Source organism: Sulfurimonas sp., from assembly GCF_034005705.1.
In the GTDB taxonomy this organism is placed as follows: Bacteria; Campylobacterota; Campylobacteria; order Campylobacterales; family Sulfurimonadaceae; genus Sulfurimonas.
Window position 1 is genome coordinate 115344 of the sequence record NZ_JAVEUF010000001.1, and the last position, 57671, is coordinate 173014.

The window sequence follows — 57671 nt, forward strand, 5'->3', positions numbered from 1 at the left end:
CAGAGGTCAAGGTCGCAAAACCGCCTTTGATGCTTAGAATGGAGAAGTTCTCTTTAAATATCTCTAAAATTATCAGCGGTGTTGCTTTGCTTATCATCATGCTCGGCGTTTATCAGGATATGCCGCTAAAAGATATCTTTTTCCTAACCGTAGCTCTTGCGGTATCTGCCATTCCCGAAGGACTGCCTGTCGCGATAACAGTCGCTCTAAGTGTTGCAAGCAGTGTTATGAGCAAGAGAAATGTTATTGTACGCAAGCTCTCCGCAATTGAAGGGCTTGGTTCATGTACGTTCATAGCAAGTGACAAGACAGGAACGATGACGCAAAACTCTCTAAGTGTCGAGCACTTTATAACTCCCAAAAAAGTATTTAGCAGCAGCGAGGCGGTAGATGAGCCTATAATCCTTAGTGCTCTTCTATGCAACGAATCAACGCACCGCAAGGAGGACGGCGAGTATCTATTTATAGGCGATCAGGTAGATATAGCACTATCGAAATATGCACTTCTGCTTGACGAGACTCTTTTTAAAAAGTTTGAAAACAAAAAAGCCCTTGCAGAGACTCCTTATGAGCCTCTCAATAAATACTCGGCCGCGAGTTATGAGATCGATGGCAAAAAAGTTGATTTTATCAAAGGATCACCCGAGGTCATTCTTGCCAAATGTGAACTTGGCAGTGATGAGAAGGAGCACGCTTTAAAACAGGTGGATGAGTGGGCAGCCAACGGATTTAGAAACATAGCCTTGGCATACAGAACTAGTGAGGGCAGTGGTATTGCAGAGAATGGATATATATATCTTGGATTTGCGGCTATAACCGATCCGCTCAGAGAGGGAGTCAAAGAGGCTCTGCGCAGTGCAGAAGAGGCGGGAATCGAAGTGGTGATGGTTACGGGTGACCACCCAAATACTGCATTTTATATAGCCAGAGAGCTCGGCATAGCAATAAGCAGAGATGAGATAATTGACGGAGTGGCGATCGCTCACTGGAAGGAGAGGGGAGCGCAAAAAGAGGAGATCGCGAACAAGCGCGTCTTTGCAAGAGTCTCTCCCGAGCAGAAGCAGCTGATAGTCAAAACATTTCAAGAACTCGGTCACTTTGTGGCGGTAACCGGAGACGGTGTCAATGACGCGCCTGCACTCAAATTTGCAAATATCGGTATTGCCATGGGCAAAAGCGGTACTGATGTGGCACGTGAATCAAGTGATTTGATACTAACGGATGATCATTTCGGCTCCATAGTAAACGGCGTAGAAGAGGGGCGTGTAGCGTATGACAATATCCGAAAAGTGATCCATCTTCTTATAGCTACGGGATTTGCAGAGATAGTGCTTGTACTTCTCTCGATCATATTTTTTATCCCCATTCCACTGCTGCCGGTTCAGATACTCTGGCTCAACCTTGTTGCAAACGGCATACAGGATGTCGCACTGGCTGTTGAGAAGGCAGAACCCGGAGTATTAAAACGCAAACCGCGCGACCCAAAAGAGCCTATATTTAACAGGACTATGATAAGCAGAGTGGTTGTGGGCGGTTTGCACATGGGGATCTCGGCATTTGCTCTTTTTTATACGCTGCTTGAGTTTGGATACCAAGAGGAGGCGGCAAGAAATATTACACTGCTTATGATGGTGCTCTTTGAGAATGTTCACGCTTTTAATTCACGCAGCGAGAATAGGTCAATCTTCAATATCGACCACGCTAAAAATATGCTTTTTTGGATATCAGTTATCTCGGCACAGGGTATTCATATGATAGCTATGTACACGCCTTTTATGCAGTCGGTGCTCAGTGTTGCGCCTGTCAGCTTGGAGATGTGGGCAACACTGCTGCTCATTGCACTAACGCTTGTTGCGGTGATGGAAGCGGAGAAGTTCTTTAGAAGAAAATTCTATTGATGGACTAAAATATAGTTGGTATATTGTGCCATTTATGGCATAATACATTTAAAGGATAGTTTATGACAAGAGCAGAATTAATAAATAAGATAAAACATAGAAAAAAAGAGCTTGATATTACAATGGAAAATCTAGCTAAATTATCAGATGTTGGGATGAGGACACTTAATAGATTTTTTGCGGGTGATGATGTAAAGCTAAGTACTGTTGAAAAGATAACAAATATACTTGGTCTTGACTTTGCCGGAAATGAGATCATCTCACTTAACAAACTCAAAGCAAAAAGAGCCAAAGAAAAAGCGATCTTTATGGTATCACTTGTTCAAGGCACATCTGCTCTTGAAATGCAAGGGTTAGAAAAAAGCAGTATAGATAAAATGATTTATAAATTTGAACAAGAGTTTTTAAGTGGTCAATATAAAGATAGGCTTTGGGTGGCATAATGATAGATTCTACTAAACCAATCGATGACGCAACGCCACTTAATGATACATCTGGTTTAAAACTTCCAAAAGGAAAAGTTTATACACTTAAAGAAATATATGAAAGGGAAGCTGGGAATATTGCAAAAGCAATACTGAAATATCTCTCAGCCCCGCCTTCAAAAAAAGAGGCATCTTTTAGCTACAGTTGGATGATGGAGCTGCATTATGAGATGTTTTGTGATGTGTGGGAGTGGGCTGGAAAATTTAGAAAAATAGAGCTCTCCATTGGTATTCAGGCGTATCGTGTGTCGATGGAGCTTAAAAATCTATCTGATGATGTAGAGTATTGGAGTAAAAATAAAACTTATGATCTGTTTGAGATAGCGGCAAGGATGCATCATAGAGCTGTTCAAATTCACCCGTTCCAAAATGGCAATGGCAGATGGAGCAGAATGCTGGCAAATATTTATTTAAGACAACATGGCAAAATGCCTGTTCGCTGGCAAGAAGATTTGCTTGCTCGTGAAAATCCCAAACGAAGTGAGTATATCAGTGCTTTAAAAAAGGCTGACAATGGAGATTATAGTGAACTGATTGAGATGCACAGAATAACTTATTAATGAGACAAAGCTTTTGCTATCAACCGTAAAGTTGAATTCTATAAAAATTCTATCCAACCTCCTAGTTTTCTTCCAGATCACTGACAAGCTCGCGCATCTTAAAGAGAGAGTCCGGGTTTAGCGAGATGGAGTCTATCCCCTCTTGCACTAGAAACTCAGTGATTTCAGGATAGTCAGACGGTGCCTGGCCGCAGATGCCGATATATTTGCCTCTTGCTTTGCACGCTTTTATCGCCATCTGTAGCATTCTTTTAACGGCTTCGTTTCTCTCATCAAAAATATGGGCGATCTTTGCGCTCTCTCTGTCAACTCCAAGAGTGAGCTGTGTCAGATCGTTTGAGCCGATCGAGTAGCCATCAAAAATTTCCAGAAATTTGTCGGCTAGTATGACATTTGCGGGGATCTCGCACATGGCATATATCTCAAGTCCATCTTTGCCTTGAGAAAGACCTTGTGAGTTCATGATCTCTATAACTTTTTTCCCCTCATCAGGCGTGCGTACAAAGGGGATCATTATTTTGATGTTGTTAAGTCCCATCTCTTCTCTCACACGCTTTAGCGCTTCGCACTCCCACTCGAACGCTTCGCGGTAGCTCTCGTCGTAATAGCGGCTAGCACCTCTAAAGCCTATCATCGGGTTCTCTTCCTCTGCCTCATAAAGAAGTCCGCCCAGCATATTGCGGTACTCGTTGCTCTTAAAATCACTTGTTCTGATAATGACAGGTTTTGGGTAAAAAGCCGCAGCGATCATGCCTATGCCTTCGCTCAGTTTTTGCAAAAAGAACTCTTTTGTATCACGGCATGGAGTCATAAAGGAGCGTATCTTCTCTTCGTCTTTGACGTTTTTGCCTTTATACATATCGACAAGCGCCATCGGATGAGCAGCGATGGAGTTGTTCATGATGAACTCCATTCTGGCAAGTCCTACGCCGTCGTTTGGCAGCTTTGCAAAATGAAAAGCCTCCGCGGGATTTCCGACATTTACAAAGATCTTTGTTTTTGTGGGTTTTAGCTCCTTCATATCTACGGTCTTGACGCTAAAAGGAACTTCCCCCTCATAAACATAACCCTCATCTCCCTGTGCGCAGCTGACGGTTACTATCTGTCCATCCTGAAGCACCTCTGTTGCATTGGTGCATCCGACGACTGCGGGAACTCCTATCTCACGTGCAACTATCGCCGCATGGCAGGTTCGGCTTCCGCGGTTCGTTATAACGGCAGAGGCCTTCTTCATGATCGGTTCCCAGTCTGGGTTTGTAGAGTCGGCAACCAAAATATCACCTTTGCTAAAGCGTTCAAACTCCGTCGTGTCGTTTATGATTGTCACCTTTCCGCTTCCTATTTTATCTCCTACCGCACGTCCAGATGTCAAAACCTTAGCCCCTTTTGCTCCATCAAGTGAGTAACGCTGATTTGTAAGGCTCTTGTTCTCCTGATTTTTTACGGTCTCTGGTCTTGCCTGAACGATGTAGAGCCTGCCGTCATCCCCGTCTTTTGCCCACTCTATGTCCATTGGGCGGCCGTAATGCTCCTCGATAATAAGCGCTTCACGCGCGAGCTCCATAACCTCATCATCTGTTATTGAGAAACTATCTTGCTCCTCTTTTGTGGTTGCAACATTGATGGTGCGGGATCTTTCATCGTAGAGCATCTTCTCTTTTTTGCTTCCCAAAGAGCGCTTGAGTATGGTTCTTTTGCCCTCTTTGAGCGTAGGTTTAAAGACAAAGAACTCATCTGCATTGACTCGTCCGCTCACCACGTTCTCGCCAAGTCCCCAGATGGAGTTTATAAGGATAAGATTCTCAGAACCGCTCTCCGTGTCTATGGTAAACATAATTCCGCTTGATGCCTCATCGCTTCGCACCATCTTCTGAACGCCGACGGAGAGAGCAACTTTAAAGTGACTAAATGAGCGGCTTGTGCGGTAGCTGATGGCACGGTCTGTAAAGAGCGAAGCAAAACATCTTAGGACGCTATCTAAAAGCTCATCTTCGCTTCCGACATTTAAAAATGTCTCCTGCTGCCCCGCAAAAGAGGCGTCGGGAAGGTCTTCTGCCGTTCCTGATGAGCGGACCGCTACGTCAGCCGCATCTTTGCCGTACTCGTTTGATAAGGTTTTGTATGCCTCTTTGAGTTCATCAACAAGAGCTTTTGGAAGGTGTGAATTTAAGATGAGGTTGCGGACTTTAAGCCCGCGCTCTTGAAGATTGTTCGTATCGCTAATATCGAGATCATTTAATATGGAGGCTATCTCCTTTTTTATACCATTCTCCTCCAAAAGAAGCCAGTAGGCGTCGCTCGTAGTGGCAAATCCGTTTGGAATATTCACACCTTTTGGGGTCAGTTTCTGGTGCATCTCTCCAAGGGAGGCGTTTTTGCCGCCGACTATCGCAATGTCATCAATGTTTAGCTCGCTAAAAAATCGTATATATTTCATAAAAAAGCCTTTTACGCAAAATTGCCTATATATTAACATAAATTGATGATTATTTAAATATTCTCTCCCCTTGGATCGAGCGTAGCAGACTCCGCACCTGAGATACTTGGTATATTGACAAAGGTGCTCATATTCTCATCAGGCACTCTCTCCCTTGAGAGCGCGTAGAAGCCCAGAAAAAGACTTAGAGTTAAAAAAGAGATAAATATAAAATCATCAAACAGATAAGTTCCCGCTCCTATGATAAGCGGCGCGGCAAAAGAGCCCAGTCCGTAAGCAAAAAGAAGAGTCCTGCTAATCTCTATGATATTTTTGTTCTCATCTACAACATCGTTAGCACGTGCCACCGCCAAAGGGTAGAGGCAGAATATGCCGACCCCAAGAAGCGCTCCTAAAACATAAAAGCTCTTTTCATCGTATGCCAAGAGCAGAAACCCGACGGATACGACGGAGATAAAAAAGCCGCTGAATGCTATCATCCTTCTTCTTCCAAGCCTATCTGAGAGTATTCCTATGGGCCACTGGGAGAGAAGAGCGCCTACTATCGTGATGGTCATAAAGATGGATACGGTCTGGATGGAGTCAAAGCTCTCTACAATGAAGACGGGTATCATGGTGAAAAATCCGCCGACAAAAAATCCGCCTATGAAACTGCTTGCAAGCGCCAGAGGGGCGATGTTGAATATCCTAGGGAGACTGTATCTCTCAAAAGGCACTAAAATAGGCTCTTTTATCTTTGTCATAGAGATAAATATAACCGAGAAGAGAACCAAAATGGAGCCGATGACAAAAAAGATAGTGCCGCTTTGATCGCCGATATTTAAGAGAAGCTGACCGATCGCCGTGGATAGATAGAAGATGATCGTGTAGATCGCCAGTATCTTTCCTCTGTGTTCAGGCTGACTCTTCTCATTAAGCCAGCTCTCCAAGATGATAAGCAGCCCGTAGTAGGCAAATCCGGAGAGAAGCCTTAAGATCGCCCAGAAGAGCTCGTTAAAGTAGAGGCTGTGTCCCAGAAAACCTATGATCATAATGGAGGCAAATGTAGCGAAGCTCCTTATATGCCCGACGTTTGATATTATCTTCTGGCTAAAGACAGAAGCGCCTATGGCGCCGAGAAAAAAGGATGCGTTGATGAGACCGATGGCAATATTGCTTGAACCCGTCTCTTTTAGATGAACACCGATAAAGGTCAAGATCATCCCATACCCGATGGCGAGGAACCCTATTGCAAAAAACAGGGATGATACCGGCAGCAGGGAGAATCTCTCTTTTGTGATCATCTTTTTTCTCCTTTTTTATTAAAGCTTTTTTTTCAAAATTAAAAACACGCTCACAAAGGCTTCGCTATGTTGCAGAATCGTTCGCTTAGTTTTAAATTTTGTACCGTTGTGCTAAAGTTGGCTAAATGCCTCTTTTAGCAAGATAGAGATCTTTTTTGTTGCATTTGTAAGAACGGTTTGTTTGTCGCTCTCCTGCTCTTGCGTTATGGTAAAACCTAGAATTTTTGATCTGTTGATGCTAAGTTCGCTCTTTGTCGTAGCGCTGAGATCTTTTGTTTTGTTGTACGCATGAAGTGTGAGTATAAGCTGGAGCAGTTCTCTCTCTTCGTCTTTGAAGATATTCTTCTCTGAGACCTCTTTTTCTCTAAATAGATTCGCTTTTGTATCAAGCAGATACTCACTCTCTACATCTAGTGACTCTTTATCTCTTTTATCCAGAGAGATTCTGAAACATCCGGTATCTTTAAGTGACTTGGCAAGTGCTTCTCTGATCTCGTCTTTGCTTAGATGAAATGACTCATCACCGTTTTTTATCTCTATATCGCTAAGATAAAGCGTTGCGACCTCAGCGCTGCACAGCCCTTCGTTTTGGATATTTAAAACCCTTTTTTTATCCACGCACCCCGATGTGAAAATAAGCACAAGCAGTGCTAGTAAAACCTGTTTCATGTTTCGTATACTCCATTTTTTATATGCGGCAGTATAACATAACAGAGTTATCTCAAAATTTTTACTGCCTCTCTTGCGATTTCTAGCTCCTCATCCGTTTTTATCACAAACACTTTTATCTTGCTTGAGTCGCTTGATATAAGCAGGCTGTTTTGGAGGTTTGCTTCCCTGTCTAAAACGACTCCGAAAATTTCAAGATCTTGCAAGATTTCTGCTCTAAGAGATGATGAGTTCTCACCTATTCCGGCTGTAAAGACCAGTGCATCTACTCTTCCTAAAAGGGCCATATACGAACCTATATACTTTACAACTCTTCTTTTTAACATCAAAAGAGCCAGATGTGATAGCTCGTCATCTCTTTTTTGGATCTCTCTTACATCTTTTTGCCCGCAAACTCCCAGAAGCCCGGAGCGTTTGTTAAGAAGTTCATCTACATCATCCACGCTAAGAGTGAGCTCTCTTTGAAGATACAGAACTACTGCAGGGTCGATATCTCCGCATCTGCTTCCCATCATAAGCCCCTCAAGAGGAGTAAACCCCATAGATGTGTCTATGCTTTTGCCGTTTTTTATGGCACAGATGCTTGAGCCGTTTCCAAGATGAAGCGTTATCATGTTGCACTCCGTGGCATCTTTTTTCATCGCTTTTGCCGCCTCTTGCATAACAAACGCATGAGATGTTCCGTGAAAACCATATTTTCTGATCTTGTGCTTTTCATATAGCTCATAAGGCAGAGCATAGAGGTACGCCTCTTTTGGCATTGTTTCGTGAAAGGCAGTGTCAAAAACAGCGACTTGCGCTACATTGGGAGCCTTCTTTTGGCTTATTCGTATTCCCTCGAGATTGACTCCGTTATGAAGCGGTGCCAAGGGTATGAGCTCTTCTATTATTTGCAAAACCGCATCGTTGATAATAACGGCTTTTTTAAAATGTTCTGCTCCATGTACGACCCTGTGCGCCATTGCATCGAGTGAAGCAAAGTTCGCAACGATATTATGTTCGTTTAGCATGCCGTTTATTCTCTTAAGTGCATCATAATGTGTTGCAATAATCTCTTCTTGCGTAAGTCTCCTCTCTTTTTGAGTAAAGGTTACAAGAGAGCTCTCTTCGCCGATTTTCTCAACTACTATGTGTGCCAACATCTCTTCGCTGGGCATTAGAAAAATTTTACACTTTATAGATGAGCTTCCGGAGTTTATGACGGCTATCTTCAACTTCCCTCTCCCGCTTGAATTGCCGTAATGAGAATGGTGTTTACAATATCTTTGACGCTGCACCCGCGGCTTAGATCATTTACGGGTTTTTTAAGTCCCTGCAGGATCGGTCCTATGGCTAGCGCATTTGTAGAGCGCTGAACCGCTTTGTAGGTGTTGTTGCCCGTGTTTAGATCAGGGAAGATAAAAACATTTGCGCCCCCGGCTACCTTTGAGTTTGGAAGCTTAAGAGACGCAACGCTTTTGTCAATAGCCGCATCATACTGAATAGGTCCCTCTATCTCGAGCTTGGGCTCCATTTGGCGTGCGATCAGTGTCGCTTGGCGCACTTTGTCAACATCTTCGCCGCTTCCGCTCTCGCCCGTTGCATAAGAGAGCATTGCCACTTTTGGCTCTATTGCGAAGATTTGGGCGGTTTTGGCGCAAGAGATTGCTATTTGCGCAAGTTCTTCCGCATTTGGGTCTTGGTTGAGCGCACAGTCTCCGTATACTAAGACCTTCGTCTTTAAACACATGAAAAAGAGGCTTGAGACTATGCTTACATCCGGTGTGGTCTTTATGATCTGAAGAGCAGGTCTTATGGTGTCCGCCGTTGAGTGCACGGCACCGCTTACCATACCGTCGGCATATCCCAGATGTACCATCATGGTTGCAAAATAGTTTTTGTGCGTCATTGCATCCTTTGCATTTTGGCGGCTTAAGCCCTTCTCTTTTCTCAGCTCATAAAAATGGTCGCTAAACTCTTGCATAAGCGGCGAATTGTTTGGATCTATCACAGCGGCTCTGCTAAGGTCAAGACCCAATCTTTGATAACTCTCTTTTATCTCCTCTTCATCTCCCAGCAGCACTATATCTGCCACATCTCTGCGAAGTATTATCTCCGCCGCTCTTAGTATCCTCTCATCCAGACTCTCCGGCAGGACTATCTTTTTTCTCTTTTTTTGAGCCATCTCAAAGAGTTTGTACTCAAACATCATCGGAGTCATCACTTCGCTCTGCTGTGTTTGAATCCTCTGCTCAATCGCTTTTATATCAACGGAGGAGTTGAACAGCCCAAGACAGAGAGCTATCTTCCTCTCGCTCTCTACTCTTAGTCTTGAGTGAATGTTCGATAATTTTTTCGCACTCTCGTAGCTGTCAAAGGGGACAGATAAAACAGGTATGTTGTAATCTTTAAGCCCAAAGAGAATCTTTTGAACATTTGGGTTAAGTTTAGTGCCCGAAACAAGCAGGATCGCGCTTATTTTTGCATACTCTTTAGAGTAAAAGGCACCCACAATCCCAAGAATTATCTCTGATCTATCAGCCTCAACGATAACAAGGTCATCATCCGTGATGGAGCTCAAAAAGCCATCGACACTGCCAGCTGCTATTTTAAACCCTCTTACGGCTCTGGTGTTGCAGGCATTGAAGCAGTGTGTGACCTTGGCGTCCAAAGTCTCTATGACATCTTCTACGGTCGGGACGTCAAGCTCTTTGACCTCCTTTAAGATATAGATATTTGTATCGATGCCGTGAAGTTTTTCTTTGAGCTTTGGATAATCTCTCTCATCCACTCTGTTTATGAATGTAGCAAAATGGGAAGATTCATGAGATAAGATATTGTCTCTCTCTATCAATACGTTTTCGTAAATATCCTGCAGAGATCTGTCTTTTGCGTTAATGATGTTTATGATCGGCGCGCCGAAGTTTTGTGCAAGCAGCATATTTAGATCATACTCTATCGTAGGCGTCAAAAATTCTCTTCTAATGCCCTCGCAAAGAACAAAATCATAACTCTCTTCGAGCTTTTTAAATTTTTTTATAAGCTCATCCATAAGCTCATCGCTCTGCTTTGAGGCGAGCATGCTCTCTACATGCTCCAGATCAAAACCGTAGGCATCTTCATACTCCATATCAAGCTCGTACTTTTTTAAAATAAAGTCGATATCTTTGTCGCGAATATCTTTGCTAAGAATAATCGGGCGAAAAAAAGCTACCTTGTGCAAGTTTCTCTTTAGCACCTCCATCATCCCTATGGAGATAAAAAGCGAGCCCGTATTTTTTTGACCTGCAGATATATAGAGCGATTTTATCTTCATGTATCTACCTAAAAATTGATATCTTAAATCTTATGATGTTTTTTGTTAAAAGCGGCTGTAGTTGCAAATATAAAAAAGCAAAACAGGGCTTATGGCAAATAGAGCGGCTTTATATTTGAGAGGAAGTTCATTTACTGTTTTTTACTAGAATTCTAGAATGAATTTCAAAAAAATATGGCTATTTTTACTTCTTGGCACAATAAGCTTCTCTGTGGTGCATGACTATGCCTTTGCTAAGCTTGAAGACGATCACTACTTTCTAAGCAGTTATGTTCATAATGCTCCAAATAGTGGACTGGATGATACAAACAGTGTGTTGTGCGAGATTCATACAGAGTACCACTCCGCATTTCTTTTTGTAGAAAAACTATCCTATACTCCGGTTATTCAAAAAAAAGATCCTCTTTTTAAATATGCCGAAACGTTTCTCTCTTTAGCCTACTTCAACTTCTTTAAACCCCCTATAGCATAACCCCTTTAAACACTCAAAATCTATAAAATTCAAATATAAAAGCATATTTTTATGCACAAAAAGGGTAATTTATGAAAATAGTATTCTCTCTTTTGATCGCTGCCTTCTCTCTAAATGCAGCGACGATCACACTAGATGCGATCCTGCAAAGAGTAAAAGATGAGCATCCGCTCTCAAAATCGATCAAATCGCTCAAAGAGGCGCACTCCTCACAAAACAGAGCCTCAGAACTAAACGAGCCGCTTGAGTTTTTAGCGGCAGGTGCGTACGCAAAGCCCGATACAGAGAAAGCCGGTTACGAGTATAGCGTTGGTTTGGAGCAAAATATAATGCATCCTGGCGCTAAAAAAGGTGCCGCGCGCTCTGTTAAATATCAAAATGAATCAGAGATACTGGAGCTGGAGAATGACCTCTTTGTTTTGCGCCAAGAGGTAAAGTTTCTCTACCACGTCAACTGTTTAAACCAAAAAAACACTCTGCAGTACATGGACTCTTTTTTGGCTTTTGAGAAGTTTTATGAGAAAAAAAAGAGAGCCTACGAACATGGCGAGATCTCCAAAAAAGATCTTTTAGCGCTTCAAATAGAGCTTGAGAGGATCAGAGCCGAGTATAAACTTTATGAGAATGAGGTGAATATCTCCCGTGACAATCTGGAGTCCAAAGCTCTTTTGCCATCTTTGAGAGAAGATGAGCTCTCCTGCAAAGACACTGTGCCGATCACAAAAGAGCTGCAGTTTGACTATGAAGGTGAGACGCTTTTAGAGCAGTCGATCGAGAAAAAGATCTTGACATATCAGAGTGATTATGAGAGGTATAACGTCTCTTTTGACTCTTTTACTCTTGGAGCTACTTATGAGAATGAGCTTGATACGGATAGATTTGTCTTCTCGCTATCTATGCCGCTCAATTTTACAAACTCATTTAACGAGGATAACCGTGCGGCGGCAATGCATAAAAAAAGTGCGCTTATGCATGAAAAAGAGGGAGTAAGGCTTCAAAAGAGCTCACATGCAGAGGCGCTTAAAAAAGAGCTGGTGCAAAATTATGAAAATATAACCGCATACCAGGCGATGGCACAGAAGTATGAAAATGAGCTGATGCCTCTTGTAAAGGGCGCTTATGAGCTCGGAGAGGGCTCGGTTATGGAGTATCTTTTAAGCCAAAGAGAGCTTACAGACCTCAAAAAAGAGCTTATTGAACATTATAAAAAATATTATGAAACACTATTTAAACTCTATAGCGTTTTACAAACAAAGGAAGAACTATGAAAAAAATGATTATGGTGCAGATGATATTTGCATTTTGGCTTAGTGCAGATGTTACGCTTACACCGCAAGAGGAAAAAAGCTGGCAGATTCAGAGTGCCAAAGCCAAAGAGGTTACCCATGTGCCACTTGATGTCTATATGATGCAGGTCACCACCCCGCCAAAACTTCTTCACACAACTTCCGTGCCGTATGAAGCGCAAGTGGTGCAGATGCACAAAACAGAGTTTGAGCGTGTAAAGAAGGGTGAACTTCTTGCAACTCTGAGCTCACAGTACTGGATAGAGGCGCAAAAAGAGGCAATTGATACCTGGATAGAGCTCTCATACAGCAAAAATGAGGCAGATCGCAAAGCACAACTCTGCAAAGAGGAGATAATCGCCCAAAAAGAGTGTCTTATCGCGGATGAGAATATGAAAAGAGACACAATAAAGCTTCAGGCTGCAAAAGCGCTTCTTAGGTCTTACGGAGCAACGGATGGGATGATGGAAAAACTTTTTCATGAGTTTGTTATCTTTCCAAATATAGAACTTCGCTCACCGGCTAACGGAGTGGTTTTACAAACAGATATTCAAGTAGGCAGGAATATCTCCCCATCAAGTGCTCTTTTCGTTATAAAAGCCGATGGAGAGAATTGGGTAGAATCAGACATTCCACAAGATGTTGCAAAAACTCTGCAGCCTTTGCAAGAGGTTACTTTAAAGGTTGATAAAGAGGAAATAATATCCAAGATTGCCCTTATATCTCCAACTCTTCACCCTCTTAATCAGACTAGGTATGTTCGTTTTGTTCTTCCAAAAGATGCAAATCTTCTAGCCGGGCTCAGAACAAAGGTCGAACTAAGTGTCGCAAAACGCGCTTTTATGATTGATAAAAAAGCCCTTATTAGAGAGAATGAAGAGAATATGGTGTTTGTAAAAAAAGCTCAGACATACAGTTTGCTTAAAGTAAATGTGCTCTTTGAGAATCGTGAAGTCTGTTATCTGGAGTATCAAGAGGCTCTTAAAGAGCCCATTGCTGTGAGTGCAACAAGCATACTACAAAATAGACTCCAAGAGGACGAATAATGCGCCAGCTTATCTCTTTTGCGCTCTCACAGAGACTTTTTACATCTCTGTTGGCTCTTATAATCCTGGGTTTTGGTATCAAGTCATATAACAATCTTGCGGTAGACGCTTTTCCAGACATTTCGCCTACGCAGGTCAAGATAATTATGAAATCAAGCGGTATGACGCCCGATGAGGTTGAATCACGTATTGTTATTCCGGTTGAGATGGGGATGCTTGGAATTCCCAAACAGACAATAATTCGCTCAACTTCAAAATATGGCATTTGTGATATTGCTATCGACTTCGAAGAGGGAACTGACATATACTGGGCGCGTCAGCAGGTAAGCGAGCGTCTTGGCGCCATCATGGATGAGCTGCCTGCAAATCTTGAAGGAGGACTAGCCCCGATCAGCACGCCGCTGAGCGATATCTTAATGTTTACAATCGAGTCTCCAACGCTTGATCTTATACAAAAACGTTCATTGCTTGATTGGGTAATCGCACCGCAAATACGCTCTGTTAACGGTGTCGCTGAGGTCAACTCTCTTGGAGGCAAGGTAAAGACATATGAAGTAACTCCGAAGCTTGATATGATGCGAACCTATCAGATCACGCTTGAGCAGCTTCTTGAAACTTTAGAGAAAAACAACTTAAATGATGGTGCAGGACGTGTGACCCAAGGGGTAAATAGTATTCTTGTGCGTAGCGTCGGGAGGATCAATGATATTTATGACATCGAAAATTTAAGCGTTACGACAATCGCAAACAAGCCCATCTATATAAAAGATATAGCAGATGTGCATATCGGTCACCTCACGCGTGCAGGTTTTTCAACAAAAAATGGAAATGGCGAGGCGGTACAGGGAATAGTTCTAGGGCTTAAGGGGGCAAATACACAAAAAGTTGTCAAAGAGGTAAAAGAGAGACTCTCAAAGATGGAGTCAATGCTTCCTGCTGATACGAAAATAGATATTTTTTATGACCGCTCAAGCCTTGTCGATCTCGCAACCGATACCGTAAAAAATTCACTCTTGGAAGCAACCGTTCTTATTATCGTTATTCTTCTGCTTCTGCTTGGAAACTTCGCTTCAGCTTTTAGTGTCGCACTTATTTTGCCATTCGCGCTGCTTATGAGCTTTATTGCGATGGATTATTTTGGGCTTAGTGCCAATCTTATGAGTCTGGGCGGTCTTGCCATCGCCATAGGTATACTTGTCGATTCAGCAGTTGTTATGGTCGAGCATATTACGGCAGAGCTTGGGAATGAGAAGCGCAAAAATGAGAAAAAAACGCATATTATCTACCATGCCGCTGTTGAGATGGCGCCATCTATCGTAACGGGCGTGCTTATCATCATCATTGTGTTTATGCCGCTTTTAACGCTTGAAGGATTGGAAGGAAAACTCTTTAAGCCCGTTGCGCTCAGTATCGTTTTTGCGCTCTTTAGCTCTTTGGTCCTTGCTCTTACTCTTATACCGGTGCTAAGTTCGTTTATACTAAAGATTCGTCCAGATAAAGAGTCTTGGCTGATTCAAATTTTGCTAAAGTTTTTTAAACCGACTCTTGATTTTGCTATCAAACATGCTACCGCCGTCTTTGTCACAGTCTTTTTGCTTTTTGGCTTCTCCCTTTACCTCGCTTCAAAAACAGGCAAGGCCTTTATGCCGACGATGGATGAGGGAACGCTTGTAGTAATGATAGAGTCCTTGCCGTCCATCAGCCTTGAGGAGAGCGTAGAGCTTAACAAAAAGATTCAAAAGAAATTAATGGCGGATGTTCCCGAAATTGCCTCTATTATCGCTAGAACCGGTACGGATGAGATCGGACTTGACCCTATGAGCCTAAACGACACGGATACTTTTTTTATTCTCAAGCCCCAAGAGGAGTGGCGTGTGCCATCAAGAGAGTGGGTGAAAAATGAGATAAGAAAATCTCTTGATGAGATGCGGGGGGTCGAGTATGTTTTTACGCAGCCAATAGAGATGCGTATCTCTGAGATGCTAACGGGAGTTCGAGGTGATTTGGCAATTGACATTTTCGGAGAGAGTCATAACGAGCTTGAGAGGATTGCGCAAGAGATCAAAACTATTTTGCAGAGTACTAATGGAAGCAGAGATGTTTATAAAAAGAGCAATGAAGGGGTAGAGTATCTTGAACTTAGTTTCAACAAAGAAGCGCTTGGATACTACGGACTAAGCGAGCAGGAACTTGCCCTATTTATGAAAACGATGGTCAATGGAACTCAGGTCGGCATTATCCAAGAGGAGATGAGGCGGATCGATCTTATGGTAAAGGGTGATTCATCTATGCAAAACTCTCTGAGCGCATTAGAGTCGCTCTACTACACTCTGGACGATGGCAGAAGCGTGCCGTTAAAGAGCCTTGTAACATTTACAAAAACAACGGGTTCTGTGCAGATAGAGCATGAGAACGGCTACCGTAAAACCGTTGTTCAGAGTAATGTGGAGAATCGTGACCTTGTAGGTTTTGTTGAGGATGTCAAGAGACAAATAGAGCAGAGCGTAAAACTGCCTGAGGGGTACTATGTAACCTATGGCGGCGAGTTTGAAAACCAGCAAAGAGCGGCTGCAAAACTGATGATAATCGTGCCGATAGCGCTTTTTCTGATCTTTATTTTGCTGTTCGTCTCGTTTAACTCAATAACGCAGGCGCTGCTTGTCCTTATCAATGTGCCGCTCGCACTCATCGGCGGATTTGCGGGGCTCTACCTAAGCGGCGAATATCTTTCTGTTCCTGCATCTGTAGGGTTTATTGCACTTCTTGGCATAGCGGTTCTAAACGGGGTGGTTCTTGTAAATACATTCAACCATCTTGTGGAGAATGGACATAGAGTTATAGATGCCGTACGCCAAGGAACTATAAAGCGTTTCCGTCCTGTTCTTATGACCGCAACCATCGCGGCATTTGGTCTGGTACCGCTGCTTTTTGCGACCGGTCCCGGTTCAGAGATACAAAAACCGCTGGCAATAGTCGTGATAAACGGCTTGATAAGCTCGACACTGTTGACGCTTATCGTGCTGCCGCTGCTCTATTTGAAATTTACCAAAGAGTCTGATTTGAAAGAGGCGTAGAAGAAAAATTATTATGCACTATTGTTAAAGCCTTTTGGCTACAATTTTGTATGGCAAAGAAAAATAAGAAAAATTCAAAAATAAACCAAAAAATAAGAAAATATTTTGACGACGACCCGTTTGATGTAGGGGTCGCAAGAGTAAGCGCGCATACGCTAAGCGAGATGTTCACCACTCTTGGCATCTATGATATAGATCAGAGCAAGGATATGCTCGTAAAGATGGCGAGGATGTTGTGGAGCGAGGGAGACGGGCATTTTCGCTCCGACATCTTAAACTTTTTTGCAAGTGAGGGCAGAGTATATAAATCCACTACTCCAAAAGAGCCAAACTTAGACAGAGACGAGAAGATAGATGCGCTAATAGGCGAACTTGATGTGACACACGAAGAGTCGGCACTGCTGCATGAAGCGTTCTCTGATGTCAGAAGCAAGAAGATAACCATTGAGAAGATGGAGTCAAAACTCCGCCACATCAGGTACAACCTCAAAAAAGAGAGAATAGAGAAAAAGGTTGACGCTTTTTTTGATATTGACGACTCTTTGGAGTTTAACGCTTCGCTTCACTATGTTTTGTATGGGCAGAGCTTTCACAAGATACTCACACTTAACACAAAGGTCTACGAGTATGAGTATCTTCAGGAGTGTGATGAAGCGCAGCTTATAGAGGAGATACTCGAAGAAAAAGAGAGAGTGACTCTCAAAAAACAGAAGGAGATAGAGACTTTTATAAAAAAGCTCAAAGATCCGCATCCATACCTAAGCCAAAAAGAGATAGTCGGAGCACTCCGCGCGACCCCGCCAAAGACAAAGGTCTCATATCCGCTTTTAAAAGAGAGCGTTTTGCTTGGCATTATCTCAAAAGAGCTTGGAGATGTGGAGATAGAGCTTCATGACGAAGAGATTTTGGTAAGAGTAAAAGAGAGTCTGCAGCTGCCATACAGCAAAAAGAGCCAAGAGTACACTTTGGAGCTGCATATAGAGCTTAACTCTCTTTTGGAGGATATCTGGGGGGCGAACGAGCTTGATTTCAGTGACGTTGTAAATGAGTCAAAAAGAGAGCATGAGGAGCAGTTTCTAGGTGATCTGGCGGCTCTTGCAGAGGAGTGTGATTCATACGCCGCTCTGCTTCATCTGACTCCTGAAGCGCTTTATGCAAAAATCTACGATGTGCTTTTGGAGATGCTGCCTGCCTCCCTTAATATCTCGTCCAAAGTTGCCAGAAAGAGCGTAAGAAGATTTGTCCACAACATACACGACGCGATACTTAAAAAACAGAGATACGAACTCTTGGCGCGCACAATAAGAGAGTTTAAAAACCTTTTTCCGCTAGCACGCGACATGAGAAGAAAACTAACTCTTCACATAGGACCTACAAACAGTGGAAAGACCTATCAGGCGATGAAAAAGCTCAAAAATGCCGACACTGGCTACTACCTCGCCCCGCTTAGACTTCTCGCACTCGAGGGGTATGAGGAGTTAAGGGAGAGCGGAGTTGAAGCCTCTTTGATAACCGGCGAGGAGCAGATTCTCAGCGAAGATGCGACTCATATCAGCTCGACCATAGAGATGGTGAATTTTGATGTGGATGTAGATGTCTGTGTGATCGATGAGGTGCAGATGATAGATGACCGTGACCGCGGATGGGCTTGGGCAAATGCAATCATAGGCGCACCCGCAAAAGAGATCATTATGACCGGCTCTCCAAACGTAAAAAATGCGGTCATCGCGCTTGCAGAGTATCTGGGCGAAGAGCTTGAAATTGTGGAGTTTGAGAGAAAAAATCCGCTCACGTTATTGAATGAGCCTACTCATGAAAAGGATGTAGAGCCGAGCACAGCGATCATCGCTTTTAGCAGAAAAGATGTGCTAAAACTAAAACAGATATTTTCAAAATATTTCAGTGTCAGCGTCGTTTACGGGAACCTCTCTCCCGAGGTGAGGCGCGAAGAGGCAAGAAGATTCCGTGCAGGCGAGACGCAGATACTGGTTGCTACCGATGCCATTGCCATGGGTTTGAATATGCCTATAAAAACCATTCTTTTCTCAAAAGCGGAGAAGTTTGACGGGGTGAACGACAGGAGCCTGCTACCAAGCGAGATCCATCAGATATCGGGTCGTGCGGGAAGGTTCGGTCTGCATGAGAACGGCTATGTCGGAGCGCTTAGCGGCGATGTTTTAAATGTGATAAAGAAGAATTTTCATAAAGAGGCAAAATCGATAACCATCCCTTTTAAAGTGATGGCAAATCTTGACCATATAAAGCTTGTGGGGAGTATTTTAGAAGAGAAGTCGCTTCATGAGATACTGAAGTTTTTTGCAAAAAATATGGAGTTTGACGGTCCTTTTATCGCTACAAATCTGGATGATATGCTTGAGGTCTCTCTTTTGGTGGACAGTTATGATCTTGACATTGCTACAAAGTACCATCTGGCATGCGCACCGCTAACTCTCAAATCGCCCTATATCGTCTCAGCGTATGAGAGTTACCTGGGAGCGCTTGAGAAGAAGATGCCAATTCCATACATCGCTCCGCCACTCAGCGGAAGTTATGCTCAGACGACTGATGAGCTTCTGCGTGCCGAGGATATGGTAAAGGAGATATCTCTTTATCTCTGGCTGAGCTATAGGTTTAGCGACTACTTTATCGACGCAAACAGGGCAAGAGCCGCTAGAGGAGTCCTAAACAAGTTTATAGAAAACTCGCTTCAGCAGAGCCAGCTTGCCACAAAGTGCAGAATGTGCAACGCGCCGCTTCCGCCAAACTCCCCTTACGGGATCTGTCAGTCATGCTTTAAGAAAAACTATGCGGGACGCGGGATAAGCAATAGAGGATATAGAAAGAGATAGCGCGCTTATGCCTTTAGCAGCTCTTTGAGCGGCGAAGGCTTTTTCTCCTGCATATTGTTGAGCATGGTCATCATAAAGGTGTCAAGTTTTACAGAATTTACATCTTTGGCATTTTTCAGCTCATCTTGCATCTTCTCTCTCATCTCTTCGATAAGGTTCTTTTTGAACTCATCTACAAGTTTTGCGATTTTTTCCATAGCTTCTGGAGAGTCGCCCATCTCTTCTATAAGCTTCTGTTTATACTCCTCTACCATCTTGTCTATCTTTTCTTGATTCAGATCAGCCAAGAATTTAGCGGCTCCTTTTGTACGCAGGGCATTTAAAAATTTCTCTACCGCACTGTTCTCTTCGCTTTGAGTATCTTGAGTTTTGTCTCCCCTATAAGCGATATTAAAAGCGTCCCAAAATGCCGTTATGCTCTCTTTTGTCTCAGGTGATGTGTACCCTCCGTTTTGAGGATTTAGCATATTATCTACTCTGCTCTTCAAGTAGCTGTAGTCCATATTAGTCGGAGTATAGGGCTTGTTGTTTATAAGCGCATCCAAGCGAGCAGGGTCAAATGTAAGTGTCATCGCCATAAGTTTATCTTTGTCACTAAGAGAGTTCATAGCGGAAATATACGCCTCTTGAACATCGGCGGGCATGTTTATGGGAACTGGCAATATATGCTTACCGATTCCAACCTCCGCAGTTCCGTTGCCGTCAAAATCATACTGCTCGTTGTCATGCATGAGCAGATTGTAGGCACCCTCGGCAGAGAGCGAGTTTACATTGATAGAGTCTGCAAGACCTGAGTATTTTTGAAGTGTTCTCAGCTCGCTTTGAGAGAGTGACTCCAAAAAGTTTTTGGCATTTGAGAGTTTGACATCCTGTTCCTGCGCCTTTGCGTAGATAAGCTCAAAACTCTCGGCAAAAGGAGCTTGATAATCCCTGCGCCCTTGCGTTGTTTGGTAATTTTGCATTATATTTAAGTAGCTTTGATAAGCAGTAGAAGTCTCCATAACCACTCCTTTATGGTTTTAATGATATAAAACAAGCAAAAACGGTTCCGATAAAATATGATAATATAAACTGATTTGTGTTACTATTTTTTAGCATAAATGGAGAAGATAGATGAAATCAACATGTAGCTATTTTAACCCGCTGACAAGTGACAATCTCGATATTTGGAACGAACTGGAAGGCTCAGATGGAAATATTTTCTATCTTACCCTTGCCGAGGATGAAGTCACCGGAGATTATACAAGACTCACACTCTTTAAAGACGGCTATGACTCCCAAAAGTTCGGTGCAAAGAGTCACGACTACCCCGAAGAGATATTTGTTGTAAAAGGGCGGCTTTACGATAAGGCATTCGGTATATGGCTGGAAGAGGGGCATTGCGCCAGCCGAGCGCCGTTTGAGCTGCACGGTCCGTTTGTTGCCGATGGGGATGTCGTGATATTTGAGGTCTCCAATGTTAGTCAAAGGGTTTAGGGAGGAAAGGAACGAACTTTAGGCAGTAAAGATAGTTAAAAGGCATAAGTATTACAAGTTTTAGATATTGCCTTTTAATAACACCCTAGGAGAAAAAATGAATCTAAAAATCTACCAAATCGACGCATTTGCTAAAACCGTTTTCGAGGGGAATCCTGCTGCGGTCGTCCCTCTTGATGCGTGGCTTGATGATATGCTGATGCAAAAGATCGCGATGGAAAACAACTTGAGCGAGACGGCGTATTTTGTTAAAGAGGGGGCTCATTATCGTATCCGCTGGTTTACTCCTTTGGCGGAGGTCGATATGTGCGGACATGCAACGCTCTCAAGTGCATTTGTGCTTTTTGAAGAGCTTGGATTTAGCAGTGATGAGGTGGTGTTTGAATCAAAAAGCGGTTTGCTTCGGGTGCGAAAAGAGGGCGCGCGTTATGTGATGGATTTTCCTGCTCAAGAGCTTATGGCATGTGACGTGCCGCAAAGTTTGCAAGAAGCCTTCACGCAAAAAATCGTGGCATGTTATAAGGCGATGGATTATCTGGTCGTGTTTGAAAATGAGAAAGATATCTTACATGCCGTGCCAAATATGCAAAAACTTCGAGAGCTTGACGCGCGTGGTGTTATTATCACGGCAAAAAGCGCTAAGTACGATTTTGTCTGCCGTTTTTTCGCTCCTAAACTTGGCATAGACGAAGACCCCGTGACAGGTGCTGCATTTACACAGCTTGTGCCCTACTGGAGTGAAGTTTTAGGCAAAAAAAGCTTTCATGCTAAACAAGTTTCCGCGCGGGGCGGTGAAGTGTGGTGTGCCTCTTTTGGTGAGCGTGTACAAATAGCAGGCTATGGGGTGAAATATCTTGAGGGAGTGATACAACTATGAAGACCGTCCAGTTTGAAAACCGCACCGTTGTACCGAGTAAAATCGTCTGTATAGGGCGTAATTACGTCGAACACATACACGAACTCGGCAATGAGATACCTCAAAGTATGGTGGTGTTTAACAAGCCAAACAGTGCATTGAGCGATACGCTTTTGTATTTTACTCAAGAGACCCGTTTTGAGGGGGAGATATGTTTTCTCATTGAAAAAGGGACGATTGCGGGTGTAGGATTTGGGCTGGATCTCACTAAAGCCGATATCCAAAACAGCCTCAAAGCCAAAGGCTTGCCGTGGGAGCGTGCCAAAGCGTTCGACGCCTCGGCAGTGCTGGGTCATTTTGTCGCTTTTGAGGGCGATATTACGAAGTTGCGTTTTGAGCTTTTTATCAACGGCACACTAAGGCAGTTTGCCGATTATGATCTGATGATCTACAAACCCGACGTGATGCTTCGCGAGATCGCTTCGTTTATGAGTTTTGAGGACGGCGATATAATTATGAGCGGCACGCCAAAAGGGGTGGCAGGCTATAAAATAGGCGATCTTTTTGAGGGAAAAATCTATTGTAACGAAGAACTTTTGGTCGTGTCAAAGTGGGAGGTTAAAGAAAATAAAGGAGTATGTAATGGGTAAACGATACGACAAGCTCAGCCAAGAGGATAGAGCGTTTATAGATGCTCAGCATCTATTTTTCATAGCAAGTGCATGCAATGGTGGAGAAGTGAATCTGAGTCCTAGGGGCTACAACTGCTTTAGGGTTACGGGCGATAACGAAGCTGTTTTTATGGACTATGCGGGTAGCGGTAACCGTACCGCGCGCGATATTGAGGCGGGCGGCGAGGTGACACTGCTATTTGTGTCGTTTGAAAAGCAGCCTCTTAACCTGCGTCTTTTTTGTAAAGGCGAGCTTATAGACAAACATGACGATTACGCACGCTCGCTTTTTGAAGGTAGCGATTTTTCAGGTATGCGCCGTTTTGTGAAGCTTCATATCTACTGTGTAGAGCATAGCTGTGGTATGAGCGTGCCTTACTATGAGTTTAAGGGCGAGCGAAACGACTTGCGTGAATGGTGCCAAGACTCAGATGAAGAGGGGCGCTTAGAGGGTTATATGCAAAAAAATCATATACCGCCTGATCTGAGGAAATACAAAAAATAGTGGTATGATTGATCCTAGTTTTTAGTTAAGAGGTATGCAAAATGAACTTTACAGAACTAAATGCCTATTTGCTCTCTAAAAAAGGAGCGACTTTTGACTATCCGTTTGATAAAACGGTACGTGTATATCGCATCGCCGATAAAATGTTTGCACTTACGGCAGATGAAGAGCCGCTATCCATAAACCTAAAATGCGATCCTATCTACGCCCTAGAGCTTCGTTCTTTGTATGATTCGATAAAAGGCGGCTACCATATGAACAAAAAACACTGGAACACAGTCACACTCGGCGGTGACGTTGATAATGCGCTTTTAAAAGAGCTAATCGACCACTCCTATGAGCTTGTTTACGATAAACTTACCAAAAAACAAAAAGAGTTACTCGGTAGATAAAAATGAAAGGAAGAATATGTTTTTAGATAAGATTATTCATTATTTATTTGGAGAAAATATGAAACAAAAAGACTATATTTCAAAAGAGATACCAATTTTAGAAAAACAATTGAAATTGATATTAAAAGATGATAATTTAAAAGAAGGTGTTGTTATCAGTCTTCAAGGTAATTGGGGGATTGGGAAAACTTATTTTTGGGATGAATTTGCAAAACATAGCTGGAATGAAAATCAACAAGTATATATTTCATTATTTGGAAAACATAAGTTAGATGATATAAAAAAACAAATAGTTTTAAAAGTTTTTGATAGAAATAAAATAGCAAACTTTATTGATAACAATCCTATTATAGGAAAAATCATAGAGAAGAAATGGGGATTAGACGCCTCACTTATTGCAAATGCTTTCACTACTGAAACTTTTAAAGGCATAGTATTGTGTTTTGATGATTTTGAGAGAATTTCTCCAAATTTAAGTATAACAGAAATTTTAGGTTTTATATCAGAACTCAAAGAACAGCATAAATGTAAGATAGTTATTATTAATAACAATGATTCTTTAAAAGAACAGGATAGTTTAAATCACAAAAAGATTTTGAAAAAACAAATGGTGAAATCAGACTATCTCAAGTCCATAGGAGCATCCACAGATGAAGATATCTTAGATGAATATGAGATAGTTGAAAAGTTTTTTATGACTCAAACAAATAATCAAGAAATATTTGATAAGTTTAGTGAAAAAATTATTGATTATAGATTGTATTATGAACCGCATTACAGCGATAATCTAAATCTTGTTAAAGATAAGAATTTGAAATTTGTAAACTGGGAACTGGTTGAAGAATTATTATCAAAAGTTACTGATGCAAATAAACGATGTAATATTAGATTAATGAAACAACTGGTCTCAAAGTTGAAACTTTTTGAAGATTTAGTAGATAATTCAATTAATGAAAAAATATCAAATAGTTTAGTACATGAACTTTTTAAAAATATTTTTTATCAATCTTATCTAGGCGTAGAGAAATTTGATTTTGCAAATATTGATACCTTGCATAAGTTCTTAGAAGATATTTTGCAAAAGCATTATTTAGACAAAGAAAAATTTAATATAGCTTTGAAGGAATTAAATGATGAAATGAATATAAATGACGATAAAAACGAAATATATGATCAATCCAAAAAAATTTATAATCAATTTTTGTATGATTTAAAATATGATGACAATCAATTTATAAATGATTTTTATCAATTATTTGAATCTAATAAAAATGACATTGTTAAAATTGTAAGCATTGAAAGTTTTCAGTGGTATATTGAGCTTATGATAAAAGTAGATGGTAATCAAAAAAAATATCAAGACTTATATCTTGATGCAATGAAAAAATATATAGATTATGTAGTAAAAGAAAATCAAGATATAGCTAATTTTATGGCTAAGAAAGAGATGTCTATTTTTGAGCAAAACAAAGAAATTAAGAACTATTTTGATGAGCAAAGAAATAATTTAGTTCTTCAAAAAACAAGTGATATAGCATCAGTAATTAAAGCTATGAAAGAACCAAAAAGAAAACGAGGATATAGTCCGAGTGATGAAGAGCTGTTAAATAGTCTTTCAAAAAAACAGCATATTGGGTGGATGGAAGATAGTGCTGAATACTTAAAAGCTTCATTTGATTTTGTTAATTGGGTAAAAGGTTTTTCTGGAACTAAGCCATTTGAAAAAACTTATCGTAATATCATTGAAGCTATTCAGGAGCTTAGTCAAAAACCAGAATATAAAAATAAATTGGAATTAATGACTCAGTATTTTGAAAAAAAGTAAAACACTATAAGAAACTCTATGATTTTAAATTTCTCAACCCTAAGTGAATCAAAAACACACAGCGTATCGACTGTAAAAGAAGTTTCATGACAAATTGCAATATTTTTTATTACTATCTGTTTTTCTTGCTAATATGTCTGTAATTATTTGATTTTTGGAGTGCGTCGATGATAGAAAAAAAGTTCCCAGACATAGTAATACTATCGCTCAAAGCAAAAGATTTTGCAACGGAAATTACCAAGTACAAAGTAAAAGCTCAAAATATGAGCTGTAAAAGTCAAATCTCAAATGAACATGTAACTAACAATAAAGCGGTAAGAGACTTGCTCGTCTCTCGTGGAATAGTAAAGATAGGTTGAAATAAGGAAAAAGACAATGAATAATCAAATCAAGTCAGACATAATCATCTACAAAGATATAAACGGAGAGATAAAGCTTGATGTATCGCTTGAGGACGATACTGTATGGCTCAGTCAGAAGCAGATGTCTTTGCTTTTTGATAAAAGTACAAAAACTATTTCAGAACATATAGGCAATATTTTTAAAGAAGAGGAACTTGAAAAAGATTCAGTTGTCCGGAATTTCCGGACAACTGCGAGTGATGGTAAAAAGTATGATGTTTTATACTATAGCCTTGATGTTATCATCTCAGTTGGTTATCGCGTAAAATCAAAACGAGGCACAGCATTTCGTATTTGGGCAACAAAAGTTCTAAAAGAGTATCTCGTAAACGGCTATGCTATCAACCAAAAAAGACTGGAGCAAAAAGGGCTCAAAGAGCTAAACGAGACTATATCACTCTTGCAAAATACTATCTCACAAAGCGAGCTTGAGCTTCATGAAGCCAAAGGGTTGTTGGATGTGATACTAAACTACTCTCGTACTTGGTCACTGTTGCAAGGCTACGATGAGGACTCTTTACATGTAAATATTGAGCCAAAAGAGGCAAAGTTCGTTTTGGATTTTGATGAGGCGAAAGAGGCTATCGCACAACTAAAGAGTGAGCTTATGAGAAAGGGTGAGGCTACCGAGCTTTTTGGGCGAGAAAAAGCTGGAGAGTTTGGCGGAATGGTGCGAAACATCTACCAAACATTTGGCGGTGTTGATTTGCTCCCTAGCGTAGAAGAGAAAGCGGCAAATTTGCTCTACTACATAATCAAAGGGCATCCTTTTAATGACGGCAACAAACGCATCGGTGCTTTTATGTTTATTCTCTTTTTGTCTAAAAACAATATGCTTTATAAAAATAGCGGCGAGTTAAAAATCAACGATAACGCACTTGTGGCACTTTCACTCATGACTGCCAAAAGTGACCCGCAACAAAAAGATACCGTGATAAATCTGATAATAAATATCTTGGGGGAATAGATGGATAAACAACTTTTAGAATTGCAACGCAAAAAATAGCGAAGGAAAAAAATGGTTTCAGCAAAATATCTTCATCAGGTTCAAGCACTTTTGCTCTCGGGCTTTATGAGCTTTATTATGTCGGGAGCGATCACATTTATTAACTTGGGGTTGGTGGATGATTTCGTCTCAATTTGGATACATGCATGGCTGGTAGCTTATGTTATTGCATTTCCGACCATACTGCTTGTATTTCCTTTTGCACGCAAGCTTGCCATGAAAATAGCATCCAAATAAAAATGTCTATTTCGTCCCTGTTTGTTAAAAAGCAAATTTAAAACAAAAGATAGTAGTATGCTAAATAAGAGTTATTTTACCCAAGGTCGTTGATGTTTAAAAAGTACTATTTTCAGTTTTTCTTACTTGCACTTGCATTTGTGGTCTTTTACAGCGACGACTACAAGATAATCATAGCGGGTGTCGCTATATTTTTGGTCGGAATGCTTTTTATGGAGGACGGCTTTAAGTTATTTAGCGGCGGTGTGCTTGAGAGGGTGCTGCAGGTAAGTACGGATACTTTGCCAAAGGCGATAGGCACGGGGTTTGTAGCGACTGCCATTATGCAGAGCTCATCTTTGGTCTCGGTCATTATCATCTCGTTTTTAAGTGCGGAGCTTATCACGCTCAGCGGCGCTATTGGAGTAATATTCGGCTCAAACATCGGCTCAACAACAACGGCTTGGATAGTCTCTGCTTTTGGTGTTAAGATAGATATTGCAACTTTTGCAATGCCGATGATAATCTTTGGAGCAGTGCTTAAGTTCGCCCAGTCCAAGAGTTATCAGGGGGTGGGAAAGATACTTCTTGGACTGGGATTTGTTTTTCTTGGTATTGATTATATGAAAGACGGTTTTGAGGTCTTGGAAAAAAGCCTTGACATCTCAAAGTTCGCGGTCGAGGGTTATCTGGGTGCTTTGGTCTATATCTCGCTTGGAGTTGTCGCAACAGTAATTATGCAATCCAGCGGTGCTACTATGGCGCTTATCATCACAGCTCTTGCGGCAAACCAGATCATCTACATCAATGCGATAGAGCTGGCAATCGGTGCAAATATAGGTACTACCATTACGGCAGTTCTTGGCTCTATCTCATCAAACTCTAACGGCAAGAGAGTCGCCCTTGCACACTTTATCTTTAACATCATAACGGCATCGTTTGCAATTCTTTTTCTCTACCCGCTTAGTGACCTGACGACATTTTTGGCCTTAAAAGTCGGTATTGCTGATGATGACTACGCTATGAAACTTGCACTTTTTCACACGATATTCAATATTATCGGGGTGATGATGGTATCGCCTTTTACGCACAGGCTCGTGAAGTATTTGGAGACGCTTTTTATAGAGGTAAATATCTATGCGTTAAAACCGCTCTATCTTGACAATGTCGTCATCAATGTTCCCGACGCGGCGATCGAGTCTATAAAAAAAGAGATAATCCATCTCTATAACAGCGCCATTGAAGCTATTTCGCACTCTATGTTCCTGCATCGCCACGAGTTTATAGGGAGCAAAGATATTGAGGGAGTGGTGAAGAGCTCCGAGATAAGTATAAATACGGACGTAAACGAGTTCTATGCAAGCAAGATAAAATCGCTATACGGCGAGATCATCCACTATGCAACGCTTTCTCAGGAGAATATGAACGAAGATGACCAGAACAGGGTGTATGATCTAAAGCTTGCTTCACGCGAGATAGTAGAGGCTCTAAAAAGCATGAGAGATCTACAAAAAAACATCTTTTACTACTCCAAGTCTAAAAATCAGTATATAAAAGAGGAGTATGACAACCTAAGAGTATACATCGCAAAGACGATCGATACCATAGAGAAGTTAAAAGAGCATGATGATGAACTTGATGTCATCTCCACTATCGAGCTTTTAAAAGAGAGCACAAAGGTTCTTGACAGTATAAAAAACAGCAGGATCGATGGGCTAATAAGGGAGAAGAAGATCGACTCTAAGATGGCAACATCGCTTATTAACGACAGCTCGTTCGCGTACGATGTAACACAAAGGTTGATACAAGTCGCTACAATATTGTGGATAAAGGATGTGGACATAAGAACATTGGGGGTAAAAGAATGAAGATAGATAAAGTATTTGAAGGGATAGAGAAGCTCTTCTTCAGTGAGATAAACGATGAGAAAAAACAGGAGAAGCTAAGAGAGAAGCTTCATAAAAAGATAGAGCAGACGAAAAAAGAGATAAAGAGCGCAAAGGATGAAGAGGAAGCTTCAGATCTAAGAGCCAAGCTCTATATCTTAAAAAAGCTTCTTGAGAGAGTTTAGTTTTTTAAATACCCTCTTTTGGTTCCGAGAAGTAGTATCCCTGAGAGTAGTCGATGCCCAGCTCTTTTACTATTTTAAATATCTCTTCACTCTCCACAAACTCTGCTACGGTTTTCATGCCGAGTTTCTTGGAGAACTCTACGATGGTCGATACGACCAAAAATGCGTTCTCGTCCTTGTCTATATTTTTGATGATCGAGCCGTCTATCTTTAGGTAGTCCGCTTTTAGCTTTATAAGATACTCAAAGTTGCTATAACCCGTTCCAAAGTCGTCGATGGCAATTTTACAGTTATACTTTTTGACCTCGCCGATAAAGTTCATAACGCCTTCGAAATTCTCCATATATTCAGACTCCACTATCTCAAAGACGACTCTTGGGCCGATGTCGTACTTCTCTAGCATGGAGAGGATATATTTGGATATCTTTGGTTCTACTATATCTAGGATCGAGAGGTTTATGGAGAATTCGACATCCTTTTCTTTAAACATCTCAAATGTCTGAGAGATAACTGTTTTAGTGATCTCAAAGTACTGTCTTGTCTGTTTTGCCACGTCAAGGAAGAAGAATGGAGATACCACCTTTTGGCCGTCTTTCATCCTCACCAGACACTCATACTTTTCGTAAGAGAGGTTCGAGTTATTGACTATCGGCTGATAATAGGTAATGATATTTTTCTCTCTAAGCGCATTTGAGAGCTTTCTTGTCCATGTAATGTTGTTTTCATACTGGCGGTTCAAGGATATCTCTTCGCTATAGACCAAGAAATCGACGTTGCTCTTCTTAGCTACATTAAGCGCCATATTCGCGGTTGAGAGGAGATGCTCTTTGTCCTCAAAAGAGATACCGCAGGTACAAGAGATGAGCATCTCTTCATCTTTTATGGTAAATTTCTCTTTAATGGCGGCGAGTATCTTTTTGACCTTCTCTACCAACTCTTTTCTTGAGTAGTCTATGGCAATGGCTATAAACTCATCCCCCTGAAGTCTGTAAAATCTGAAGTTTTCATTTTGTAAAAATAGGTCATATATTTTGTTTGCGGTAGACTTGATTATCATATCCCCAAACTGGTGTCCGTAGAAGTCGTTTATCTGTCTGAAGTTGTCTATGTTAAATACCGCAACGGAGATGTTTTCAAGCTCCTGCATCTCGTAGTTAAGTCTAAATCTGTTTCCGCATCCTGTAAGCGGATCTGTTTTTGCGATGCGTTCAAACTCTTTTCTCTGCTCTACGATCTCGGTTATGTCAAATTTTATGACAAGATATTCCACTATCTCGTCATTTAGATCTTTAATAGGAACTATCGTGGTCTTTGCCCAGAAATCTTTTCCAGATTTTGTTAAGTTCTTTATTACGCCGTGCCAGATGTTGCCCTTTGATACGCTCTCCCATATCTCTTTATAACTCTCTGTCGTTGAATCCGAACACCCTATGACACTCTGGTTTTTGCCGACAAGCTCTTCAAGCTTGTATTCGGTTATCTCTAAAAATTTGTCATTTGCGTATGTAATGTTTCCGTATTTGTCCACTCTTGAGAGTATAGTGCTTGAGTCTATCGCTTTTTCATACTCTTTGGAGAGGTGAATAGAGTAGTCGAAGTTTTTTGTTGAGATTTTTAGCTGCTTCTCAAAGTAGCTTGCTATCTCTTTTTGCTGTGTTATGTCGGTTCTCATTCCGATATACTCTACAACATTGCCGTCGCTGTCTAGAATGGGGTTGATGATAGCTCTTAACCAGTGTGAAGTGCCGTCTTTTGATAGATTTTTCATATCTCCGACCCAGGTCTTTTTTAGATCCTTGATGGTATGCCACAGGTCGGCAAATACCTCTTTTTTCATATCAGGATGTCTCATGATGTTATGGGATTTTCCGATAAGCTCCTCTTTGGAGTAGCCGCTAAGCTTGCAGAACTCTTCGTTTACATAAGTTATTATGCCCTCCGCATCCGTCTTTGAGACTATAAAAGTTCCGTCCACGGTAGATTTGTACTGCTCTAAAAGGGCTTGCGAATTACCGTACTCTCTCTCCAGAGTGTCGGCTGAGAAGAGTATCTTTCTGACTATAAGTACCATTAAAAATGTAACGACAATGGCAGATATGACTAAAAATGTAATAAGTGCTATAAGTTTGTAAGATGTGAAATCAAGCTTGTCGTTTATGAGTGTTTTGACATCGCTAAAGAGTCTGTCTTCTACCTCTTTCAGAAGATTGATGGTCTTTGTAGATTTTTCAAACCAGTACGAGGGCACTATACCCAGTTCTGCCTCATAACGCTTTTTAACTGCAGTATGTATCATCCTAAAAGTTTCATTTACCGCTTCGCCTCTGTAGACATCATAGTAGAAGTTCAGAATGTCCATAGGTGCCGTGGTCTTAAAGTTGTTCGTTTCAAGAGCATATATACGCAGATCCTCTTTAAATGCCGTGAACGGTTCATCCAGATACTCTTTGCTTGTAAACAGCTCTACCAGTATGGCTCTGGTCTGTCCCAAAGCCTCTTTAGCGGAAGATAGATAGCTGTATGACTGTATGTAGTTTCTATTCTCCATATCGTCCATCTGCGCAGGAGTAGCTTTTATGAGATCAAGAAAAAATGAGATATTTTTCGTATAGTAGGCTCTTGCATTGATGGTAGAGAGTCCGAGAAGGTTGTCATTATTTCTTGATCTGATCTTATCGAGGTGCGAGAGGGTGTCTACATTGTTTCTGCAGACGGTGCATTTTGATATTATGCTTCTTGCCTCTGCTATAGCGCGGTTGAGGTTCTTTTTTGCCTCCAATAGAGCTTCATCGTTCTCGTCGAGCTTTCCCGCTGCAATGAGCCCGGATGTTACTCCGCGCTCTATCTGCATGTAGTGTACTACTTTTGATATTGTCTCTGCTTCAAGTATATGATGCTTTGTAAACTCAAGGTTTTTTTTGTCATCATATATTTCAAGCAAGATCATGGATGATAGAAGAATAACGAAAAATAGCGGAACAATCAGTAAGAAAAGCAGTCTCGCTTTTAAATCCAGTTTCATTCTTTAAGATCCCTTAGCTTTCAAAAGTAAACTCTCCATAGAAGTATTGTAGCATATTTAAATTTTTTGATATTGTTAAAAATCAATTTTAACACTACATGGAGTAGATGATATACTCTATCTCCTCTAAAAGTTTGTTGCAGTCTACTCCTTTTGCGGATGCGTATGCCAAGGCTGCCCCCGCACCGACCCCCTCTTTTGCTTCGCCTTCGTCATACTTTTTTAGCAGGGGAATGGTCGCTTTTTTAAATGAGAAGGTCGTATACACCGCGTGCGGCTTGTAACTTAAGAGCGATAGTATATGTGCAATATCCGAGTTTTTGTCATTTGCCACCCAAGAGGTGGTGGCAAGAGTGATATTCTCATCTTTTACTCTCATAAGAACATCTTCTCTAAGCTTGTCGGCAACGAGCAGACATGCCGCTATCTGTGTTCCGCCTGCAAGCACTACGTGAAATCTCCTCGAAGCGCTCATGATAAAACCTGCGCAAAAGATAAGCATATTGTCACTTACAACTGATAGTTTCTCAAAACTGCTCATCTCGCTGTTTATCAAAGAGAGAGCTTTGTCTATCGTCTCATCTTTTATGCCTTTTGGTATGTTTAAAAAGCTCGAAGAGAACTTGTCCCTGCAATCATATCCAAGAGCCAGGGCGGTTGCCGCTGCCGTCGTCGTTCCGCTTGGAGTTGACTCTCCCAAAATAAGATAGTTTCCTTTTAGTTCGTAACGCTCTCCCGCTTTCAAACCTTTTTCAAAAACGGCTCTTGCATCTATCTTCGCCCCTTCGGCAATTGAATCTGAGGGCAAAATGCCGAAGTCGTGACATATGGAGTGTTGAGGAGCTTTGCTAAGACCCAGGTTTAATATCTCAACTGCGCTAAATGGCGCGAGATTATGCACCGCTCTTGTAATAATCGCCGGAGTCGGTACGCCTGTCGGAGTCTCTGCGATCTCGCCCAAAGAGTAAACTCTCTGGTTGATGATAAATTCCGCATCAAGAGTCGGGGTAAGCGGTATCATCCCCGGGATACCCGCTTGTGTTATGCCATCTATCTCACAGGTCTTTGTAACAGAGGCTGCTAATAAAAAGTCAGCTTTGCCGCTTGGAATGGTATCTGGCTTGTTGGTAAATATGTTGTATGTGTTCATCACTCTAGATCATCCTTGCTGATAATGCCCTGCGAGAGAAGCTCTTTTATAACTATCTCCGTCATATCGCTCTTAAACTTAAACTCGTAGCGTATATCCATAACGTATGCCTTTAGCTCCATATCCAAAAAAGATTTGCGCTGATATATCTTGTTTGTAAATAGCACCTCGATAGGTTTGTTGAGGTAGATATATCTTGATATCTGTGCCGCTTCAACGGCTATCTTGCGGATCTTGTCGGTAGGCGCATCGACGGGAAGCATGATCTTTGCTACCACCTGACAGTATAGTTCGCCGGAGTTTGAGTTTGAGAGATCGGTGTTCATAAGCGACATATTCGGGATAACAACCATTGAATCATCCGGTGTGACTATCCGAGTTGCGCGAAGCCCGATGTTTATCACCTCTCCGTAATTATCACCCACTTTTATCTTATCGCCTACCTTAAAAGGGCGGTCAAATAGAAGCATGATGCCGCCGAAAATATTTTTAAGCAGATCCTGCGTTGCAAAACCGATCGCTATTGCGACCGAAGCCAAGGCAGTTAGGAGCATCTCCTGCGGAGGATTGTAGATGACTTTTATGATAATTATCACAAATAGCGTCCAAAGAGCAATTCTGATAATTGGAATAAGCCCTTTTATGGATATTCTCAGTCTGGAACTTTTTTCCGCAAAAAACTCCAAAGTTTTTGTAAAAAGAGTAATGGAGACATAGGCAAGAGCAAAAAAGAGGAGCGTCCAAAGAACTTTAGAGAGAGAGATTATTGTGATGATGCTCATAGGGTCAACTTTTGACGCATTGTTCTCAGATAGAACGTCCGCGGCAAAAAGTATCTGCGTAAAAAAGCTTAGAAAAAGTAGTGTTATTAGTCTCATCTCAGTACCCCGTTAATGAATATAGTTTTTAGAAGAGAGATAGTCGTGCAGATGCTTATAGATAGCCGGATTAATGTTATATTTATTGTGCGGCTGTATCAGCAGACCTTTCTCAAGCATAGGCATAAGCATCTTGCGGCACTCCTCGTGCGATTCATTCATAACGATGGCAAAGTCATGCAAAGTAAGCCCGTCATGCAGTATGAGTGCCTGAAGCGCAAAAAGGGCTTCGGAGGAGAGGTTCTTTATAAAGGAGTGGTCAAGATCGTCTATCTCTCTTACGCGAATCACATTTTCATCCATCTTCTCTATTGCGCGTACCCAGTAGAGCAGTGCAAGAGAGATGTTCCCGTTTGATAGTCTATGCAGCTGCTTAAAAAACTTATCACTCAAATAGGGCTGCTTCTCATCATCTTCAAGTTTTTCAAACGTGCTGTTCTTAAGGCTCTCCTCTTTTGGCAGAAACTCTGTTTTTAGATTTTCATACTCATTACGCTTGGAGATTATCTCTTTGATATTCTCCTGGCTTAGCGGCTCCATAACTATTTCGCTTGTAAAGTAGTTCGATATGGAGATGGTTTTGTCGAGAAAACTCCACGTCTCAGGGGTAAAAATACCTATCCAGAACACTTTTTTCGTAGTGTAAGAGATAACCTCGAACAGCATTTTAATGCTCTCGAATCCGCCAACTTTTTTCAAAAACATATGGTGAAGGTTCTCTAATATAATGATCTTTGCGCTCTGTGTATCATTCAGATGGTCGATAAGCTCTTTGTTCGTAGCGATGTTCTGCGTGCCCAAGAGAGAGTTGAAGTAGTTAAAGTACTCATCTTGGGTAAATATCTTCTCGTGAAGCTCGCCTCGAATAGTGTCTGTGGGCGGGATCGTCTCTAAAAAAGCATTTAGCAAAGATGTTACTCCGCACCCCTTCTCTGCGATGATGGCACATGTTACAAAACGGTTCTTCGTCCAGTTGGTAAAAGAGTCCTCAAGCTTTTGGAGCTCCTTTTGCCTGTTTACAAAAAATTGCGATCCGGCAGGAGCAGATTCATAGAGTTTTTTGTATCTATTTGGAAGTTCTTGGAGTGAGGATTCCGTCTCTTGCATAAATTCGGATAGCTCAAAGGAGATAGGCGCTTTTTTGTCGACTATGCCGAGACTTTTTTTTAACTGTTCAAATCTTTTTTGAAAAAATTCTAAAATAGCGCCCATTTTTCGACCTTGTTCCTCAAATCTTGGTTTATTTTAGCATATTTCAACTCTCGTTAGCGAGCCGTTCTCAACTTTTATGGCAAAAGCCTCCTCTAGTTCTATCTTATTTATGATTGAGAGCAAAACACGTATAACTCCCGCATGGGTAACGACCAAGATGTTCTCTTTTTCAAGCGATGGTAAAAACTTGAAAAAAAACTCCTCTACTCTTTTTGCGTACTCTTCGTGCGGCTCGCCGTCAAGAGAGTTTATCCACTGCAAAAAGTCAATATACTCCACTTCGCCCTCTGCAAGGATCTCATCAAAGCCAAGCCCTTCGTGCTTTCCCCACGATTTCTCTCTGAGCTTATCTGTAAAGATCGCATTTTTTAGATGCAGAGATGGCTGAAGCGTCTCTTTTGCACGTCTGAGATCCGAGCAGAAAACCGCATCAAACTCTATTGTGTCAAGCTTTTTTGCAAGCTCTTCTGCCTTAATTTTCCCGTTTTTTGATAAGCCTATGTCTATGTGTCCGTTATAGCAGTTCTTGTATCTCTCATCGACCTCTGCGTGGCGGATCAGTGTTACTTTCATATCAGACCAAAGAGCAGGAAGTTAAAGAGAATCAGCTCGTTCACCTCTATACTAAAGCCGTAAATATCGCCGGTAAATCCGCCGTATCTTTTTATAAAGACGCTTTTTATAACAAACAAAACTAACAGTGCGCTAACAAGCAGAAGCAGTTTGTTATAGAGTAGAACGATCAAGAGCGAGTAGGAAAATGCGATCAGCATCTGCTTTTTTGTAAACTCCTCTTTTGCCAAAGTCCCCATCCCGCTTGGGCTGATGTAAGGGTAGAAGTAGATGGCCAAAACGGCGTTTAGTCTTGAGAGCATCAGAATAAGCGGCAGAAGATAGAAAAGTTCAAAATGCGCCAAAGAGGAGGCTTTTAAGATAAGAAAAGTGACACCCATTATCATCCCCATTCCACCGACATGGGAATCTTTCATAACTTCCAAGGCTCTCTCTTTGGGAGCGTACAGACCGTCTACCGTGTCACTAAAACCGTCAAGATGAAGCGCACCGGTAAGCAGAACAAGCAGTCCGAAAATGATAATGCCAAGATGAACGGAATCGACATAAGGGCTTAAAAGCGTGTGCACTCCCCATAAAACTACGCCCAGCAAGAAGCCCACAAGCGGGTAGAACATAACGGCATAGCCGTTGATGCCTTTGTAAAAATCGTGAACTTTAAAAAAAGGAACAGTTGTTAACATAGAGATTGCTAGGGCAAAACCTTTAAAGATATCTCTCATTTTATCCTCGTCGAGATGCCGGCTACTGTGTGATAAACTTCGTCGCATGATGAAGCGATTAGCTGAGATAATTTTCCGCTGATATCTATAAACTCACGTGCCAAAGCATTGTCGGGAATGATACCGCAGCCGACATCGTTTAGGACAAAGACCACTGTTTTATCAAGCGCCAAAACGGCGTCCAGTTCTCTTTTCATATCGTCAAAGCCAAAACCGTGGTAGAGCATATTGTTTATCCATATACTAACACACTCTATTAAAACAGAACTCTCACATTTGGCAATTGTGTTATAAAGGTTCAGTGGCTCTTCTATAGTTTCAAACTGAACACTTCTTTGGAGTTTATGTGAGTCTATGCGCTTTTGCATCTCATCGTCTATAAACTCGGTAGTTGCCAGATAGATTGGTTTTTGCAAAGAGTTTTTAAGTGTATACGTCTCTGCATTTAGGGACTTTCCGCTTTTAATGCCGCCGATAAAGAGTGCTTTTTTTATTTTCATCCTGAAATTTTATCTAATGAAACGAAAAAGTGAGGTTTTGTGGAGAGATTTGTGTTGTAAAATTAAAAAAGCCCCATCCAGAAGCGGATGAGGCGTAACCCTAGTCTTAGTAAAGATCTTGAGTCGGGTGGTTGGTCTTAATGCCTTCAGTATTGCTACCGTTTTTTGTATCGTAAGTTACGATGTTGTCAGCTTGAAGAGCACCTAGTGTTAACGTGATTAGTAAAATCAATGTTTTCATTGTATATCCTTTGTTAAGAGAGCCTTACCCTCTAGTTATTTTTAAATCAGAGTAATTTTATCCGATTTAACTTTTAAGCTTCTAACGGTTTTTTAAGTACTCTTCTTAATTAAGACAATTTTTATCTTTTATTCAAGATTTTAATCTAGATAACCATTTTGTTATGGTATATTATTTGTGTATGTTTAAAAATTTTGGATAAACTTCCATAATTTTAAAAGGAGGCATCAGATGGTAATCAACATAAAAAAAGAAACCGGTGGTTTTGAGTTTGTTGGCTCAAGAGGTGCTGGAGAGATTGTAAGAAAGCTTATGAAAAAGGAGCTTGATAAAGGCAATAGCGTGACGCTTGATTTTGTAGGAATTGAGCAGGTTACACAGTCGTTTATAGATGAGTTTTTCGGAATTTTTATTAGAGCTTTCGGTATTGAATATATTAGAGGTAAAGTAAGACTTGTTAACGAGACGCAGGGCATAAAAGATACAATAAACTTTGTTATAAAATACTCTAAAGAGAGGTCTGCTTAAAAGTAGTCCTCATCTTCATCGTTTACAATCTCACTCCATAGATAATTTTTATTAAAATAGTCCATATCGTAGTTTATGTTTGCTTCATCAAATTCAAATGCGACAACTACGCCCTTCCATGGACTCTCTAGCTTTTTAGATTTAAAAGAGCCGTTTTCATATCTCAGCAAAGTATCGTTTGAGATTATTATAAATTTTCCTCCCGTAATATTTAATATCTCAAACATTGCATACAAACCAAAACCGGCATTTTTTTCATATCCGTACATTTTTTGCTTTGTTGCAGTAACTCCTTTTTCCAAAGCTTTGATAATCGCTTCTTCTTCAGTATCTATATTAAATTTTAGCTTTAGGTTAGTAAGAAAGCCGATGCCTCTGTCTGCTACGGCAAATTGTATTTTTTTATTTGTTGGATAGTATTGAGCCATTACATATCCACCAACGCTAGAGTCAGCGTGGTCTGCTACATTGTTCATAAGTTCTATAAAGAGGTATTGTAGATAGTTTTTTAAATCCTTTGTATCAGCGGGGGATAGTTCAGAAAAGTTTTTAAGCATTATTTCAGTCAAGTGGGTTGATATTTTATCAAGACCGTTTCTGTTTTTAATTTTTTCAATGGGGCTGTATGTTTTATTTGGTTTGTATTCTTGAATAATCATACTTCTTAAATAACTAGAATTTGTGAAAATATCAACTTTTTCATCATTTTGATAAGCTCTAACCATTGTAATAAAAATAGGCTCTATCCAATTAATATCATTAAATATGTTGTTTTTTGAATTAAACAAGCAGATATACTCTTCAATATTTGACATGTAGATATTTTTCATTTATTGTTTTCCTTAGGCAACAAGTAAGGTTTTATTTTAGCTAAAATAAACGAATTTCAACTAATAAATAAGCTCCTTTTTTATAAAATCCACATTCACGTTCTTTTCAATATGCTCGACAAACTCTTTTATTGCTTTGGCTTTGTACTCTTTAAAGTCGTACCCTTCATAGGTTTCATCTATTTTACAAAAGAGTTTGCAGCGAAACTCATCGCTCTCGAAGATGCCGTGCACAAAGGTCGCATAGAGATTTTTCTTCTTCACCACTCTTTTTTTAGCAACTCCGTTATGTATCTCATAACCATCTATCATGTGTCCGAAAAGATAGTAGCACCCTTTTTTTACGATCTTCTCTTTGCCAAAGAGTACATCGCCTTTTATGCGCCCGAAACCTTTGACCTCTTGCAGTTCGGATTCCACTCCGTCCGGGTCTAAGATGCGCTCAAACATCATCTCGTAGCCGCCGCAGATAGCGACAATCTTTTGTTTTTTTGAAGTTAAAATTTCTTCAAACCCACGTTTTCGCAGCCACGCCAGATCATCAACCACTCTTTTGCTCCCCGGAAGAACAATAAGGTCACAAGCATAAGCTTCACTCGGATTTGAGATAAAAGAGAGCGTAACTTCCTTGTCCGCAACAAGCGGTTCAAAGTCGGTAAAGTTGCTGATGTGCGGGAGTTTTATAACGCCTACTTTTATTTTTGCTTTTGAGTTATCCTGAACATAGTTCATTATGGATTGGCTGTCTTCAAAACCGAGGTTGAATGCTCTGTATGGCACAACGCCCAAAACTTTGATGCCGAACTTCTTCTCTATGATAACTCTGCCCTCATCAAAAAGAGTTATGTCACCTCGAAATTTATTGACTATAACGCCTATGACATTGTCGCGCAGTTTTTTCGGCAACAGTTTGTAAACACCGTAGATAGAGGCAAAAACGCCGCCGCGCTCAATGTCTGCGACCAAGATTATTTTTGTGTCAAACTCACTTGCTATGTAGATATTTGAGAGGTCTTTGTCCATTAGGTTAAGTTCGACAGGACTTCCAGCCCCCTCGGCTACAATGACGTCATACTCATCTTTGAGTTTTAAAAACGCCTCTTTTACGATGGGCTGGAGTTTTTTTATGTCACGGTAATACGCGTGCACATCCTTTTCGCCCACGCTTTTGCCGTTGATGATAAGATGTGCGCTGTTTTTTGAGCCTGACTTTAGCAAAACAGGATTCATATAAGGTGTGGTTTTTAGCCCTATCGCTTCCGCCGCAAAGTGCTGGGGAATTGCTATCTCGCCGCCCTCATCCGTAACATGTGAATTGTTCGAGACGTTCTGGGCTTTAAAGGGTGCTACGCTGATGTCGCGATGGTGCAGAAGATATGTAAGTGCAAAACTGAGTGTAGATTTTCCGGCGTCGCTGCTTGTGCCGAAGATACTTAGTGAGTTCATTTTATTGCTTTTAGTGAAGTTTTATAAGAGTTCTATTTTATCCAAAAAAAACATATTTTAGACACATTTAATAAGCTGTTTATGAAAAGAAGTGTACTATCTGCAAACAAATAAAAAACGTATAGAGGTTGTGAATGTTCTTTGGTAAAAGCGATAAAAGCAGAGTAGAGTTAGATGCTAAGGATAAAGTTATAGAGGCTCTTAAAAATGAGCTTGATGATGCAAATGCCAAAATAAGAGAGCTGGAGCAAAATGCCAACAGAGTAGATGAGAATCAGATAATGAACGAGCTGATCAAATCTTTAACCGCAAGCTTGACGCAGGCTTGTACTACCGATATGGCACATCTTCAAACAGATCTGACAGACAACTTAAAGGCGCTCGAAGATATAGACAAAAGAAGCAATCTCAACTCTGAGAGCGCAGAGGAGTCGCTTTTAAGCACAAATAGTTTAATGACGACCATGAGCTCTCTGCTTGAGCACATAACAAGTACGTACGATCAGGTAAACACTTTAAATACAAATGTCGAAAACATCTCGGATGTGATAAATCTCATAAGAGACATAAGCGACCAGACAAACCTTCTTGCCCTAAATGCTGCGATCGAAGCGGCACGTGCAGGTGAACACGGAAGAGGGTTCGCGGTTGTTGCCGATGAGGTAAGAAAACTAGCAGAGAGAACGCAGAAGGCAACGGCTGAAGTTGAGATAACGGTTCAAAGTCTCAAGCAAAATACGCAGGAGGTTCACGAACACTCCAAGTCGATGGAGGAGCTATCCGTAAACTCAAATGAGCAGATAGAGTCGCTTCAGCATAAGATGAGCGCTCTGCGAGATAGCTCCAAGATTATTGCCGTAGAGAATCAAGATGTCACAAATGCGATATTTATGACATTGATAAAACTAGACCATCTTCTCTTTAAAGCCAACGGCTACAAGGTGGTATTTAAAGGGGAGACTCATACGGAGTTTGTCTCTCATAAAGAGTGCCGCCTGGGAAGATGGTATGAGAGCGGCATAGGAAAAGAGAAGTTTAGTAAAACTCAAAGTTACTCAAAACTGGACTTGCCGCACTCGCTTGTTCACGATAACATCAAAAAAGCTGTTGAGTGTGTAGAGAACGGCACCTGCACGAGAGAGTCAAAAAATGTCATGAGCTATTTTAGCGAGGCAGAAAAAGCAAGTCATGCGGTAATAGATATTTTAGACGCAATGTTAAAAGAGGAGAGAAGCAGCAGGCATCATTAAGCATCGTCTTGCGCTCTCCACTCCGTGTTTTTTTCAAAAACAAATATCAGAATCTCTCTAAGGCTCTCTATCATCTGCTTTGTAAGCTCTTTTTTGTTGCAGTAGAGAAAAAAAGGAACGGTGTTTAGCATTGATTTCTTGAGTCTTTTTCTCAACGTGGAGACCTCATCAACCGGGATGAGGTTCTTGCCGTTATAGAGCGAAAAATCTTTCGAGATGCCTAGGTTAAAAGAGACTATCTGGTAAGCAAAGGCAGTATTGTTTTTATTTTCATAGTGCGTTACAAAATTTTGAAGCGAATTTTTTAAGATAAAGAGCCTTGCTTCGCTGATGTATCCGAAACTTTCGCGAAACTGATACTTTTGCGTCATGTTAAAGCCCAAGACATCATAAAAATCGTTTAGGTTTTTCCAAAGAGAGTAGAAATATTTTTTGCCAAAGAGTACCTCTTCGTAAATCATAAGCATCTTTTGTTTCTCTTTTACTTTGGAGTATTTGAGACTGAAATACTCCTTCTTAAAGAGCGAGATAAGCCAGTTCTCATCAAGAAGACTGATGGTGTCTAGCCTTTTTTGATTAGAGGGCGCATCTAAAAAACTCCATAGCATCGATATGTCGTTTCGCTTCGACTTTGTCCGTTTTACAAAGTGCTCCGCGGTGAGATAGAGAATGAGATTCTCAAGCATGGCATCCTTTTTTGCTATCTCATGGTTAAAGATCACCTTTTTATAGAGGTTAAAGCGCATCTCAAGCATATGCTCTATATCTAAAATGGCACTGTCGAAGAAAGTGACCTTATATTTACGCTCTTTTAGACTTAAAACACTCTGTTTTGCTATGCGAAGCAGGTCAACTGCTCCGCCGATGTAGCCGCTTGCAAGCATATCTCTGTTGATGTAGTCAAGTCTGTCGGCATCAACGGTCGCATCTATAAAAGAGTGCAGTACGCTAAAATCAAACCCGCCGAACTCTGCATCTTGAAGAATATAGTCAACCACTCTGTAGATAAGCGCGATATACTCTCGGTCATGGTCGGCGGTAAAATCTTGAAGTATCTCATAGGTAAGAAGCATTTTTGCAAACTCCACGCCCATAGCCTCATGAAGAACATGAGAGTTTTTGTCTGTCAGTTTCTCATAAAAGGCGAGAAATTTTTGTTCTTCCTTATTTGGCTCTTTTAAAAGCGAGAGTCTCTCATAAAGACTTTGCATAGCGTATTCGCTTTGATGTGAAAAAGGCAGATGCCCTACGTCATGTAAAAGAGCTACAAGGCGCAGTGCTTGAAGAGAGATAAGATAGGCATACTTCTCTTTTGAGTTTTTTAGCGGGATAAGAAACTGGTAGAGCGTATCGTCCTCAAAGAGGGAGCACTTCTTTATCTTGTTTTGCAGAGAGAGCTCGGATTCGATCTTTATGACAGCTTTATAAAGCTCTTTAAAAAAGAGTGAGCGAACGTCGCTTTTTGCATTTAAGAGCGCTCCTTTGTACATGTGAGAAGCGAGGTGCATTGTTCCCAAGCTATGGATATATCTTTTAGTGTTGATAGAGGGAAAAGCAAAGTATGCAAGCGCATTTTGAGTGATGAACTGCAGTCGGCTGAGTATCTTGGTCTGAAGGATCTTGCCTTCAAGCTTTGTGTACTCAATGTGACTGTAGATAGTGTCGTTGATAAACCTACTGGTCACTTAGACCTCTCAAACACTCTCTCACTAAACTCCGCAAATTTTCCGCGCACCGCTTTTTCAAGCTCTATGGCAAACATATTAAGCTCAGGATGTGCCGTTCTCGTCTGTTTTAAAAGTGTTGTCAGACCGTTGTTGTACTTGTTGAGATAGAGGTTGTCTATCTGTCTGTTTGAGCCGATAACAATTGCCATACAGCTCTCATCAAGCCGTGAGAGTATAAGCTGTGTCGTCTTTTCACTGCTGTTTTGCCACTCGTCCATGATGACGATAGCCTCGCTCAGAGTCCTTCCACGAGCTTCTCCGGGCCAGAGTGTCTGGATGTCGTATCTTGCCGTAAGCTCCTCTGTTTTAGAGCGAACAGACTCTGGATTTTCAGTGTTCACTCCCTTTTTAAGCCGTTTTTTTGCAATAAACTCTAGGGTGTCGCTCAGAGCCATATTGTAGATGCGAAACTTCTCGTCGTTGCCGGACAAAAAGCCAACTTCCGCTCCTCTGTCGATGGACTCTATGGAGTTTCGCACATAGACTATTTTGTCGTAAAGCCCTTTATCTATAAGTCTCATTGCAGCGACAAAAGACATAAGCGTCTTTCCGCTTCCCGCTTTTGCGTCGATAACGAGGAGATTGTAAACATTTTCTATAATGGCTTTGACAAAAAACTTCTGTTTAAGGTTCGCAGGCTTTACGGCAAGAGGATTAAAATCGCTCTCTTCCATGACCATTACTTTGTCGTTCGCAACAATGCCATATGCGCTGTTTCCGTCACTTGATTCAAACGTGTAGCAAAAATTTTCGGACTTATGTTCGCTGTCTATCTCTTTGATATTTTGAAGATTGAGATTGTTGAAGTATATGGACTCAAGCGGCGCGTTTTTTACAAAGGCAAAATCGGGAACTTCGCTCTTGTCATTACTCAGCGTTTGGGTCTTTATGTTTTTAAATAGCGCGAATGTTCTTGCATAGATGTCGATAGAGATAAAGATGACCTTTTGCCCTTTGTAGTAATCTCTTGCAACCTCGGCAGCTTCTATAATGCGTTTGTCATTGCTCTCTGAGATATGGTGCTGTTCAATCTGGGTGTCGTAGCTGTCCTTGGAGATGATATGGATGACTATATCGCCTTTGTATAGTTTTACAACCTTATAGTTTTTCTTATAGTCTATCTCTTTGATCTTGGTGGAGGCTAAAAATCTGGCAAACTCTCTTGAGTAGTAGCCGAGTTCGTTTGTGAGTTTCTTTTTATCTTCAAGTTCAAGCAGTACCGTCTCGGGTATCACGACTATGTTAGAACCGTTATCGCTAAGAGTCTCTATATTTTGCAGGTTTTGCAAAATAATATTTGTGTCTACGACATAAACTTTTTCTTTTTTCATCTCAAAATAGTATGAGATATTTGTTACATAGCGGTTACTTTGTTCATGATCTTTTTCCAGTCAAGGTCAAACTTCTTTTTCACGTAAGCTCTGTGATGAGGTACGGTGCATTTTGAGCAGTCCTGATGGATCGCTCCGCCGGCCGCAAGCTTGGAGCCGTTGTTTATGTCGCAACGACTTAGTATTTTTGCTCCGTTGTACTCCCCAAGTCCCTCGTCGTTAAACCTGAAGTGCGGGCATCCGCAGAGGTAGCAGTTGAGCTTCTCAATGTCGTGGCACTTTACGGGCTCTTTGTAGAGCGGGCAGAAGTCGTTCTCCTCTTTTACCATATTCTCAAAATCAAAATAGTCTATGATCTCATCTTCGCTTAAACCACGCGCTACAAGTTTCTCGACTATCTTTTTATGTTTTTGGGCATGTTTCTCAAACCACTCTGTATAGCTCATGATAATATACTCCTTTTTTTAACTTCAACTCTGTCATACATCTCCAGCATATTTGAGTAGTCTTTATGAAGCGTTACATCTATAAAAAACTCCTCTTTGTCCAAGATACGTACCGCTTTTTCAACTCTCTCCCCAGTGAAAACTGCATAAAGAGCCTCTTTGTACTCCTCAAAAGAGAGCCCTGCTTCACGCATATGAATAAGCTCTGAAACAACGTGCCCGAGTTTGTTCTCGCCAAACTCCAAAAGCTCAAGCGCCTCATCCCTCTCGCCCAAAAGGAGATGGCTTTGTGCCTTAAACTCCGCCATTGTAAAGTTGTTTTGAAATATAACGCCGATGTATTTCTCCATACTTAAAGAGTTATCAAGCGATGCGACTTCGTCCAAAATATCCGCCGGGTCATATTCGCTGAAGTTCAAGACCATATCGCGGATGAGTTTGCCGCTGTTCTTGTTGTTATAGACTAAATCCTCTATGGGATAGACCTCGGAGACGCCAGGGATAAGTATCTGGCATGAGTAGAATCCTAGGTAGTCATACTCTCTTATGTATATCTCTTTGCACATCTCTTTGGCGATGTTGGTTAAATATTCAAACTCATTATCTATGCCCTCTTTGTCGTATCTCCAAGGAGCAAACTCAAAGCTCTTTTTGCTGCTTAAAAAGCCAAACCCAAGCTTTCCGTTGGAGTCCACGAAGTGGGACTCCAGATTGAAGCTATCAGCTACTATGCTCATGTCAAAAGTAGGGGTCTCAAAACTCTCAAGGCTATTTAAGTCACGTCCCTGCATAAGCTCCGTCATTGTTCTCTCCAGCGAGACCTCCAAGATGGGGTGCGCGCCGAAAGAGACAAAGAGAGTTGAGTTCTTGGGGTTTATAAGCGAGATAGCGGTCACGGGAAACACTCCGCCAAGCGAAGCGTCAAGAACCTCGACTATGTAGCCTCTGTCTCTAAGCGCGCTCACATCACTGCTGACTTTCTTAAATGTGGCAAGAAGTTCGGATGGAAATTGCGGCAGAGCATAACCGTTTTTGATAATCTGAAGTTTTGCGTATCGTTCATATATCTCGCTCAGAGCCTGAACTTGCGCCTCTTTTGGCGTATTGCCCGCTGCAAGACCGTTGCTTACATAGAGATTGCTTAAGATGTTAAGAGGAAAATAGATATTTTTGCCATCGGAAAATCTTTTAAAAGGCAGAGCGAGTATTTTATCTGTATAGTCGCTGTTGTAGTCCACCAGATCCTCATCGCTGAGTTCGCCATGAGGGTCGTAAATATTGAGAAGCTCATCATCCAAAAAATCACCGCCGAACTCAAATAGCGCTTCATCCGGGTATATTTTACGATCCGGGAGATAAAAATCGCTAAAGAAGTTGTTTGTCTGAAGCCGCTCGATATACTCTCCCAATGCGCTTGCCGTGGAAGCCTCGCTTGAGACTCCTTTGCCGTTTGAGTAGATATGCGCGGGTGCTTCTGTTGAACTTAGATTGAGCGAGTAGCAGTTTTGCAGGGGATGCTTCTCTTGTGACATCGTAGTTTTGCAGCCGACATCATCCAAGACCTTTTGCATCTTTGCGATGGACTCCTCCAACGGAGCTGCTTTTGATAAAAGATTCACTGTTTTTTCCTTATGATTAAGTATATGAAAAACGGTCCGCCGATAAGAGCGGTTATTATTCCGATGGGAAGCTCGCTGTTTGTAGAGAGAGCTCTTGTGAGAGTGTCACAAAAAACCAAAAAGAGTCCTCCAAAGAGAGCCGTTTTTACGATGCGCCTGTTTACGGTAGAGGGGTGGAGTTTTGCAATTATGTGCGGAGTTATAAGTCCTACAAAGCCGATAGGTCCGCTAATGCTTACAAGTATGCCGATAGCAAAAGAGGAGACGATAAGTAGCACTCTCGTCGTTTTTTTGGTATCCAACCCTTTTAGTCTGGCACTCTCATCCGATATGCCTAAAAGCTGAAGCTCAAAACGGTAGATGTATATAACGGTGAGTAAAAAAGCAGCTATAAAACCTACAATAACAGGGTTTTGCCACCCTATCACCGAGAGCGAGCCCATAGTGAAACGGATAAGCATATCGTTTTGGATGGCACTTCCCAGATAAAAGACGATCATAAGGGCGGAGGTGTAAAACAGCGATAGAGCGATCCCAAGCAGCAGAAGCGACTCATGATGTGCATTTTTTAGAAATCGTGAGAGATAAAGAAGCAAAAAGACGCTCAATAGCGCGCCGAAAAAGCCAAAGAGATGAATAGCGCCAAGACCCAAAAAGAGGCTTCCCAGACCGAATTTTATGGCTACTCCCGCACCTAAGACCGCACCGCTTGAGATGCCCAGAGTGTAGGGTGTCATTAGTGCATTGCGAAAGAGCGTCTGAAAGAGCAGACCGCTAAGAGCAAGTATGACTCCCGCAGAAAAAGCAAACAGGACCCGCGGTACTCTAAGTTCAAAAAAGATATTTGAAGCAAGAGTGGAGAGGTCAAATATCTCGCCTATCTTAAGCTCTACCGCACCGACAAACGGAGAGAATAGAAAAATTGCAATAAGCAGAAACCAGAGTAGATATTTACCCATATTTTACCGCCAGTGAGTAGAACTCGACTCCCCAGAGCTCTTTTAAAACCTCGTCGTCAAAAAACTCTCTTGCGTATAGATGCGCTTTTTTATCTTTGATAAAAGCGATAGGGCTATCTATATAACATGCCAGATGCAGGTCATGCGTGATAAGTATGACCTGATGCGTCTCTTTTAGCTTTTTTATATATTGCGCGATCACTTTTGAGTTATGCGGGTCAAGGTTTGCGGTAGGTTCGTCAAAGATGATTATTTTGCTCTCCTGCGTGAGTGCCGCTGCTATAAGTGCCAGTTGCTGCTCTCCCGAGCTCAAAGAGGCAAGAGTGTGCTCTCTTAGGTGTTCAAGCCCAAGAAGCCTTATCTTTTGATCGGCTATTGCTCTATCTTTGTGCGAATACTCAAAAAAGCTCTTTTTATAGGCAAATCTTCCAAGAAGAACAAAATCCTCTAAGGTTATGAACGAGTCATAAATTTCAAGCTTTGCCGGAATGTAAGAGACACTCTTTGCCATCTCTAAGAGTGAGAGCTCTTTTGCATCTACTCCGTCAATCCGCACCTCTCCACCGTACGGGATAAGTGCACATATTGCACGTACAAGCGTGCTTTTGCCTGAGCCGTTCGCACCGAGTATGCTAAGGTGTGATTCTATATTTATGTTTATATCTTGCAGGATCATGTCGCTGCCGTAACTGCAAGAGAGCGATCTTAGCTCTATCATCTGTCCATCTCCCTGCAGAGCCGCTCTATTGTGAGGGCAACTCTGTTTGATGGTATGTTGATATAACTCTCATCCACCACCGTTATACGGCCGTTTTTGCTTGCGTTAGTTGGAAGTGAGTGCCATGCACTCAAGGCTTTTTCTTTGTCAACCGAACTGTTTGAGGCGTCTGAGTGGAGTATGATGATCTGCTCAGGGTTGAGTGCTATAACATTTTCATAACCTAAAACGGGTTGGTTTGTTTGGTTAGCACTGTATGCGTTAGTGTTGCCGCAGAGGTTTATGATGTCATTAAAAAAGATATTGTTGCCTGCTATATAGATGCCGCCTCTTAGATCTTCATAAAGACCGAAAACTATCATGACTCTATGGGCTTGCCTGTTTTTAGGAGCATCTTTTATGGCATCGTCGATCTCTTTTATAATCTCATCGGCAGTTGCGTTTAGCTCATCTGCGACTTTTTTGATCGAGTTTTTAATATCGTTGATAGTGTTTAGTTTTATAGAGAGGGTCCTGATATTAAACTTTTCAAGCTTCTCCAGGGTTTGGCGGCTGAAATCCTGACCGATCACCAGAGTGGGAGAGAGGGCTATTATCTTCTCAAGGTTGGGGTTTGAGTAACCGCCGATGACAGGCAGAGCTTGCGCCTCTTTTGGATAGAGCGAGTAGTCACTTGTTGCAACCAAAGCGTCCCCTTTTTTTAGCGCAAAAACTATCTCTGTAATGGAGGGGCTAAGAGAGATTATTCTCTCATTAGCGCTTAGAGTGAGCGTAAAAAACAGCAGTATAAAAATGGCTCTTACGCTCAAGAGAGTCTCCTTAAAATTTTAGTTTGAACCCTGCAATAGCAGTGGTAGTGAAGTTCATAGGATAGATGGCGTCATCTTGAACCCACAAACCGTTCTTCTGGTTGAACAGATTGTTTATTTTAGCGAAAAGTTCCAAACTATCTTTTGTATATGTCAGTGATATATCCGTACTTTTGTAAGCCTCCTGCTTCTGAGCAGAGCTGTTTTCAAAGTCGTTTATAGCGTACGCTTCTGAACGGTAGACCTGCGTAATAGCCAAAGTTGTGTTTTTATTGGCAAGGAAGCTGAGTGTCGCTTTTACATTATGGTCCGAGACACCCGGCAGATCGTTGCCGGAATAATCTTCGTCATTCTCGATCTCTTTGTCTATTTTTGCTCTGATATAGTTGTAGTTGAGAGCAATATTAAACTTTTCGTTTATAAGCCACTTGTCGTAAATATCAAGACCGTATTTATGCGACTTGTCTATGTTCGTGTTTCTTGAGTTAACCCAAGTCGGGTCTGAATAGTAGTAGATCTCATCTTTTAGATCTATGTAAAAAAGAGATATTTTGAGCTTGTTGTTTGGTCTTATATAGTTAAACCCAAGCGTATAGTTATGAGCCTGCGAAGGTTTGACGTAGCCCATAAATGCTCCCGTGCTCCACTTAAAAAGCCTGTCTAGACTTGAAGATTGAAACGAGTGAGCATAGTTCGCAAAAAAGGACTTTTCTTTATCAAGCATATAGTTGTATCCAAGCTCAACACCGTGAAGTTTGTCCTCTTGATCCTCTCCCGTTTTGCTCTCAAAAGAGATATCTTCGTATCTGTAACCCGCTTTTAGAGTGCTTTTGCCGAAATAGAACTCACTCATAAAAAAGAGTGCGTTATTTACTTTTGTGAGGTCATTGTTCGTGTTTACCAGATTACCGTCAAATCTGTCATAACCAAAAGTAAAACTAAAGAGATCATCAACATAATCAAGAGTCGAGGCAAGTGAGTTGTAGTCGTAGTCTGTAGTTGATCTATAGCTGAATATGCTTTGGTAGTCGTATATGGACTCTTTTTTCTCGCGACTACCGTCTATATTAAAAGAGAGTTTATCGCTTATATGCCAGCTCATACCCAGACTAAGAGCATCTGTATCATACCACTGCTCACTTACCGTGCCCGTTGATTTTTTTATATCGTTGTTGTACTCATCAAGTGTTAAGTAGCTCGCATATATGACATCGGTTCTGGCAAAAGAGACGCCAGCTTTGAGTTCAAGTTCATCAACAGGGGTGTAAGAGATGTTTAGAGTTCCCGTGGTCAAAGAGCTCTCATCTTTATCTCCGCCGCTGTTTATATTTCGCACGCCATCACTCTTCTGCGCCTCGCCGCTTGCAGAGACTGAGAGCTTCTCGTCCGTATGACCCAGATAAAAAGAGCCGCTTGCAGTGCCATGCGTTCCCATATATACGGTTATCTCTTTGGCATTTTTTTTCTTCGTGATGATGTTGATAACTCCGGCATTTGCCCCGTCACCGCCAACGACAATGCCGCTTGATTTTATGATCTCCAGTCTCTCTATGGAAGCAGGGGAGATGGCTGATAGCAGAGGTGCGACCATATCTATGTTGTTGATCTTTCTGCCGTCAATTGTCACGACTATGTTCTGGTAGCCGTTCTCTATGCCGTAACCCCTCACATCGAGCCTTTGGGAAAACGGGTTTCCGTAAGAGGGCATCGTGATAACAGAGGTCTGTTGATTTAAAAACTCGTAAACATTTTGAACGTGAGCTTTTTCTATATCTTCGGCGCTGTATATCTCAATGGCATCGGTTGACTTTAACTCATCTGTTTTGATGGCGGTTGAGGTTATCTCCAGTGGTGACAGCTCAATATTTTGAGCAACTAATACGGTTGAAGCCAGTAGTGATAAAAGTATCTTTTTTTTCATTATTATTTTCCATAATTTAAATTTTAAAGTTATTGATTTTTCATTATTCATACTCACTCTCTTAGGCTTCACGGTGGGTACCCCAAATCTTGTTATGCAAGATTTGACCCTTCCGTTGCAGAATCGTTCGCGTAGTATGATAATGAAAAAAGGCTGTCTGAAAGGCTTTGTGAAGGCGGAGATATGGCGCTGTTTAAAGTTTTAAAGTAGTCGAAAAAGTAGTTTTGATTTGGGTGCAGCAGAAGTGTTTTGCGTGTTTTTTTTAAAAAGTAGCAGTTACAATGGCAAGGTTTGGAAGAGAACTCTGGTGTGCAGAGCGTGGCGGCGAGCTCCTCTTCCTCTAGCTCCGCTTCAAGTTCATCGCTTGAGAACTGCAGCATATGGAAATTTTGCACACGTGAAGTGAGGGCATTAAGCGTTACTTGGTTTACGGTCGCAGTGATCGCTCTTAGCGTAAAGTAGTTTTTGCCGAAGCCCTTTGGAAGTCTCACAGATATCTCACGTGTTTATTTTTCGCAATTATAGCAGGATAAATCTAAAAGAAATTTTCGATGCCATTGCAATTGTTTTGTAATTCTGTATAATATTGTCTCTAAATAGTTCTAAATTAAGGATGCATAAAGTGCAAAATAACCATTTGAGATGTCGTAAAAATGCATTTCAGATCTCTTTGATATACTTTATCTCTGCTCTGCTTTGGATAGGTATATCAGACTATGCAGTGGGATTCGTAGTTGAAAATGCTGATGAAGCAGTAGTGATAGGAATCTACAAAGGTCTCTTTTTTGTTTCGGCTACGACTATTATTTTGTACTTTTTGACCTATAGATTTTTTCGCAAGATGCAGTCCCAGCATGAAGCAAATTTAGAACATATTGCAAAGCACAAAGAGACCAAAGAGATTTTAGAGGTCTCTAAAAGCAAGCTCTCCAAATATGATACGCTCTTAAATACCATAGTAAATAGCTCCCCTGACGCCATCTATGCCAAAGATCTGGACGGAAAATATATTCTTTTTAACGAAGCCGCGGCAAAGATGGTGCATGCGGATGTGCAGGATGTATTGGGGAAAAGTGATGAAGAGATATTTGAGATAGAGGCTGCAAAAAAAGTCCAAATAGCAGACAGAGCTACAATGAAGAGCCCTGAGATCTCGACTACAGAGCGCACACTTACTATGAAAGACGGCACTTTGAAAACGGTTCTGGCTACCAAAGGAGCTTTGATAGATGACGATAATAAAGTTTTTGGAGTTTTTGGAATCTCCAGAGATATAACAAACCAAAAAGAGCATGAGAATTTTTTAGAGGAGTCAAAAGAGAAGTTCTATAATCTCTCGCACATAGACAAGGTTACAAAACTGCCAAACAGGCTCCATATCAGTGAAGTTTTGGTAGAGAAGTGCTCTCAAAAAGTTCCATTTTGTCTTATTCTGCTAGACCTTGACGAGTTTAAAATAGTAAATGACTCATACGGTCACCGTTTCGGGGACAAACTGCTTTATGAGATATCCAAAGTTCTTGTAGAGGTCTTTGATTCGAGCGCATTTATAGCACGCATGGGCGGGGATGAGTTTGCAATAGCTCTAAACCAGAGCGATAAAGGTGAGATAGAGAAGCTGATGCATAGGCTGCACCACAAATTTGACAGCCCTTTTACGATAGATATGATAGATATTTATATCACTGCAAGTTCCGGGATATGTATCTACCCTGATGATGTTGGTAGCATGGAGGAGATGTATCAGGCAGCGGACACGGCGATGTACAACGCTAAAAGATTGGGCAAAAACAGTTTTAGTTTTTATAGCTCGAAGCTCAAAAAAGAGGCAGTGGAGTATACGCAGATGGTGACAAGCCTGAAGCAGGCTATTAAAAAGAGTGAGCTAGAGCTATATTTTCAGCCTCAAAATGAAGCCGAGGGCGGAAAGATAGTCGGCATTGAGGCTCTTCTAAGATGGAAGCATAAAGATAGGATGATATCGCCTGATGTCTTTATACCGCTGGCCGAGAGAAGCGGACTGATAGTCGAGATCGGGGATTTTGTACTGAGAAGCGCTTTTAAAACTGTGAAAAAGTGGCATGAGATGGGAATCCTTTGGGGCAGGGTGGCTATCAACATCTCGGCACGCCAGCTCACACATATCAATCTTATAAATACGCTTAAAAATATGCTTAAAGAGAGCGGATGCGAAGCGTCATGGATAGAGCTTGAGATCACCGAGAGCTCTGTTTTGGAAAACCCCGAACTAGTTATCAGTCTGCTGGGAGAGCTAAGAGGGATGGGCTTTTACATCTCGATGGATGATTTTGGTACAGGCTACTCCTCGCTCTCATATCTAAAAAACCTCCCTATCAATAAACTCAAGATCGACAGGTCTTTTATTATGAACATAAGAGAGGAGCCTAAAAATCAGATAATCGTAAAGACGGTTATATTTTTGGCAAAAGAGCTCGGCATACATATACTCGCAGAGGGCGTTGAGACCGAGGAGGAGCGCAGCTTTTTGCTAGAGAACAAAATAGACTCCATCCAAGGATACTACTACGCTAAACCGATGCCGATGGACGAGATGGAGAAATTGTTGCAAGAATAGTTGTTATAAGTGTGATAAAATCTTGTTATGAAACTTTCACACTTAAAACAGATAACCGAATACTTAAAAAAATTCTCTAAGATTTCCGCTATTTACAGAGTCAGTGACACCATAGTAAAAGTAGTCTTCGACAGAGACGATGAACTATACTTTGAGATGCAGCGCTCAAACTCCAGAATATTCAAATGCGCTTCCTATGCCCGTTCAAAAGTCTATAACGCTCCCTTTGACGTACTTCTCTCAAAACGCTTTAACCGTGCCAATATCATAAACGTCGAGCTTTACGGCGACGATAAGATAGTCAGGTTTAAGACCTCCGTAGCTTCGGCCTACAAAGAGGAGACGACATATCTGCAGTTTGAATTTACGGGAAAATATACAAACATTATTATTTTGGATGAGAACGAGATAGTGCTAGAGGCGCTCCGCCATGTTGACCTCTTCTCTTCGTTTCGCGAGGTAAGGGTCGGACAGAAGCTCTTAGATGTGCCAACTGCTCCATTTGAGGCAAAAGAGTACCCAATAGAGGATGTAGAGCAGTTCTTGTATGATGAGTACGCAAAAGAGATGGATGACAAACTCTCCTCTTTGAAGAAGCAAAAGCTTTCGCTTCTAAACAAGAAACTAAAGAAGTTGGAAAAGCTTTACGAAAAGCTTGACGATGAGAAGATACTTAAAGAGGAAGCCCAGAAACTTAGCCACTTCGGGAACCTGCTGCTTGCAAATATGCACCGCATTAAGCCCTACCAGAGAGTTATAGAGGTGGATGATTATGACGGGCAAAAGGTTAAAATCGAGCTTCATAAAGAGTTCTCTTCCGTTGCAAGAATGGCCGATTCTCTCTTTACAAGAAGCAAAAAAGCGAAGCAGAGAGCCTCTCACCTGCATATTGAGAGAGAGTCACTGGAGTCAAAAATAGAGCATATGAAACTTTTCATTCACACGGTCGAAGAGGCAAAGGACGTGGCAAAGATACAGCTTCTTTTTCCTAAAAATGTTCAGGCAAAAAAGGTAAAGACAAACGACTCCATAGAGACCTTTTGGGTAGACGGGTATAAGGTGAGCCTTGGAAAGAGCGAGAAGGGAAATATTGAACTGCTTCAAAAGGCTCGTGCAAAGGATATCTGGCTTCATATGAAAGAGCGCCCATCAGCCCATGTCATCATCACTACAGACAAACAAAACGTACCGATGTCGGTCATCGAGAGCGCAGCAAGACTCTGTGTAGATTTTACAATGTTTCAAAAAGATAGGTATTTGGTCGATTATACCCCACGAAGAGAAGTAACCATTCAAAGTGGTGCGAATGTGTTGTACAATAAGTACAAGACCATAGAGGTAGATACTCGCTAAGGTAGGTAAGTTCTGACACGAAAGTGTCAAGCTTCAGTGCCACAGCGGCTAGCGTAGATGGCGGAATTACTTCCGACATCGTTGAAAAAAGATGAAGGGTTGTTATGGCAATAGGATTAGTTGGAAATGCAATATATGTGAATCAGCAGACCGCAACTGCTACAGCTTTGCAAAATGCACATAACAACCGTGTAGAGTTTCAAAATATGGTAGCTCAGGCGGCAGCCCAAGAGAAGGAGAGGGAGGTTCTTGAAGTTCGTCCGACAGAAGAGAACCAAGAGATAAATCCAGATCGTGAGCATGAAAAAAATGAGGCGGATCAGGAGAGTGCAAGAAACAAGAAGCGCCAACAGCAAGAAGAAGAGGAAAAAGAGAGCTCCCCGCCGCTGCATATACTAGATATTAAAGTCTGATTTGATATAATCTTTTAAAAGAATTTATGGTGCGTAGATTTTTAAAATAGATTGTTTGTCGCTCATTCTCGTAATTTCATCCTTGAAACTACTTCCGAGGCGAGCGCTAAATTTTACATCGTGTAAAATTTCAAGCCCTCGAACCGCTCAAAACAACTTTTAAAAATCCAAAAACAGAGTTCTGCTAAATAAGTGATATTGTTCTAAATAAAGGGATTTTATGAGTATATTTACGGCTTCCAAAGAGAGAGTGACTACGGGCTTGGCACTTGTTGCAGGGGTGCTTGTCATAGGTTTTATAGACAACTTTTTTCTTATGTGGCTCTTTCTTGGGGCGGTATACCTTCTGGCCTTTAAAGAGGCGATGAACCTTTTTGAGATAAAGAACAGCGATCTTATCTACTACGCTGTAGGCATATGGCTTCTTGCGGCTATCTATCCTTATGGTGACGACCTTTTTGTTTTGGCAGGTGTTGCTTACGCAAGCGCCGTCGCATACAACAGAGAGCTCACCTGGAAAAATTTCTTTCCGTTTATCTACCCGACGGCAGGAATGCTTTTTGTGCTAACTATGTACATGGAGTATGGAGTCCTATCGCTTCTGTGGCTCTTGGTGGTCGTTGCAATGACAGATGTCGGAGCTTATGCGGTCGGCAAAAGCATCGGCAAGACACCTTTTAGCCCGACATCTCCCAACAAAACTATGGAGGGAGTCGTAGGCGGTGTCGTTGTGGCAACAACGGCGGGTATGTTTGTCGGTCTTGGCATAGTCGATCTGGGAGTCTCTTTTATCATCTCTTTTATGGTCGCCCTCAGTTCCATCTTCGGTGATCTCTTCGAGAGTTCGCTAAAACGCAGTGCAGGCGTAAAGGACAGCGGAAACATCTTGCCAGGTCATGGCGGTATGCTTGATCGCATAGACGGCTACCTTTTTGGAGCTATCGTTATGCTAGTACTTCTTAGAGGGCTTGTTTGATACTTCTCGGCTCCACAGGCTCGATCGGCGTAAACACTTTAGAGGTGGCAAAAAAGTTCTCAATAGAGGTTGATGTGCTCGTCGCGGGAAACAACATTGAACTTCTTAACACCCAGATAAAAGAGCACAATCCAAAAATAGTCGTTATTGCAAACAGAAATGATCTGCATAAAGTAGAGCATAAAAACGTTTTCAGCGGTGAAGAGGCGATTTTAAGAGCAATAGAGGAGTCACAGAGTGAGCTTGTGGTAAATGCGCTTGTCGGTTTTTTAGGACTTCGCCCCACACTTACAGCGCTTAAATGCAATAAAAGAGTCGCTCTTGCAAATAAAGAATCACTCGTTGCGTGCGGAGCATTTATAGACACTTCAAAGATTCAGCCCATAGACAGTGAACACTTCGGTCTTTGGTACCTGATGCAAGAGCGTCCTGTTGATAAGATGATTATCACGGCAAGCGGCGGAGCATTTAGAGACTGGGAGATAGAGAGGCTTAAAAATGCAACTTTGGCGGACACTCAAAAACACCCAAACTGGTCGATGGGGCAAAAGATAACCATAGACAGTGCGACCATGATGAACAAGATGTTTGAACTCTTAGAGGCAAGATGGCTATTTGGTGAGGGCAAAGAAAAAAAAATAGTGTACGACGCTATTATAGAGACCAAATCGCTCATCCACGCGCTAATCGACTTTAAAGACGGCTCAACAACTGCACACTTCGCCAATGCAAATATGCAGCTCCCGATCGCTTTTGCACTAAATGCTGCGATGCAGGAGAATATCCTCCCGCATGTAGACCTGCTAAAAGTGGGCTCTTTGGAGTTTCGTGAGATAACTACACAGAGATACCCTCTATGGCAGATAAAAGATGAACTGCTTAAAAATCCCGCAAGAGGCGTTGTAGTAAATGCGGCAAACGAGGCGGCAATAGAGAAGTTTATTGCCCGTGAGATAGGTTTTATGGATATAGCAAAAAGTGTTATAAGAGCCTATGAGAAGTTTGACACGGCACCCAAAAGCGTTGATGAGGTGTTTGGGCTTGATGAAGAAGTAAGAGCTTTTGTGAGGGCAATATGATACTAAGCATAGAGAGTTCATGTGACGACAGCGCGATAGCAATCACTGAGATAGCGACAAAGAAACTTCTTTTTCACAAGAAGATATCCCAAGAGCTTGAACACTCAGTTTACGGCGGCGTGGTTCCTGAACTCGCAGCCAGACTTCACGCCGAAGCTCTGCCGAAGATTTTAGAGGAGTGTAGACCATATTTTGCCTCTCTTAAAGCGGTCGCCGTTACATCTTCACCGGGGCTGACAGTGACTCTTATTGAGGGTGTGACCATGGCAAAAGCCATCTCCATTGCATTGAATATTCCAATCATCGGGGTAAATCATCTGGTAGGACATATCTACTCGCTCTTTATAGAAAAAGATGCACAGTTTCCTCTTACCGTTTTGCTTGTCTCAGGCGGGCATACGCAGGTTATGGAAGTAAAAAGCCTTAATGATATAAAAACGGTGGCAAAGAGTATGGACGACAGCTTTGGAGAGAGTTTCGACAAAGTAGCAAAGATGATGAATCTTGGCTATCCGGGCGGACCTCTGATCCAAGAGCTGGCAAAGGACGGAGACAGAAACAGGTATGACTTTACCGTTCCGCTGCACCAATCTCCGCTT

At 41.6% G+C, this 57671-nt stretch carries 52 protein-coding genes (2 of these 52 cut by a window edge); 27 read left to right on the forward strand and 25 right to left on the reverse strand.

The features are described 5' to 3' along the window. The 3 genes from RBR61_RS00585 to RBR61_RS00595 form a co-directional block, all read left to right on the forward strand. On the forward strand, positions 1 to 1898 hold the 3' portion of the coding sequence (locus RBR61_RS00585; RefSeq protein WP_320341573.1) for an HAD-IC family P-type ATPase. It extends 670 nt beyond the left edge of the window; only the last 1898 of its 2568 coding nucleotides appear in the window; its start codon lies off the left edge, out of view; it ends in the stop codon at positions 1896 to 1898. Positions 1899 to 1960: 62 nt separating this feature from the next. Beyond that, on the forward strand, positions 1961 to 2341 hold the full coding sequence (locus RBR61_RS00590; RefSeq protein WP_320341574.1) for a helix-turn-helix domain-containing protein: 381 nt from the start codon (positions 1961 to 1963) through the stop codon (positions 2339 to 2341). Then, a complete protein-coding gene (locus RBR61_RS00595) occupies positions 2341 to 2943 on the forward strand; it encodes a mobile mystery protein B (RefSeq protein WP_320341575.1) in 603 nt (200 codons plus the stop codon). Before RBR61_RS00590 ends, RBR61_RS00595 begins: the two co-directional genes overlap by 1 nt. A 61-nt stretch (positions 2944 to 3004) precedes the next feature. Here the strand turns inward: RBR61_RS00595 and ppsA are convergent, their stop codons facing one another. The 5 genes from ppsA to pta all read right to left on the reverse strand — a co-directional run bounded on the left by ppsA (position 3005) and on the right by pta (position 10627). After that, entirely contained in the window at positions 3005 to 5380 is a 2376-nt protein-coding gene (ppsA, locus tag RBR61_RS00600) for a phosphoenolpyruvate synthase (RefSeq protein WP_320341576.1), read from the reverse strand. A gap of 53 nt (positions 5381 to 5433) precedes the next feature. Continuing rightward, positions 5434 to 6663: an MFS transporter gene (locus tag RBR61_RS00605; RefSeq protein ID WP_320341577.1), complete on the reverse strand. Its 1230-nt coding sequence runs from the start codon at positions 6661 to 6663 to the stop codon at positions 5434 to 5436. Positions 6664 to 6774: 111 nt separating this feature from the next. Next, the gene (locus RBR61_RS00610; RefSeq protein ID WP_320341578.1) at positions 6775 to 7332 is read right to left on the reverse strand and encodes a hypothetical protein; all 558 of its coding nucleotides are present in this window, start codon (positions 7330 to 7332) and stop codon (positions 6775 to 6777) included. A gap of 47 nt (positions 7333 to 7379) precedes the next feature. Then, on the reverse strand, positions 7380 to 8546 hold the full coding sequence (locus tag RBR61_RS00615; protein ID WP_320341579.1) for an acetate kinase: 1167 nt from the start codon (positions 8544 to 8546) through the stop codon (positions 7380 to 7382). Then, a complete protein-coding gene (gene pta / locus RBR61_RS00620; protein WP_320341580.1) occupies positions 8543 to 10627 on the reverse strand; it encodes a phosphate acetyltransferase in 2085 nt (694 codons plus the stop codon). Before pta ends, RBR61_RS00615 begins: the two co-directional genes overlap by 4 nt. A 157-nt stretch (positions 10628 to 10784) precedes the next feature. Here pta and RBR61_RS00625 point away from each other — a divergent pair, with 157 nt between their 5' ends. From RBR61_RS00625 to RBR61_RS00645, 5 genes are all read left to right on the forward strand, one after another. Further along, entirely contained in the window at positions 10785 to 11099 is a 315-nt protein-coding gene (locus tag RBR61_RS00625) for a hypothetical protein (RefSeq protein WP_320341581.1), read from the forward strand. A 71-nt stretch (positions 11100 to 11170) separates the two neighbouring features. Continuing rightward, on the forward strand, positions 11171 to 12367 hold the full coding sequence (locus tag RBR61_RS00630; protein ID WP_320341582.1) for a TolC family protein: 1197 nt from the start codon (positions 11171 to 11173) through the stop codon (positions 12365 to 12367). After that, entirely contained in the window at positions 12364 to 13431 is a 1068-nt protein-coding gene (locus tag RBR61_RS00635; RefSeq protein ID WP_320341583.1) for an efflux RND transporter periplasmic adaptor subunit, read from the forward strand. Before RBR61_RS00630 ends, RBR61_RS00635 begins: the two co-directional genes overlap by 4 nt. Beyond that, positions 13431 to 16505 carry a CusA/CzcA family heavy metal efflux RND transporter gene (locus tag RBR61_RS00640; protein WP_320341584.1) on the forward strand — a complete coding sequence of 1025 codons (3075 nt, stop codon included), beginning with the start codon at positions 13431 to 13433 and terminating at the stop codon, positions 16503 to 16505. The genes RBR61_RS00635 and RBR61_RS00640 overlap by 1 nt, the downstream gene beginning before the upstream one ends. A gap of 50 nt (positions 16506 to 16555) precedes the next feature. Then, entirely contained in the window at positions 16556 to 19354 is a 2799-nt protein-coding gene (locus RBR61_RS00645; protein ID WP_320341585.1) for an SUV3 C-terminal domain-containing protein, read from the forward strand. 5 nt (positions 19355 to 19359) lie between these two features. Here the strand turns inward: RBR61_RS00645 and RBR61_RS00650 are convergent, their stop codons facing one another. Next, positions 19360 to 20355 carry a hypothetical protein gene (locus tag RBR61_RS00650; protein WP_320341586.1) on the reverse strand — a complete coding sequence of 332 codons (996 nt, stop codon included), beginning with the start codon at positions 20353 to 20355 and terminating at the stop codon, positions 19360 to 19362. A gap of 112 nt (positions 20356 to 20467) precedes the next feature. Here RBR61_RS00650 and RBR61_RS00655 point away from each other — a divergent pair, with 112 nt between their 5' ends. From RBR61_RS00655 to RBR61_RS00705, 11 genes are all read left to right on the forward strand, one after another. After that, positions 20468 to 20830 carry a hypothetical protein gene (locus RBR61_RS00655; RefSeq protein ID WP_320341587.1) on the forward strand — a complete coding sequence of 121 codons (363 nt, stop codon included), beginning with the start codon at positions 20468 to 20470 and terminating at the stop codon, positions 20828 to 20830. A 97-nt stretch (positions 20831 to 20927) separates the two neighbouring features. Then, on the forward strand, positions 20928 to 21707 hold the full coding sequence (locus tag RBR61_RS00660) for a PhzF family phenazine biosynthesis protein (RefSeq protein WP_320341588.1): 780 nt from the start codon (positions 20928 to 20930) through the stop codon (positions 21705 to 21707). Continuing rightward, positions 21704 to 22336 carry a fumarylacetoacetate hydrolase family protein gene (locus RBR61_RS00665; protein WP_320341589.1) on the forward strand — a complete coding sequence of 211 codons (633 nt, stop codon included), beginning with the start codon at positions 21704 to 21706 and terminating at the stop codon, positions 22334 to 22336. Before RBR61_RS00660 ends, RBR61_RS00665 begins: the two co-directional genes overlap by 4 nt. Continuing rightward, positions 22329 to 22862: a pyridoxamine 5'-phosphate oxidase family protein gene (locus tag RBR61_RS00670; RefSeq protein WP_320341590.1), complete on the forward strand. Its 534-nt coding sequence runs from the start codon at positions 22329 to 22331 to the stop codon at positions 22860 to 22862. The genes RBR61_RS00665 and RBR61_RS00670 overlap by 8 nt, the downstream gene beginning before the upstream one ends. Before the next feature lie 41 nt (positions 22863 to 22903). Beyond that, positions 22904 to 23254: an MmcQ/YjbR family DNA-binding protein gene (locus RBR61_RS00675; RefSeq protein ID WP_320341591.1), complete on the forward strand. Its 351-nt coding sequence runs from the start codon at positions 22904 to 22906 to the stop codon at positions 23252 to 23254. Between the two features lie 16 nt (positions 23255 to 23270). Next, a complete protein-coding gene (locus tag RBR61_RS00680; RefSeq protein WP_320341592.1) occupies positions 23271 to 25079 on the forward strand; it encodes a P-loop NTPase fold protein in 1809 nt (602 codons plus the stop codon). A gap of 167 nt (positions 25080 to 25246) precedes the next feature. Further along, a complete protein-coding gene (locus RBR61_RS00685; RefSeq protein ID WP_320341593.1) occupies positions 25247 to 25438 on the forward strand; it encodes a hypothetical protein in 192 nt (63 codons plus the stop codon). A 16-nt stretch (positions 25439 to 25454) separates the two neighbouring features. Next, positions 25455 to 26447, forward strand: coding sequence for a virulence protein RhuM/Fic/DOC family protein (locus RBR61_RS00690; RefSeq protein WP_320341594.1), 993 nt, complete (start codon positions 25455 to 25457; stop codon positions 26445 to 26447). Positions 26448 to 26498: 51 nt separating this feature from the next. Then, positions 26499 to 26723: a DUF2798 domain-containing protein gene (locus tag RBR61_RS00695; RefSeq protein ID WP_320341595.1), complete on the forward strand. Its 225-nt coding sequence runs from the start codon at positions 26499 to 26501 to the stop codon at positions 26721 to 26723. 92 nt (positions 26724 to 26815) lie between these two features. Next, positions 26816 to 28570, forward strand: coding sequence for a Na/Pi symporter (locus tag RBR61_RS00700; RefSeq protein ID WP_320341596.1), 1755 nt, complete (start codon positions 26816 to 26818; stop codon positions 28568 to 28570). Next, entirely contained in the window at positions 28567 to 28773 is a 207-nt protein-coding gene (locus RBR61_RS00705) for a hypothetical protein (RefSeq protein WP_320341597.1), read from the forward strand. The genes RBR61_RS00700 and RBR61_RS00705 overlap by 4 nt, the downstream gene beginning before the upstream one ends. Before the next feature lie 4 nt (positions 28774 to 28777). Here RBR61_RS00705 and RBR61_RS00710 read toward each other — a convergent pair whose 3' ends face one another. The 8 genes from RBR61_RS00710 to RBR61_RS00745 form a co-directional block, all read right to left on the reverse strand. Further along, a complete protein-coding gene (locus tag RBR61_RS00710; protein ID WP_320341598.1) occupies positions 28778 to 31795 on the reverse strand; it encodes an EAL domain-containing protein in 3018 nt (1005 codons plus the stop codon). Between the two features lie 94 nt (positions 31796 to 31889). Next, positions 31890 to 32945: a nicotinate-nucleotide--dimethylbenzimidazole phosphoribosyltransferase gene (locus RBR61_RS00715; protein ID WP_320341599.1), complete on the reverse strand. Its 1056-nt coding sequence runs from the start codon at positions 32943 to 32945 to the stop codon at positions 31890 to 31892. After that, positions 32945 to 33823 (reverse strand): mechanosensitive ion channel domain-containing protein, encoded by an 879-nt coding sequence (locus tag RBR61_RS00720; protein WP_320341600.1) that lies wholly within the window; start codon positions 33821 to 33823, stop codon positions 32945 to 32947. The genes RBR61_RS00715 and RBR61_RS00720 overlap by 1 nt, the downstream gene beginning before the upstream one ends. A 12-nt stretch (positions 33824 to 33835) precedes the next feature. Beyond that, positions 33836 to 35035 (reverse strand): hypothetical protein, encoded by a 1200-nt coding sequence (locus tag RBR61_RS00725; protein ID WP_320341601.1) that lies wholly within the window; start codon positions 35033 to 35035, stop codon positions 33836 to 33838. Between the two features lie 33 nt (positions 35036 to 35068). Then, the gene (locus tag RBR61_RS00730) at positions 35069 to 35608 is read right to left on the reverse strand and encodes a histidine phosphatase family protein (RefSeq protein ID WP_320341602.1); all 540 of its coding nucleotides are present in this window, start codon (positions 35606 to 35608) and stop codon (positions 35069 to 35071) included. Then, positions 35605 to 36330 carry an adenosylcobinamide-GDP ribazoletransferase gene (locus RBR61_RS00735; protein ID WP_320341603.1) on the reverse strand — a complete coding sequence of 242 codons (726 nt, stop codon included), beginning with the start codon at positions 36328 to 36330 and terminating at the stop codon, positions 35605 to 35607. Before RBR61_RS00735 ends, RBR61_RS00730 begins: the two co-directional genes overlap by 4 nt. Continuing rightward, positions 36327 to 36830: a bifunctional adenosylcobinamide kinase/adenosylcobinamide-phosphate guanylyltransferase gene (locus tag RBR61_RS00740; RefSeq protein ID WP_320341604.1), complete on the reverse strand. Its 504-nt coding sequence runs from the start codon at positions 36828 to 36830 to the stop codon at positions 36327 to 36329. Before RBR61_RS00740 ends, RBR61_RS00735 begins: the two co-directional genes overlap by 4 nt. 106 nt (positions 36831 to 36936) lie before the next feature. Continuing rightward, positions 36937 to 37062, reverse strand: coding sequence for a hypothetical protein (locus RBR61_RS00745; RefSeq protein WP_320341605.1), 126 nt, complete (start codon positions 37060 to 37062; stop codon positions 36937 to 36939). 240 nt (positions 37063 to 37302) lie between these two features. On the opposite strand from RBR61_RS00745, the gene RBR61_RS00750 reads away from it, so the two are divergent. Further along, positions 37303 to 37599, forward strand: coding sequence for an STAS-like domain-containing protein (locus RBR61_RS00750; protein ID WP_320341606.1), 297 nt, complete (start codon positions 37303 to 37305; stop codon positions 37597 to 37599). Here the strand turns inward: RBR61_RS00750 and RBR61_RS00755 are convergent. Together RBR61_RS00755 and RBR61_RS00760 are read right to left on the reverse strand one after the other, a co-directional pair. Beyond that, on the reverse strand, positions 37596 to 38429 hold the full coding sequence (locus tag RBR61_RS00755) for an ATP-binding protein (RefSeq protein WP_320341607.1): 834 nt from the start codon (positions 38427 to 38429) through the stop codon (positions 37596 to 37598). The genes RBR61_RS00750 and RBR61_RS00755 overlap by 4 nt on opposite strands. 60 nt (positions 38430 to 38489) lie before the next feature. Then, the gene (locus RBR61_RS00760; RefSeq protein WP_320341608.1) at positions 38490 to 39875 is read right to left on the reverse strand and encodes a cobyric acid synthase; all 1386 of its coding nucleotides are present in this window, start codon (positions 39873 to 39875) and stop codon (positions 38490 to 38492) included. A 134-nt stretch (positions 39876 to 40009) separates the two neighbouring features. Here RBR61_RS00760 and RBR61_RS00765 point away from each other — a divergent pair, with 134 nt between their 5' ends. Further along, a complete protein-coding gene (locus RBR61_RS00765) occupies positions 40010 to 41125 on the forward strand; it encodes a methyl-accepting chemotaxis protein (protein ID WP_320341609.1) in 1116 nt (371 codons plus the stop codon). Here the strand turns inward: RBR61_RS00765 and RBR61_RS00770 are convergent. The 9 genes from RBR61_RS00770 to RBR61_RS00810 all read right to left on the reverse strand — a co-directional run bounded on the left by RBR61_RS00770 (position 41122) and on the right by RBR61_RS00810 (position 51146). Then, positions 41122 to 42810, reverse strand: coding sequence for a hypothetical protein (locus RBR61_RS00770; protein WP_320341610.1), 1689 nt, complete (start codon positions 42808 to 42810; stop codon positions 41122 to 41124). The genes RBR61_RS00765 and RBR61_RS00770 overlap by 4 nt on opposite strands. Next, positions 42807 to 44183 (reverse strand): PhoH family protein, encoded by a 1377-nt coding sequence (locus tag RBR61_RS00775; RefSeq protein WP_320341611.1) that lies wholly within the window; start codon positions 44181 to 44183, stop codon positions 42807 to 42809. The genes RBR61_RS00770 and RBR61_RS00775 overlap by 4 nt, the downstream gene beginning before the upstream one ends. A gap of 23 nt (positions 44184 to 44206) precedes the next feature. After that, entirely contained in the window at positions 44207 to 44629 is a 423-nt protein-coding gene (locus tag RBR61_RS00780) for a hypothetical protein (protein WP_320341612.1), read from the reverse strand. Continuing rightward, positions 44626 to 46248: a YcaO-like family protein gene (locus RBR61_RS00785; RefSeq protein ID WP_320341613.1), complete on the reverse strand. Its 1623-nt coding sequence runs from the start codon at positions 46246 to 46248 to the stop codon at positions 44626 to 44628. Before RBR61_RS00785 ends, RBR61_RS00780 begins: the two co-directional genes overlap by 4 nt. After that, positions 46245 to 47207 carry an iron ABC transporter permease gene (locus RBR61_RS00790; protein WP_320341614.1) on the reverse strand — a complete coding sequence of 321 codons (963 nt, stop codon included), beginning with the start codon at positions 47205 to 47207 and terminating at the stop codon, positions 46245 to 46247. Before RBR61_RS00790 ends, RBR61_RS00785 begins: the two co-directional genes overlap by 4 nt. Next, entirely contained in the window at positions 47200 to 47925 is a 726-nt protein-coding gene (locus tag RBR61_RS00795; protein WP_320341615.1) for an ABC transporter ATP-binding protein, read from the reverse strand. The genes RBR61_RS00790 and RBR61_RS00795 overlap by 8 nt, the downstream gene beginning before the upstream one ends. After that, a complete protein-coding gene (locus RBR61_RS00800; protein WP_320341616.1) occupies positions 47922 to 48734 on the reverse strand; it encodes a helical backbone metal receptor in 813 nt (270 codons plus the stop codon). The genes RBR61_RS00795 and RBR61_RS00800 overlap by 4 nt, the downstream gene beginning before the upstream one ends. A gap of 10 nt (positions 48735 to 48744) precedes the next feature. Then, positions 48745 to 50655 carry a TonB-dependent receptor gene (locus tag RBR61_RS00805; RefSeq protein WP_320341617.1) on the reverse strand — a complete coding sequence of 637 codons (1911 nt, stop codon included), beginning with the start codon at positions 50653 to 50655 and terminating at the stop codon, positions 48745 to 48747. A 92-nt stretch (positions 50656 to 50747) separates the two neighbouring features. Next, positions 50748 to 51146, reverse strand: a complete 399-nt coding sequence (locus tag RBR61_RS00810) for a hypothetical protein (protein ID WP_320341618.1) — start codon at positions 51144 to 51146, stop codon at positions 50748 to 50750. A gap of 131 nt (positions 51147 to 51277) precedes the next feature. Between RBR61_RS00810 and RBR61_RS00815 the strand changes: the two genes are divergently transcribed. From RBR61_RS00815 to tsaD, 6 genes are all read left to right on the forward strand, one after another. Continuing rightward, positions 51278 to 53251 (forward strand): EAL domain-containing protein, encoded by a 1974-nt coding sequence (locus tag RBR61_RS00815; RefSeq protein WP_320341619.1) that lies wholly within the window; start codon positions 51278 to 51280, stop codon positions 53249 to 53251. Positions 53252 to 53278: 27 nt separating this feature from the next. Next, positions 53279 to 54604, forward strand: coding sequence for an NFACT family protein (locus RBR61_RS00820; protein ID WP_320341620.1), 1326 nt, complete (start codon positions 53279 to 53281; stop codon positions 54602 to 54604). 104 nt (positions 54605 to 54708) lie between these two features. Continuing rightward, on the forward strand, positions 54709 to 55017 hold the full coding sequence (locus tag RBR61_RS00825) for a hypothetical protein (protein WP_320341621.1): 309 nt from the start codon (positions 54709 to 54711) through the stop codon (positions 55015 to 55017). 220 nt (positions 55018 to 55237) lie between these two features. Beyond that, on the forward strand, positions 55238 to 55993 hold the full coding sequence (locus RBR61_RS00830; RefSeq protein WP_320341622.1) for a phosphatidate cytidylyltransferase: 756 nt from the start codon (positions 55238 to 55240) through the stop codon (positions 55991 to 55993). Then, a complete protein-coding gene (gene dxr, locus RBR61_RS00835) occupies positions 55990 to 57072 on the forward strand; it encodes a 1-deoxy-D-xylulose-5-phosphate reductoisomerase (protein WP_320341623.1) in 1083 nt (360 codons plus the stop codon). Before RBR61_RS00830 ends, dxr begins: the two co-directional genes overlap by 4 nt. Then, positions 57069 to 57671: the 5' portion of a tRNA (adenosine(37)-N6)-threonylcarbamoyltransferase complex transferase subunit TsaD gene (gene tsaD / locus RBR61_RS00840; RefSeq protein ID WP_320341624.1), read on the forward strand. 375 nt of this gene lie beyond the right edge of the window; only the first 603 of its 978 coding nucleotides appear in the window; the start codon lies at positions 57069 to 57071; its stop codon lies off the right edge, out of view. The genes dxr and tsaD overlap by 4 nt, the downstream gene beginning before the upstream one ends.

Bases quoted from the DNA above. Each gene is read 5' to 3' on its own strand.
- RBR61_RS00590 (WP_320341574.1), top strand. From the start codon at position 1,961: ATGACAAGAGCAGAATTAATAAATAAGATAAAACATAGAAAAAAAGAG.
- RBR61_RS00595 (WP_320341575.1), top strand. From the start codon at position 2,341: ATGATAGATTCTACTAAACCAATCGATGACGCAACGCCACTTAATGAT.
- ppsA (WP_320341576.1), bottom strand. From the start codon at position 5,380: ATGAAATATATACGATTTTTTAGCGAGCTAAACATTGATGACATTGCG.
- RBR61_RS00605 (WP_320341577.1), bottom strand. From the start codon at position 6,663: ATGATCACAAAAGAGAGATTCTCCCTGCTGCCGGTATCATCCCTGTTT.
- RBR61_RS00610 (WP_320341578.1), bottom strand. From the start codon at position 7,332: ATGAAACAGGTTTTACTAGCACTGCTTGTGCTTATTTTCACATCGGGG.
- pta (WP_320341580.1), bottom strand. From the start codon at position 10,627: ATGAAGATAAAATCGCTCTATATATCTGCAGGTCAAAAAAATACGGGC.
- RBR61_RS00625 (WP_320341581.1), top strand. From the start codon at position 10,785: ATGAATTTCAAAAAAATATGGCTATTTTTACTTCTTGGCACAATAAGC.
- RBR61_RS00630 (WP_320341582.1), top strand. From the start codon at position 11,171: ATGAAAATAGTATTCTCTCTTTTGATCGCTGCCTTCTCTCTAAATGCA.
- RBR61_RS00635 (WP_320341583.1), top strand. From the start codon at position 12,364: ATGAAAAAAATGATTATGGTGCAGATGATATTTGCATTTTGGCTTAGT.
- RBR61_RS00640 (WP_320341584.1), top strand. From the start codon at position 13,431: ATGCGCCAGCTTATCTCTTTTGCGCTCTCACAGAGACTTTTTACATCT.
- RBR61_RS00645 (WP_320341585.1), top strand. From the start codon at position 16,556: ATGGCAAAGAAAAATAAGAAAAATTCAAAAATAAACCAAAAAATAAGA.
- RBR61_RS00650 (WP_320341586.1), bottom strand. From the start codon at position 20,355: ATGGAGACTTCTACTGCTTATCAAAGCTACTTAAATATAATGCAAAAT.
- RBR61_RS00655 (WP_320341587.1), top strand. From the start codon at position 20,468: ATGAAATCAACATGTAGCTATTTTAACCCGCTGACAAGTGACAATCTC.
- RBR61_RS00660 (WP_320341588.1), top strand. From the start codon at position 20,928: ATGAATCTAAAAATCTACCAAATCGACGCATTTGCTAAAACCGTTTTC.
- RBR61_RS00665 (WP_320341589.1), top strand. From the start codon at position 21,704: ATGAAGACCGTCCAGTTTGAAAACCGCACCGTTGTACCGAGTAAAATC.
- RBR61_RS00670 (WP_320341590.1), top strand. From the start codon at position 22,329: ATGGGTAAACGATACGACAAGCTCAGCCAAGAGGATAGAGCGTTTATA.
- RBR61_RS00675 (WP_320341591.1), top strand. From the start codon at position 22,904: ATGAACTTTACAGAACTAAATGCCTATTTGCTCTCTAAAAAAGGAGCG.
- RBR61_RS00680 (WP_320341592.1), top strand. From the start codon at position 23,271: ATGTTTTTAGATAAGATTATTCATTATTTATTTGGAGAAAATATGAAA.
- RBR61_RS00685 (WP_320341593.1), top strand. From the start codon at position 25,247: ATGATAGAAAAAAAGTTCCCAGACATAGTAATACTATCGCTCAAAGCA.
- RBR61_RS00690 (WP_320341594.1), top strand. From the start codon at position 25,455: ATGAATAATCAAATCAAGTCAGACATAATCATCTACAAAGATATAAAC.
- RBR61_RS00695 (WP_320341595.1), top strand. From the start codon at position 26,499: ATGGTTTCAGCAAAATATCTTCATCAGGTTCAAGCACTTTTGCTCTCG.
- RBR61_RS00700 (WP_320341596.1), top strand. From the start codon at position 26,816: ATGTTTAAAAAGTACTATTTTCAGTTTTTCTTACTTGCACTTGCATTT.
- RBR61_RS00705 (WP_320341597.1), top strand. From the start codon at position 28,567: ATGAAGATAGATAAAGTATTTGAAGGGATAGAGAAGCTCTTCTTCAGT.
- RBR61_RS00710 (WP_320341598.1), bottom strand. From the start codon at position 31,795: ATGAAACTGGATTTAAAAGCGAGACTGCTTTTCTTACTGATTGTTCCG.
- RBR61_RS00715 (WP_320341599.1), bottom strand. From the start codon at position 32,945: ATGAACACATACAACATATTTACCAACAAGCCAGATACCATTCCAAGC.
- RBR61_RS00720 (WP_320341600.1), bottom strand. From the start codon at position 33,823: ATGAGACTAATAACACTACTTTTTCTAAGCTTTTTTACGCAGATACTT.
- RBR61_RS00725 (WP_320341601.1), bottom strand. From the start codon at position 35,035: ATGGGCGCTATTTTAGAATTTTTTCAAAAAAGATTTGAACAGTTAAAA.
- RBR61_RS00730 (WP_320341602.1), bottom strand. From the start codon at position 35,608: ATGAAAGTAACACTGATCCGCCACGCAGAGGTCGATGAGAGATACAAG.
- RBR61_RS00735 (WP_320341603.1), bottom strand. From the start codon at position 36,330: ATGAGAGATATCTTTAAAGGTTTTGCCCTAGCAATCTCTATGTTAACA.
- RBR61_RS00740 (WP_320341604.1), bottom strand. From the start codon at position 36,830: ATGAAAATAAAAAAAGCACTCTTTATCGGCGGCATTAAAAGCGGAAAG.
- RBR61_RS00750 (WP_320341606.1), top strand. From the start codon at position 37,303: ATGGTAATCAACATAAAAAAAGAAACCGGTGGTTTTGAGTTTGTTGGC.
- RBR61_RS00755 (WP_320341607.1), bottom strand. From the start codon at position 38,429: ATGAAAAATATCTACATGTCAAATATTGAAGAGTATATCTGCTTGTTT.
- RBR61_RS00760 (WP_320341608.1), bottom strand. From the start codon at position 39,875: ATGAACTCACTAAGTATCTTCGGCACAAGCAGCGACGCCGGAAAATCT.
- RBR61_RS00765 (WP_320341609.1), top strand. From the start codon at position 40,010: ATGTTCTTTGGTAAAAGCGATAAAAGCAGAGTAGAGTTAGATGCTAAG.
- RBR61_RS00775 (WP_320341611.1), bottom strand. From the start codon at position 44,183: ATGAAAAAAGAAAAAGTTTATGTCGTAGACACAAATATTATTTTGCAA.
- RBR61_RS00780 (WP_320341612.1), bottom strand. From the start codon at position 44,629: ATGAGCTATACAGAGTGGTTTGAGAAACATGCCCAAAAACATAAAAAG.
- RBR61_RS00790 (WP_320341614.1), bottom strand. From the start codon at position 47,207: ATGGGTAAATATCTACTCTGGTTTCTGCTTATTGCAATTTTTCTATTC.
- RBR61_RS00795 (WP_320341615.1), bottom strand. From the start codon at position 47,925: ATGATAGAGCTAAGATCGCTCTCTTGCAGTTACGGCAGCGACATGATC.
- RBR61_RS00805 (WP_320341617.1), bottom strand. From the start codon at position 50,655: ATGAAAAAAAAGATACTTTTATCACTACTGGCTTCAACCGTATTAGTT.
- RBR61_RS00820 (WP_320341620.1), top strand. From the start codon at position 53,279: ATGAAACTTTCACACTTAAAACAGATAACCGAATACTTAAAAAAATTC.
- RBR61_RS00825 (WP_320341621.1), top strand. From the start codon at position 54,709: ATGGCAATAGGATTAGTTGGAAATGCAATATATGTGAATCAGCAGACC.
- RBR61_RS00830 (WP_320341622.1), top strand. From the start codon at position 55,238: ATGAGTATATTTACGGCTTCCAAAGAGAGAGTGACTACGGGCTTGGCA.